The organism is Paraburkholderia sp. MM5477-R1 (genome assembly GCF_050436385.1).
Lineage (GTDB): Bacteria > Pseudomonadota > Gammaproteobacteria > Burkholderiales > Burkholderiaceae > Paraburkholderia > Paraburkholderia tuberum.
This window is the reverse complement of the sequence record NZ_JBNDMC010000007.1, coordinates 2513286-2570956: the sequence shown is the minus strand read 5'-3', so window position 1 is coordinate 2570956 and position 57671 is coordinate 2513286. Positions and strand designations below refer to the sequence as shown.

General features: G+C 63.3%; 42 protein-coding genes and 3 pseudogenes (2 of these 45 cut by a window edge). 31 read left to right on the top strand and 14 right to left on the bottom strand.

From position 1 onward, the window contains the following. From astA to OKW35_RS40835, 6 genes are all read left to right on the top strand, one after another. Window positions 1-300 carry the 3' portion of an arginine N-succinyltransferase gene (gene astA / locus OKW35_RS40860; protein ID WP_184008656.1) on the top strand. 738 nt of this gene lie to the left of the window's left edge, so only the last 300 of its 1038 coding nucleotides appear in the window; the start codon falls outside the window, past its left edge; its stop codon occupies window positions 298-300. A gap of 2 nt (window positions 301-302) precedes the next feature. Continuing rightward, entirely contained in the window at window positions 303-1766 is a 1464-nt protein-coding gene (gene astD / locus OKW35_RS40855) for a succinylglutamate-semialdehyde dehydrogenase (protein WP_429555016.1), read from the top strand. Between the two features lie 12 nt (window positions 1767-1778). Then, window positions 1779-3119 (top strand): N-succinylarginine dihydrolase, encoded by a 1341-nt coding sequence (astB, locus tag OKW35_RS40850; protein ID WP_429555138.1) that lies wholly within the window; start codon window positions 1779-1781, stop codon window positions 3117-3119. After that, window positions 3103-4161, top strand: a complete 1059-nt coding sequence (gene astE, locus OKW35_RS40845) for a succinylglutamate desuccinylase (RefSeq protein WP_429555015.1) — start codon at window positions 3103-3105, stop codon at window positions 4159-4161. The genes astB and astE overlap by 17 nt, the downstream gene beginning before the upstream one ends. A gap of 145 nt (window positions 4162-4306) precedes the next feature. Next, window positions 4307-5101, top strand: coding sequence for an ABC transporter substrate-binding protein (locus tag OKW35_RS40840; RefSeq protein ID WP_090804009.1), 795 nt, complete (start codon window positions 4307-4309; stop codon window positions 5099-5101). 250 nt (window positions 5102-5351) lie between these two features. Next, a complete protein-coding gene (locus tag OKW35_RS40835; RefSeq protein ID WP_429555014.1) occupies window positions 5352-6728 on the top strand; it encodes an EAL and HDOD domain-containing protein in 1377 nt (458 codons plus the stop codon). Between the two features lie 100 nt (window positions 6729-6828). On the opposite strand, the gene OKW35_RS40830 is transcribed toward OKW35_RS40835, so the two are convergent. Further along, window positions 6829-8286: an HDOD domain-containing protein gene (locus OKW35_RS40830; protein ID WP_429491672.1), complete on the bottom strand. Its 1458-nt coding sequence runs from the start codon at window positions 8284-8286 to the stop codon at window positions 6829-6831. Window positions 8287-8381: 95 nt separating this feature from the next. Next, window positions 8382-10196: a putative bifunctional diguanylate cyclase/phosphodiesterase gene (locus OKW35_RS40825; RefSeq protein ID WP_429336195.1), complete on the bottom strand. Its 1815-nt coding sequence runs from the start codon at window positions 10194-10196 to the stop codon at window positions 8382-8384. Between the two features lie 352 nt (window positions 10197-10548). Between OKW35_RS40825 and OKW35_RS40820 the strand changes: the two genes are divergently transcribed. The 3 genes from OKW35_RS40820 to OKW35_RS40810 all read left to right on the top strand — a co-directional run bounded on the left by OKW35_RS40820 (window position 10549) and on the right by OKW35_RS40810 (window position 13127). Then, window positions 10549-11850 (top strand): EAL and HDOD domain-containing protein, encoded by a 1302-nt coding sequence (locus OKW35_RS40820; protein WP_429555013.1) that lies wholly within the window; start codon window positions 10549-10551, stop codon window positions 11848-11850. Between the two features lie 171 nt (window positions 11851-12021). Then, window positions 12022-12585, top strand: a complete 564-nt coding sequence (locus OKW35_RS40815; protein ID WP_429555012.1) for a peroxiredoxin — start codon at window positions 12022-12024, stop codon at window positions 12583-12585. Window positions 12586-12662: 77 nt separating this feature from the next. Then, window positions 12663-13127 carry a hypothetical protein gene (locus OKW35_RS40810; RefSeq protein ID WP_090804017.1) on the top strand — a complete coding sequence of 155 codons (465 nt, stop codon included), beginning with the start codon at window positions 12663-12665 and terminating at the stop codon, window positions 13125-13127. 17 nt (window positions 13128-13144) lie between these two features. Here the strand turns inward: OKW35_RS40810 and OKW35_RS40805 are convergent, their stop codons facing one another. From OKW35_RS40805 to OKW35_RS40780, 6 genes are all read right to left on the bottom strand, one after another. Beyond that, window positions 13145-16471: an efflux RND transporter permease subunit gene (locus OKW35_RS40805; protein WP_429356990.1), complete on the bottom strand. Its 3327-nt coding sequence runs from the start codon at window positions 16469-16471 to the stop codon at window positions 13145-13147. Between the two features lie 3 nt (window positions 16472-16474). Beyond that, window positions 16475-19609, bottom strand: coding sequence for an MdtB/MuxB family multidrug efflux RND transporter permease subunit (locus OKW35_RS40800; RefSeq protein ID WP_184062046.1), 3135 nt, complete (start codon window positions 19607-19609; stop codon window positions 16475-16477). A gap of 23 nt (window positions 19610-19632) precedes the next feature. Next, entirely contained in the window at window positions 19633-20994 is a 1362-nt protein-coding gene (locus tag OKW35_RS40795; protein ID WP_429555011.1) for an MdtA/MuxA family multidrug efflux RND transporter periplasmic adaptor subunit, read from the bottom strand. A 426-nt stretch (window positions 20995-21420) separates the two neighbouring features. Further along, a complete protein-coding gene (locus OKW35_RS40790; RefSeq protein ID WP_429555010.1) occupies window positions 21421-22266 on the bottom strand; it encodes an IclR family transcriptional regulator in 846 nt (281 codons plus the stop codon). A gap of 433 nt (window positions 22267-22699) precedes the next feature. Further along, window positions 22700-23197, bottom strand: coding sequence for a hypothetical protein (locus OKW35_RS40785; RefSeq protein WP_184062043.1), 498 nt, complete (start codon window positions 23195-23197; stop codon window positions 22700-22702). Between the two features lie 10 nt (window positions 23198-23207). Continuing rightward, the gene (locus OKW35_RS40780; RefSeq protein ID WP_184062042.1) at window positions 23208-23639 is read right to left on the bottom strand and encodes a hypothetical protein; all 432 of its coding nucleotides are present in this window, start codon (window positions 23637-23639) and stop codon (window positions 23208-23210) included. Window positions 23640-23776: 137 nt separating this feature from the next. On the opposite strand from OKW35_RS40780, the gene OKW35_RS40775 reads away from it, so the two are divergent. The 3 genes from OKW35_RS40775 (at window position 23777) to OKW35_RS40765 (ending at window position 26504) form a co-directional block, all read left to right on the top strand. Continuing rightward, window positions 23777-24547 (top strand): group II intron maturase-specific domain-containing protein, encoded by a 771-nt coding sequence (locus OKW35_RS40775; RefSeq protein WP_429555009.1) that lies wholly within the window; start codon window positions 23777-23779, stop codon window positions 24545-24547. 595 nt (window positions 24548-25142) lie between these two features. Continuing rightward, a complete protein-coding gene (locus tag OKW35_RS40770) occupies window positions 25143-25892 on the top strand; it encodes a peptidase S11 (protein ID WP_429555008.1) in 750 nt (249 codons plus the stop codon). Between the two features lie 489 nt (window positions 25893-26381). Then, window positions 26382-26504: a hypothetical protein gene (locus OKW35_RS40765; protein ID WP_311734824.1), complete on the top strand. Its 123-nt coding sequence runs from the start codon at window positions 26382-26384 to the stop codon at window positions 26502-26504. Between the two features lie 71 nt (window positions 26505-26575). On the opposite strand, the gene OKW35_RS40760 is transcribed toward OKW35_RS40765, so the two are convergent. Beyond that, window positions 26576-26983 carry a BspC domain-containing protein gene (locus OKW35_RS40760; protein ID WP_429336203.1) on the bottom strand — a complete coding sequence of 136 codons (408 nt, stop codon included), beginning with the start codon at window positions 26981-26983 and terminating at the stop codon, window positions 26576-26578. Between the two features lie 745 nt (window positions 26984-27728). On the opposite strand from OKW35_RS40760, the gene OKW35_RS40755 reads away from it, so the two are divergent. Then, window positions 27729-29369 (top strand): peptidoglycan D,D-transpeptidase FtsI family protein, encoded by a 1641-nt coding sequence (locus OKW35_RS40755; protein ID WP_429555007.1) that lies wholly within the window; start codon window positions 27729-27731, stop codon window positions 29367-29369. 94 nt (window positions 29370-29463) lie between these two features. On the opposite strand, the gene OKW35_RS40750 is transcribed toward OKW35_RS40755, so the two are convergent. The 3 genes from OKW35_RS40750 to otsA form a co-directional block, all read right to left on the bottom strand. After that, on the bottom strand, window positions 29464-30708 hold the full coding sequence (locus tag OKW35_RS40750; RefSeq protein ID WP_429555006.1) for a cation:proton antiporter: 1245 nt from the start codon (window positions 30706-30708) through the stop codon (window positions 29464-29466). A gap of 256 nt (window positions 30709-30964) precedes the next feature. Next, window positions 30965-32089, bottom strand: coding sequence for a mechanosensitive ion channel family protein (locus OKW35_RS40745; RefSeq protein ID WP_429555005.1), 1125 nt, complete (start codon window positions 32087-32089; stop codon window positions 30965-30967). Between the two features lie 705 nt (window positions 32090-32794). After that, on the bottom strand, window positions 32795-34228 hold the full coding sequence (gene otsA / locus OKW35_RS40740; protein ID WP_429555004.1) for an alpha,alpha-trehalose-phosphate synthase (UDP-forming): 1434 nt from the start codon (window positions 34226-34228) through the stop codon (window positions 32795-32797). Window positions 34229-34519: 291 nt separating this feature from the next. Between otsA and OKW35_RS40735 the strand changes: the two genes are divergently transcribed. Beyond that, complete coding sequence (locus tag OKW35_RS40735; RefSeq protein WP_184062036.1) at window positions 34520-34903, top strand: PDC sensor domain-containing protein; 384 nt, start codon at window positions 34520-34522, stop codon at window positions 34901-34903. Window positions 34904-35021: 118 nt separating this feature from the next. Here the strand turns inward: OKW35_RS40735 and OKW35_RS40730 are convergent, their stop codons facing one another. Beyond that, complete coding sequence (locus OKW35_RS40730) at window positions 35022-35381, bottom strand: SDR family oxidoreductase (RefSeq protein ID WP_184062035.1); 360 nt, start codon at window positions 35379-35381, stop codon at window positions 35022-35024. A gap of 379 nt (window positions 35382-35760) precedes the next feature. Here OKW35_RS40730 and OKW35_RS40725 point away from each other — a divergent pair, with 379 nt between their 5' ends. The 8 genes and pseudogenes from OKW35_RS40725 to OKW35_RS40690 form a co-directional block, all read left to right on the top strand. Further along, window positions 35761-36507, top strand: a complete 747-nt coding sequence (locus OKW35_RS40725) for a GntR family transcriptional regulator (RefSeq protein WP_429555003.1) — start codon at window positions 35761-35763, stop codon at window positions 36505-36507. A 126-nt stretch (window positions 36508-36633) separates the two neighbouring features. Next, on the top strand, window positions 36634-38244 hold the full coding sequence (locus tag OKW35_RS40720; RefSeq protein ID WP_429555002.1) for a gamma-glutamyltransferase family protein: 1611 nt from the start codon (window positions 36634-36636) through the stop codon (window positions 38242-38244). Window positions 38245-38356: 112 nt separating this feature from the next. Next, window positions 38357-39667, top strand: a complete 1311-nt coding sequence (gene oxlT, locus OKW35_RS40715) for an oxalate/formate MFS antiporter (protein WP_184062032.1) — start codon at window positions 38357-38359, stop codon at window positions 39665-39667. A gap of 52 nt (window positions 39668-39719) precedes the next feature. Beyond that, window positions 39720-40459 (top strand): annotated as a pseudogene (locus OKW35_RS40710) (ABC transporter ATP-binding protein). After that, a complete protein-coding gene (locus tag OKW35_RS40705; protein WP_429555001.1) occupies window positions 40456-41310 on the top strand; it encodes an ABC transporter permease in 855 nt (284 codons plus the stop codon). Before OKW35_RS40710 ends, OKW35_RS40705 begins: the two are co-directional and overlap by 4 nt. A 41-nt stretch (window positions 41311-41351) precedes the next feature. Next, entirely contained in the window at window positions 41352-42332 is a 981-nt protein-coding gene (locus OKW35_RS40700; protein WP_429555000.1) for an ABC transporter substrate-binding protein, read from the top strand. Between the two features lie 20 nt (window positions 42333-42352). Then, entirely contained in the window at window positions 42353-43705 is a 1353-nt protein-coding gene (locus tag OKW35_RS40695) for an amidase (protein ID WP_184062029.1), read from the top strand. A gap of 115 nt (window positions 43706-43820) precedes the next feature. Beyond that, window positions 43821-43962: pseudogene (locus tag OKW35_RS40690) on the top strand (IS6 family transposase); the annotation flags it as partial. Window positions 43963-44195: 233 nt separating this feature from the next. On the opposite strand, the pseudogene OKW35_RS40685 reads toward OKW35_RS40690, so the two are convergent. Next, window positions 44196-44438, bottom strand: a pseudogene (locus OKW35_RS40685) (transposase); the annotation flags it as partial. Window positions 44439-44911: 473 nt separating this feature from the next. Here OKW35_RS40685 and OKW35_RS40680 point away from each other — a divergent pair. From OKW35_RS40680 to OKW35_RS40640, 9 genes are all read left to right on the top strand, one after another. After that, window positions 44912-45259, top strand: a complete 348-nt coding sequence (locus tag OKW35_RS40680; protein ID WP_429491727.1) for a hypothetical protein — start codon at window positions 44912-44914, stop codon at window positions 45257-45259. Window positions 45260-45734: 475 nt separating this feature from the next. Next, window positions 45735-47036 (top strand): ATP-binding protein, encoded by a 1302-nt coding sequence (locus tag OKW35_RS40675; protein ID WP_429357005.1) that lies wholly within the window; start codon window positions 45735-45737, stop codon window positions 47034-47036. A gap of 184 nt (window positions 47037-47220) precedes the next feature. Continuing rightward, window positions 47221-48300 carry an efflux RND transporter periplasmic adaptor subunit gene (locus OKW35_RS40670; RefSeq protein WP_429554999.1) on the top strand — a complete coding sequence of 360 codons (1080 nt, stop codon included), beginning with the start codon at window positions 47221-47223 and terminating at the stop codon, window positions 48298-48300. Between the two features lie 12 nt (window positions 48301-48312). Beyond that, on the top strand, window positions 48313-51387 hold the full coding sequence (locus OKW35_RS40665; RefSeq protein WP_429554998.1) for an efflux RND transporter permease subunit: 3075 nt from the start codon (window positions 48313-48315) through the stop codon (window positions 51385-51387). Further along, window positions 51384-54536, top strand: coding sequence for an efflux RND transporter permease subunit (locus OKW35_RS40660; protein WP_429554997.1), 3153 nt, complete (start codon window positions 51384-51386; stop codon window positions 54534-54536). The genes OKW35_RS40665 and OKW35_RS40660 overlap by 4 nt, the downstream gene beginning before the upstream one ends. Next, window positions 54533-55966 (top strand): efflux transporter outer membrane subunit, encoded by a 1434-nt coding sequence (locus OKW35_RS40655; RefSeq protein ID WP_429554996.1) that lies wholly within the window; start codon window positions 54533-54535, stop codon window positions 55964-55966. Before OKW35_RS40660 ends, OKW35_RS40655 begins: the two co-directional genes overlap by 4 nt. 264 nt (window positions 55967-56230) lie before the next feature. After that, window positions 56231-56371 carry a hypothetical protein gene (locus OKW35_RS40650; protein WP_429357009.1) on the top strand — a complete coding sequence of 47 codons (141 nt, stop codon included), beginning with the start codon at window positions 56231-56233 and terminating at the stop codon, window positions 56369-56371. A 2-nt stretch (window positions 56372-56373) separates the two neighbouring features. Beyond that, the gene (locus OKW35_RS40645) at window positions 56374-57174 is read left to right on the top strand and encodes a MipA/OmpV family protein (protein WP_429555137.1); all 801 of its coding nucleotides are present in this window, start codon (window positions 56374-56376) and stop codon (window positions 57172-57174) included. 39 nt (window positions 57175-57213) lie between these two features. Then, window positions 57214-57671, top strand: partial view of a glycine zipper domain-containing protein gene (locus OKW35_RS40640; RefSeq protein ID WP_429554995.1) — the 5' portion only. The gene runs 97 nt beyond the window's last position; only the first 458 of its 555 coding nucleotides appear in the window; its start codon is at window positions 57214-57216; its stop codon lies beyond the right edge, outside the window.

Here is a 57671-nt window from a genome sequence, read left to right as displayed (position 1 = left end):
GAGAATCACGTCGATATTTTCGACGCGGGTCCGGTGCTCGAATGCCATATCGCCGATTTGCGCACGGTGCGCGAAAGCGTGCTGGTGGCGGCTGAAATTGGCGAGGCAGCGGAGCAAGCCGCGCAGGACGGGCCGAAGTCGATGGTATCGAATACGTCGCTCGGCGATTTTCGCGTAGGCGTCGTGGCGGGCGTGCCGCGCAACGGCGTGTGCCGCCTGAGCGCGGCCGAGGCCGACGCGCTGCGCGTGCAGGCAGGCGATCCGCTGCGGGTGCTGCCGTTGAAACACAAACAAGGATGATCATGAGCGAGCTTTTCATCGACGGCGAATGGGCCGCCGGCACAGGACCCGTATTCGCATCGCGCAATCCCGGCACGGGCGCGGTGGTGTGGCAAGGCAACAGCGCGTCGGCGGACGACGTCGATCGCGCGGTACGTAGCGCGCGCCGCGCGTTCGCCGCATGGTCGGCGCTGACGCTCGACGAGCGCTGCGCGGTGGTGCGCCGCTTCGCCGCGCTCGTGACAGAGCGCAAGGAAGCGCTCGCCGAAGCGATCGGCCGCGAGACCGGCAAGCCGCTGTGGGAAGCGCGCACCGAAGCGGCCTCGATGGCCGCGAAGGTCGAGATCTCGATTCAGTCCTACAACGAACGCACCGGCGAAAAGCGCTCGGCGATGGCCGACGGCACCGCGGTGCTGCGGCATCGTCCGCATGGCGTGGTGGCGGTGTTCGGGCCGTACAACTTCCCGGGCCATCTGCCGAACGGGCATATCGTGCCCGCGCTGATCGCCGGTAATGCGGTCGTGTTCAAGCCGTCCGAACTCGCGCCCGGCGTCGCGGCGCTGACCGTGCAGATCTGGCGCGACGCGGGGCTGCCTGCCGGCGTGCTGAATCTCGTACAGGGTGAGAAGGACACCGGCATCGCGCTCGCGAATCACCGGCAGATCGACGGACTGTTCTTCACCGGTAGTTCGGATACCGGAACATTGCTGCACAAACAGTTCGGCGGACGGCCGGAGATCGTGCTCGCGCTCGAAATGGGCGGCAACAATCCGCTCGTGATCGGCCCGGTCGCGGACCTCGACGCCGCCGTGCACCACACGATTCAATCGGCGTTTCTGTCGGCGGGGCAGCGCTGCACGTGCGCGCGCCGCATCTTCGTGCCCGACGATGCGTTCGGCGAGCGCTTCCTCGCGCGCCTGACGGAAGTGACCGCGCGCATCGGCGTCGGTGAATACAACGCCAAGCCGCAGCCGTTCATGGGCGCCGTGGTGTCGGCGCGCGCGGCCTCGCGTTTGATCGGCGCGCAGGAGCGTCTGCTCGCGAGCGGCGCGAAGGCTCTGCTGAAAATGGAGCAGCGCGATCCGCAGCTCGGCTTCGTCACGCCCGCGATTCTCGACGTGACCGACGTAAAGGACCTGCCCGACGAGGAGCACTTCGGTCCGCTCGCGCAGATCATCCGCTACCGCAATTTCGACGACGCGCTCGAACGGGCGAACGATACCGAGTTCGGTCTCTCGGCGGGCCTGCTCGCCGACGACGAAGCGCTGTGGACGCATTTCCAGCGCACGATTCGCGCGGGCATCGTCAACTGGAACCGGCCGACCAATGGCGCTTCTTCAGGAGCGCCGTTCGGCGGGCCGGGCCGCTCCGGCAATCATCGGCCGAGCGCGTACTATGCGGCCGACTACTGCGCATACCCAATGGCCTCGGTCGAGAGCGCGCAACTGACCATGCCCGCGAGCGTCTCGCCGGGCCTCCAATTCTAAGGATCGACGATGCTGCAAGCCACTGAAGCCAATTTCGACGGCCTGGTCGGCCCGACTCACAACTACGCGGGCTTGTCGTTCGGCAACGTCGCGTCGCAGAACAACGAGAAGTCGGTCGCGAATCCGAAGGCCGCCGCGCGCCAGGGTCTGCGCAAGATGAAGCAGCTGGCGGACCTCGGCTTTCATCAGGGCGTGCTGCCGCCGCAGGAGCGTCCGTCGATGCGTCTGTTGCGCGAGCTCGGTTTTTCCGGCGACGATGCTTCGGTGATCGCGCGCGTCGCGAACAACGCGCCCGAACTGCTCGCGGCGGCGAGTTCGGCCTCGGCGATGTGGACCGCGAACGCGGCGACGGTGAGCCCATCCGCGGATACGCACGACGGCCGCGTGCATTTCACGCCGGCCAATCTGTGCAGCAAGCTGCATCGCGCGATCGAACATGAGTCGACACGCCGCACGCTGCGCGCGATGTTCAGCGACACCGACCGCTTCGTCGTGCACGAGGCGCTGCCCGGCACGCCCGCGCTCGGCGACGAGGGCGCGGCGAATCACACGCGCTTTTGCGAGCAATACAAGGCGCGCGGTGTCGAATTCTTCGTGTATGGCCGCAGCGAGTATCGTCGCGGGCCGGAACCGAAGCGCTATCCGGCGCGCCAGACGTTCGAGGCGAGCCGCGCGGTCGCGCATCGTCATGGCTTGCAGGAAGCGGCGACCGTGTACGCGCAGCAGAACCCTGAAGTGATCGACGCGGGCGTGTTCCATAACGACGTGATCGCGGTCGGCAATCGCAACACGCTGTTCTGCCATCAGTTCGCGTTCGTCGAGCAGCAGGCGGTGTACGACGAGCTGCGCGCGAAGCTCGCGAGCCTGCACGCAGGGTTCAACGTAATCGAAGTGCCCGACGCCCAGGTCAGCGTCGCCGACGCGGTGACGTCGTATCTGTTCAACAGCCAGCTGCTGACTCGGCCCGATGGCAAGCAGGTGCTGGTCGTGCCGCAGGAGTGCCGCGAAAATCCGCGCGTGGCCGCGTATCTGGATGAGCTGACTGCGCACAGCGGTCCGATCGACGAAGTGCTCGTGTTCGATCTGCGCGAGAGCATGAAGAACGGTGGCGGCCCCGCATGTCTGCGGCTGCGCGTCGTACTCGACGACACCGAACGCGCGGCGGTCGCGCCGGGTGTGTGGCTCGACGACACGCTGTTCGGCCGTCTCGATGCGTGGATCGAAAAGCACTACCGCGATCGTCTCGCACCCGCCGATCTCACCGATCCGAAGCTGCTGGTCGAGTCGCGCACCGCGCTCGATGAGCTGACTCAAATCCTCGCTCTGGGTTCGCTGTATGACTTCCAGCGCTGAGCACGCGATGGCGGTCCCGAGCGCGATGCTCGACGATTTTCTCGCGTGGACGCTCGCGGGGTCCCGGCCTGCCGCACATCAAGCGCAAGGCACGTGTGCGAACGGCGTGCGCTGGACGTGGCAGGGCGACGGTGTACTCGTCATCGAGCCCGCGGAGCAGCACTCGGACATCCGTAGCGTGCTCGTGTCGGCCGGCGTGCATGGCGACGAAACCGCGCCGATCGAACTGCTGTCGCGCATCGTCGCCGATATCGCGCAGGGCCGCGCCGTGCTTGCATGCCGGTTGCTAGTGATTCTCGGCAACATCGAGGCGATGCGCGACGGCGGCCGCTATCGCGACGACGATCTGAACCGGCTGTTCAGCGGCCGTCATCTGCAACTGCCGCACAGTCATGAGGCGCCGCGCGCGGCCGCGCTCGAACAGGCCGCGACGCGCTTTTTCGCCGACGCGTCCGCCGCGCCCGGCGCGCGCTGGCATATCGACATGCATACGGCGATCCGCGCGTCGGTGTTCGAGCGCTTCGCGCTGTTGCCGCATACCGGCAAGCCGTTTTCGCGCGCGATGTTCGAATGGCTCGGCGACGCGCGTATCAGTGCGGTGCTGTTGCACACGACGAAGGGCAACACCTATTCGCACTTCACCGCGCAAGCGTGTGGCGCTGCTGCGTGCACGCTCGAACTCGGCAAGGTGCGGCCGTTCGGCGAGAACGACCTGACACGCTTCGAGGGCGCGGATCTCGCGGTGCGCGCGCTGCTGGCCGGCACGCGAGCCGACGCGCAAGCCGCTCTGCCGCGTGTGTTCACCGTCGTCGATCAGCTGACCAAGCAAAGCGACGCATTCGAGCTGCTGCTCGCGCCGGACGTGCCGAACTTCACGCCGCTCATCAAGGGCAGCTTGCTGGCGCGCGACGGCGACTATCAATACACGGTGCAGCGCGACGAAGAGCGCATCGTGTTTCCGAACCCGACGGTCAAGCCCGGCCTGCGCGCCGGTCTGCTCGTCGTCGACACCACCGCCGACACGCTGTCCAGGCTTGTCTAGACAGGTTCCATGTACAATCGCCGGCTTCGCGGCTGTCGCATCCACGGGTCACGCCGGCCGCGCGAGTCCGAAGCGCGGCGGCGTAATCCGCCTGTGCGCGCCGAATCGGCTCCGTTTCAGTCCACACCGTAAAGGAACATCCGTAATGAAGAAGAATTGGCCCAACCTGGCCGCACTCGCGCTGGTCGCGACGGCGGTGTTGACGGCAGGCACCGCGTCGGCGGCTGAGATCAAGGAAGTGCGCTTCGGCGTCGAGGCGTCGTATGCGCCGTTCGAATCGAAGTCGCCCGCTGGCGAGTTGCAGGGCTTCGACATCGACGTCGGCAATGCCGTGTGCGCGAAGCTGAAGGCCAAATGCGTGTGGGTCGAGAACTCGTTCGACGGCCTGATCCCGGCGCTCGAAGCGCGCAAGTTCAGCGCGATCAACTCGGACATGACGATCACCGACCAGCGTCGCCAGGCGATCGACTTCACCGATCCGATCTACACGATCCCGAACCAGATGATCGCGAAGAAGGGTAGTGCTCTGCAGCCGACGCCCGCATCGCTGAAGGGCAAGCACGTCGGCGTGCTGCAGGGCACGATCCAGGAAACCTATGCGAAGGCGCGCTGGGCGCCGGCCGGGGTCGACGTCGTGCCCTATCAGACGCAGGACCAGATCTACGCGGACCTCGCGTCGGGCCGTCTCGATGCGTCGTTCCAGGACGCCGAAGCGGCATCGAAGGGCTTTCTGAAGAAGCCGCAGGGCGCGGGCTTCGAGTTCGCCGGTCCGGCCGTCAGCGACGACAAGCTGCTCGGCGCGGGTGTCGGCTACGGCGTGCGCAAGAACGACAAGGCACTGAAGGATGCGCTGAACGGCGCGTTGAAGGAGCTGAAGGCGGATGGCACGATCGACCGCCTCGCCGCCAAATACTTCGACGTGAAAGTCGTGCTGAAGTAGCGATGCATCGAAGTGTGCAAAACGGCCGCGCGTTGCGGCCGTTTTGCTTTCTGCACGCGTGTCGCAAACGTTCAGCAAATATTTCGAGATATTGCCTCGTAAGCCTGTTCGTGCCCAATGACGCTGCGATAAAATTGCGACGCACACTGCCGCGCGCGACGGAGCTTGCAACGTCACAGAAACGCGCCAACGTGCAGCGAAAAACAGAACATAGCGGCCAGGCGCCAGCGGCGCCGAGCGGGGGACTGGAATGACCACCATCGCAATCGAGACTCTGAGCCACAGCGGCACGACCGACGACGCGTCGCTCACCGCCAGCTACGCAAGGCAGCCCATTCTGAATCGGGACGGCATGCTGTGCGGCTATGAGATCAAGGTGCGTGCGCCCGAGCTGCCGCTTGCCGACGCGGACCTCACCGCCCCGCAAGCCAATACCGATCTCCCGCCCGAAACCGACTCCTTGCCGGGCCGCGCGTCCACGCCGGTGCAACGCGTCGCGCGCGCGATCGTGCGCGGGCTCGTGCAGGGCGACGTGCGCGGCGCGCTGACCGGCCATCCGGCCTACGTCGACGTGAGCCGCGAGCTGCTGCTCGACGACGCGATCCTGAGACTGCCCGCCGAGCGCTTCATGCTCGAGCTGCCTTCATCGCTCGAAGTCGACGACGCGTTGATCGCGCGTATCGTGTATCTGCATGGCCGCCGCTACCGCTTCGCGCTCGACGACGTCACGCAGCCCAACGAGACTTTCGCGAAGCTGCTGCCGTACGCCGAAGTCGTCAAGATCGACGTCACGCGCACACCGCGCGCGCTGCTGCCGAAGCTCGCGAGCGTGCTGAAGTCGGCTGGCAAGCTGCTGCTCGCATCAGGTGTCGATGCGCAGGCCGACTTCGAAACGTTGCACGAGCTCGGCTTCGACCGCTTCCAGGGTTATTACTTCGCGCGCGCGCAAAGCTCGGCGACGCGCCGCGTCAGCGCGCCGCGCCACGCGCTGCTCAATCTGCTGCAACTGCTCGCGGGGGACCCGACGGTCGCGCAGCTCGAAGCCGAGCTGAAGCTGAACCCGGTGCTCGTCATGCATCTGATGAAGCTCGCGAATTCGAGCGGCCTCGCGGTCGGTCACAAGGTGACGACGCTGCGCGACGCGATCAACGCGACCGGCACCGACCGCATCGCGCGCTGGACGCAGCTGCTGCTCTACGCAGACGGCCGCAAGGTCGCGCTGGAGGACGATCCGCTGCTGCAACTCGCGGCCACGCGCGCGCGCTTCATGGAACTCGCGATCGAGCGCATGCCCGAGGCGGGCCGCGACGAAGCCGATGCGGCCTTCCTGACCGGTGTGTTTTCGTTCGTCGATGCGGTGTTCGGCGGCTCGCTCGAAAATACGCTGAACATCCTTACGCTGTCGCGACCGATCCAGGCCGCAATCCTGCATCGCGAGGGCAGCCTGGGTCTGCTGTTGAGCGCGGTCGAAGCGCTCGAAGGCGGCGCATGGGAGCGCGTCGCCACGCTATGCGAGCGTCTTGCTCCGTTGACCGTGGAAGAGGTGGCGCAGATGGGTCTCGCGGCCGGCGCATGGGCCGGCGTCGCGGATCGCAGCGCGGAAGGGCTCGAGCGGATCGACGATTGAGTGGGGTAAAAGCCCCGCACGGTGCCCGGATAAAATCGTTTGCGGGCAAACACGGAAAGGATCGAAGTGAAGCGGCGTGATCAACGATCACGCCAGGTCTTCACATCGTCTCCATTTCCCGCATCTGCCCCTGGCCGAAAAAACGTCCTAACTCCCGTGCCAGTTCGTTGAGCACGCTCATCTCCTTCTGCGAGATGCGGCGCGCCTCCTGCGTATGCGACCAGTCGCCGTAGAGCAGCGCGACGGTCTGATCGGTTTCGTCGACGATCGGCAGCAGCACGAACGCGCGCGCGTCGTCGAACGAGCGGCGGAACCACTCGGGCAGCCGCGCGACCATCTTCGGATCGCGCGCATTCTCGATGAAGATGCCCACCGAGTTCGCGATCGCGAGATGAAATACGTCGGGTTCGAACGCGGTGCTGAACGAGAGCCGCGGCAGCGCCGCGTCGATCTTCGGCCCGAAGCCGAGACGCGCCTTGAACGTGCCGCTGCTGTGCTTGACGTACACCACGGTGCGCGAGAAGCCGAGCGCCGCGAGCACGGTCTCGGCGGCCATCGCGAGCGTCGGTGCGAGCGGGCTGCCCTCGGGCAGGTCGCGCAGATCCTTCACCCCGATCTCGATGCGCGCCTCGGGTGTAAGCGCCTCGCGCGCGATCGCATCGGCATTCGCGCGTAACTCGACGATCTCGCGCATCACGCTGTCGCCGCCATCCTCACGCGATAGCGCGACGCTCATCTGCAGCAGCACCTCGGGGTCGGTGTTCAGCGCGCTGCTGTACTCGTGCGCAAGCTCGCCGATGCGTGCCTCGCGCTCCCCCTCGGGCATGTTCTGCTGGGTGAGCACGTCGGCGACCGCGGTCGAGTAATTGGTGATCGCGCGCAGCCACTGCACCTGGCGCGGTTGCGTCACATCCTCCGGATCGAACTCACCCATGCCCGAGCGGATCGTGTCAGGCAGGCGCCAGCGCACCGCGGCTTCGGCGCCGATTTCATCGAACGTCACGCCGAGCACGAGCACGCACGCATCGGTTTCGAGTGCGCCGCCGTCGATATGGCGGCGAATCTGGTCCCATTCGGCGTCGAGATAGAACACGACCAGCAGCTTGCCGATCTGCCGCATCAGCGTGCAGACCACCGCTTCCTCACCGGCGCGCAAGTCGCCGCGCTCGGTCAGCTTGCGCGCGACGCAGCCTGACAGCAGCGTGCGGTTCAGTTCGAGTTTCGCGTCGATGCGGCGCGGCGCGCTTTGATGAAAGTGATCGACGATTTTCAGACCGACGACCAGATGGCCGACCGCATCCATGCCGAGCACCATCAGCGCGCGCGACACGGTCGTGATGTTGCCGCCGAACGCCATGTACATCGCCGAGTTCGCGAGGCGCAGCACCTTCTGGGTGAGCGCGAAGTCCGACAGCACCACTTGCACGAGGCCGGTGAAGTCGAGGTCGTCGTTGGTCACTGCCGCCATGGTGGTGCGCAGCGATTGCGACAGCATAGGGAAATCGCCGCGCTCGCTCATTCGCGTCCAGAGCCGGTCGAGCACTGCCGCCTTTACCATGTGAGTCCCGCAAAAGCCATACGTGTTCCAGTGAATGCCATGCCGGTCGTGAGCCGGCTTGTTGCGCTGCCTGGGCGTCGTGTCTGCATCGCCCGTTACGCGCCGTGCAACTGAAGCTCGCGCGATTCGAAGCGCTGCGCGAGTTCCTCGGACGGCAGCGCCTTGCAAACGAGCCAGCCCTGAATGTGATCGCAGCCCATCTCGGTGAGCAACGCGCGTTGCGCTTCCGTTTCGACGCCCTCGGCTACCAGTTCGAGGTCGAGCGTCTGCGCAAGGCCGACGACAGCGCTAACGATTGCCTGATCGTTTCGCGAGGTTAGCAGATTCTCCACGAAACTCCGGTCGATCTTCAGCTTCGCGAGCGGAAAACGCTGCAGGTACGCGAGGCTCGAATAGCCGGTGCCGAAGTCGTCGACGGCGAAGCGGATGCCCATCGCGGTCAGCTCTTCGAGCAAGCCTTTCGCGTGCGCCGGATCGTGCATCAGCAGACTTTCGGTGATCTCGAAGACGAGGCGGCGCGGATCGATGCCGGTCAGCTCGATCGCCTCGCGCACCGAGTCCTTGAAGCGCGGATCGCGAAACTGCTGCGGCGACACGTTGACGGCCACGTACTGCAGCGAGATGCCCTTCGCGTCCCACTGGATCAGTTGCATGCACGCGACCTTCAGCACCCAGTTGCCGAGAAAGTTGATGAGCCCGATCGACTCCGCGAGCGGAATGAACATCGACGGCGGCACGAGGCCATGCACCGGATGCGTCCAGCGAATCAACGCCTCGACACCGACCACGCCCCGCGTGCGGCTGCTCGTGATCGGCTGGAAGTGTAGCGAAAACTCGCCGTTGCGTACGCCGTCGTAGAGGTCGGCCTCGAGCTTGAGGCGCTCGGCGTCGGCCGGGTTGTCGTCGGGTACGTAGAACGCCAGCGTGTTGCCGCCCGCGGCCTTCGCCTGCAACAGCGCGTGGTCGGCCCAGCGCAGCAGGTGCGTGTCGTGGCCGCCGGTGTCGTTGGCGTGGCGCACGTCCGGGTACAGCGCGATGCCGATGCTGGCCGACAGGTGCACCTGCTGACCCTTGAACACGTACGGCTGCTGGATCGCGGTCAACAGACGCCGCGCCAGCGCTTCGGCGGCCGCCGCCGCGTCGGTGCGGCTCGCGGCAGGCTTCACGAGGATCGCGAACTCGTCGCTGGCGACGCGCGCGATCGTTTCGTTCGGGCTCGTCATGTTCAACAGCCGCCGCGACGTGTCGCGCAGCATCTCGTCGCCGGCGTCGTAGCCGAGTGCGCGATTCACGCGCTGATAGTCGTCGAGATCGAGCAGCAAGAGCGCGACCGGCGTGCCGTGCGCGTCGGCCTTCTGTTGCGCGTCGAGCAACGCGTGCAGCAAGCCCGACTGATTCGGCAGGCTGGTCAGCCGGTCCAGATGCAGCGCCTGGGTCAGGCGCTCTTCGGTGGCGCGCCACGACGACACGTCGAAGCCGGCGATCGCGTAGCCGTCGACGCCGTCGTGGCTGCTGCGCACGACCCGCAGCTCGACCGTGATCGGATAGGTCAGCGACTTGACGAGCCCGAGCGTCGCTTTCTCGACGTTGCCCGAGGCCGCCGCGAGCTTGAGCAGCGCGTCGAGGCGCGGCACGTCGGCGGGCGCGACCAGATCGTGCAGCGTCGCGGTTTTCAGGTATTCGCGGTGATAGCCGATGAAGCGCAGGCTCGCGTCGGACACGTAGATGAAGCGCAGCGCATCGTCGACGTGCGCGAGCAGATCGACCGCGCCGACCACCTGTTCCAGTGGGGGCGGGCGGTTCGCGCTGCTCGGCTGGTCGTCGTCCTCGCGCCGGCCGAACGCCCACAGCCGGTCGATGACCGTGCGCAAGGAGCCCCGGCGGGGCGCGGTGATCGTGTTCGCTTCCATGTTTGTCGCTGGCAACCTGGGTTCGTCCGCAGGCGGGGCTGCTTGTCCGCCGCTCCGGGCGGCCAGGAGATAGCAGGCCGCCCCATCAGAACGAGATAACGACGCATGCGGGGAAATCTTTAGCGGCCCGTGGAGAAAAACATCTGGTAAGGAGAAGCCCGGCGCCGTCGCCGGGACGATTCGGTTAAAGTGACGTCGCTTCGCGGCCGTTAATACGGCGAATCCCCTTTTTTGGCGACGCTGATGACGTCGCGCTGCATAGACTTTCCGAACCTTGCACTGATGATCCATGTCCGAACGCCCCGTCGTCAGGTCCGCCAGAGCCCCACGGCCCGTCCCGCGGGACGTCGAGGTGCGTGATGTCCTCGCCGGCGCGTCGGCCGGCTATCGTGAGCACGGGGGGCTGGACGCTGCCCCGCAGTACGTCTATGTCGGCCGCCAGCCGATTCTCGATCGCGATGGCGCGCTTCACGCCTACGAGCTGCTGTTCCGTGCCGGAACGTACAACTACGCCGAAATCAGCGACGACACGCAGGCCACCGCGCAGGTGGTCGCGCGCACGATCGGCGGAATCGGCGTACCCGCCGTGCTCGGCCAGCATCGCGGCTTCGTCAATATCGATCGCGCGCTGCTCTTTAGCGACATCGTCCATCTGATGCCGCCCGAGCGCTTCGTGCTCGAAATCCTCGAAACCGTGCGCTACGACGCCTCGCTCGCGCGTCGTCTCGGCGAGTTGCGCGGCGCCGGCTTCCAGGTCGCGCTCGACGACGTGCACGATCTGTCCGACGAGCTGAGCGCGATGCTGCCGTACGCCGACATCGTCAAGATCGATTTCCTGCAGACGCCGCGCCGCACCGTCGCGAAGCTCGCGTCGACGCTGCGCGGCCACGGCAAGACGCTGCTCGCCGAGAAGGTCGAGACGCGCGAGGACTTCGCGCTCGCCCACGAGCTCGGTTTCGATCTGTTCCAGGGCTACTTCTTCGCGCGGCCGCAGGTGCTGGCCGCGCCGCGCAACCGCTCGCTGCGTCCGGGCCTGCTGCGGCTGCTCGCGCTGCTGTCGCGCGACGCCGGCATCGTCGAGCTCGAGGCGGAGCTGAAGGTCAACCCGGGCGTGGTCGTGCAACTGCTGCGGCTCGTCAATTCGAGTGCATTCGGCCTCGGGCGCAATATCGCGTCGCTGCGCGAGGCGATCATCGCGACCGGCACGCGGCAGATCGCGCGCTGGGCGCAACTGCTGCTGTACTCGGACACCGGCGAGTTGCCGTGGCGCACCGATCCGCTCGTGCAACTGGCGGCGACGCGCTCGCGCTTCATGGAACTCGCCGCGAACTGGCTGCGTCCGGCCGACGGCGAATTCGCCGACGCCGCGTTCATGACCGGGATTTTTTCGCTCGTGCACATCGTGCTCGACAGCACGCCGGACGCGGTGCTCGAGAAACTCGGCCTCGCGCCGCAGATTCGCGACGCGATCGTCGCGCGCAAGGGCGAGCTGGGCGCGCTGCTGCTGATCGCCGAGGTCGCGGGCGAGGGCGGCGACGCGGCGCCGGTCGCGACGGCGGCGGGCTTCCACGCGCTGACGCCCGACGTGCTGTCGGAGCTGAACCTGTCGGCGGCGGCGTGGTTCGGCGCGCACGTGGCGGAATTGGGCGTTTGATACGTCGAGTTCGCGCGCCGCACCCTTTCGATTCGCTTGTGATCCGGGCGACGACCCACGCCGCGTGCGCATCCGTGGTCCAATAGAAAGTTCAGCGACGGCCTGTGACGTCGGCCGAAGCTGTCTCCGATGGACCCGATCAATTGCGTGCGCTCACGCGTGGAGGAGCAGATGAAGACAAAACACATACCGGCGGTACTGGCCGCCGTCATGGCGTTCGGATTCGCAATGCATTCGCCGCTCGCCTCGGCAACCCTGAAGCCCGGCGATACGGCGCCGACGTTTACCGCCGAGGCCTCGTTCGGCGGCAAGACCTACGCGTATTCGCTCGTCGACGAACTGAAGAAGGGCCCGGTCGTGCTGTACTTCTATCCGGCCGCGTTCACGAAGGGCTGCACGATCGAGGCGCACGAGTTCGCCGATGCGGTCGACCAATACAAGAAGTACGGCGCGACGGTGATCGGCGTGTCGCACGACAACATCGATACGCTGACGAAGTTTTCGGTCAGCGAATGCCGCAGCAAATTCCCGGTCGCGGCCGACGCCGACGCGAAGGTGATCAATGCGTACGACGCGGCCATGCCGTTGAAGGCCGGCATGGCGAATCGCGTGTCGTACGTGATCTCGCCCGACGGCAAGATCATCTACGAGTACACGAGCCTGTCGCCCGACAAGCATGTCGAGAACACGCTGAACGCGCTCAAGGAGTGGTCGGCCGCGCATAAGGGGCAGTGAGGCGCAGTGAGGGGCCGAACGCGCCGTCGCGTTTGCCGACGTTAGCCGACTAAAACCATTTGCCGGATGAGCTTGCGATGCCGATTGTCGTTGCGTTGATTGCGCTGATCGCGCTGGGGTACGGCGCGGTGCGTGCCTTTTATGCGCTGCAGGCCGCTTTCGGGCTGGCGGTGGCGGAGGGTGTGGCCGTGCTGGTTGCGTTGCTGATCGCCGGTGCGCTCGCGTACTGGCGGCAGCGGCGCCGCGAAGTCGCGCCGAACGTGCGCGACGGCGACTGGACGCACGAATTGAAGGGCAGTTGGGGCTCGGTGCGGCTCGCGGCGGCCAAGCGGCTCTGCGAGATTCGCGTCGGCGACCAGCAGGGCGCGTATATCTTCGCCGATCTGCTCGGCGCCGAAGCACAGGGCCGCGACGCACAGGCGCGGCTCGCGCTGAAGGTCAAGGACTCGCGGCACGGCGAGTGGCTCGTGCCGATGTCGAACGAGCGGGCGGCGCGCCGATGGCAGCGGATTTTCTCGCTGGCCATCGAGCAGAAGCTGTGAGCGCCACCTTCACTACGTCATGACGACGTCGGCGTCGCGCCACCCGCGCGGCGTGCCTTTCTCGCCTCCCAGCGCACGCGGATGCGATCCATGTACAGATAGACGACCGGCGTCGTATAGAGCGTCAGCATCTGGCTGACGATCAGCCCGCCGACGATCGAAATACCGAGCGGCGCGCGCATCTCCGCGCCTTCGCCGCTGCCGAACGCGAGCGGCAACGCGCCGAGCAGCGCGGCGAAGGTGGTCATCATGATCGGCCGGAAGCGCAGCAGACAGGCCTGGTAGATCGCGTCGCGCGACGACATTCCCTTGCGCGACGCGTCGATCGCGAAGTCCACCATCATGATCGCGTTCTTCTTCACGATGCCGATCAGCAGGATCACACCGATCAGCGCGATGATGCTGAACTCGGTCTTGAACAGCAGCAGCGCGAGCAACGCGCCGACGCCCGCGGACGGCAGCGTCGACAGGATCGTCAGCGGGTGGATGTAGCTCTCGTACAGGATGCCGAGCACGATATACACCGCCGCGAGCGCGGCGAGGATCAGGATCGGCTGGTCGGACATCGACTGCTGGAACGCCTGCGCGGTGCCCTGGAAGCTGCCGTGAATCGTGGCGGGCATGCCGATCTCGGCCATCGTGTCGTAGATCGCCTGCGTGGCGGTGGACAGCGACACGCCCGGCGGCAGGTTGAACGAGATCGTCGAGGCGACGAACTGGCTCTGGTGATTGACCGATAGCGGCGTGGTGCCGGGCCCGAAGCTCGCGATCGCCGACAGCGGCACCATCGTCTCCTTCGCGGTCGACACCGCAGAGCCCGACGACGCGCTCGACTTGCCGCTCGCCGCGATGGAGTTGATGGCCTGATTGCGCGCGGAGTCGGCTGCGATGCTGGCCGCGCTCGTCGCGGTGGTGGCGGCCATGCCGCCGGTTGCCGCGCTCGTCGTGGTCGACGTGCTGGTCGCTCTGGACGTCACGGTGCCGGCCGGCGCGTTGGTGGTCTGCGCGCCGCTCGCGCTGCCGCCCGACGTGCTGACGAAAATCTGCTTCAGCATCTCCGGGCTCTGCCAGTATTGCGGCGCGACTTCCATCACGACGTGATACTGGTTCAGCGGGTTGTAGATCGTCGACACCTGGCGCTGGCCGAACGCGTCATACAGCGTGTTGTCGATCTGCGCGGGCTTGATGCCGAGGCGCGATGCCGTGGCGCGATCGATCGTCACCATCGCTTCGAGACCGCCTTGCTGCTGGTCGGAGTTCACGTCCGCGAGCTCCTTGCGTGCCTGCAGCGCCTCGGTGAGCTTGGGCCCCCACTTGTACAGATCGGGCGTCGAGTCGGCGAGCAGCGTGAACTGATACTGCGCGTTCGATTGCCGGCCGCCCACGCGAATGTCCTGCACCGCCTGCAGGAACGTGCGCGCGCCGGCCACGTCGCCGAGCGGCGCGCGCAGCTGCTGGATCACCTGGTCGGCGGACAGCTTGCGTTCGCTCTTCGGCTTCAGCGACATGAACATGAAGCCCGAGTTGGTCTGCCGGCCGCCGGTGAAGCCGGCCACGCTGTCGACCGCCGGATTCTTGCTGACGATTTCCATCATCTCCGAGAACTTGCCTTTCATCGCCTGGAACGACGTGCTCTGGTCGGCCTGGATGCCGCCGATCAGGCGCCCCGTGTCCTGCTGCGGGAAGAAGCCCTTTGGCACGATGATATAAAGCGCCACGTTCAGCGCGATGGTCAGCAGCAGAACCATGACGATCAGGAGCGGATGCACGAGCGCCCAGCCGAGCGTGCGCTCGTAGCCGCGATGCATCGACGTGAAGCCGCGTTCGAGCCAGCGGCCGAAGCGGTTTTCCTCATGCTTTTCGTGCGGCTCGCGCAGGAGGCGCGAGCACATCATCGGCGTGAGCGTCAGCGATACGACCAGCGACACCGCGATCGCCAGCGACAGCGTCAGCGCGAACTCGCGGAACAGCCGCCCGACGATGCCGCCCATCAGCAGGATCGGCAGGAACACGGCGACGAGCGAGATGCTGATCGACATCACCGTGAAGCCGACCTCGCGCGCGCCGATGAACGCGGCCTTCATGCGCGGCACGCCGTCTTCGATGTGGCGCGAGATGTTTTCGAGCACGACGATCGCGTCGTCGACGACGAAGCCGGTCGCGATGGTCAACGCCATCAGCGACAGATTGTCGATCGAGAAGCCCATCAGGTACATCGCGCCGAACGTGCCGACGATCGAGATCGGCACGGCCACGCTCGGAATCAGCGTGGCGCGCCAGTTGCGCAGGAACAGGAACACCACCATCACGACGAGCGTGACCGCGATCACGAGCGTGCGCTCGGTGTCCCTCAACGACGCGCGGATCGTCGTCGAGCGGTCCGAGGTCGGCGCGATGTCGACGTCGGCGGGCAGCGACGCGTGCAGTTGCGGCAGCATCGCCTTCACGCGGTCGACGGTCTCGATGATGTTCGCGCCCGGCTGCCGGTACAGGATCACGAGCACCGAGCGCTTGCCATTGAAGAGACCAAGGTTGCGCAGATCTTCGACCGAATCGACGACTTCGCCCATGTCGGAGAGTTTGACCGGCGCGCCGTTGCGATAGGCAATGACGAGGTCCTTGTACTGCGACGCCTTGCTCGCCTGGTCGTTGGTGTACAGCTGTACGCGGTTCTCGCCGAACTCGATCGAGCCCTTCGGGCTGTTCGCATTGGCCGCAGCGAGCGCCGCGCGCACGTCCTCGAGGCCGATGCCGTAATGCGACAGCGCATGCGGCAGCAACTCGACGCGCACGGCCGGATTCGCCGAACCGCTGACATCCACTTCGCCAACCCCCTGCACCTGCGACAACGACTGCTGCAGCACCGTCGCGGCCGAATCGTAGAGTTGGCCCGCCGTCAGCGTGCTCGACGTCAGCGCGAGAATCAGGATCGGCGCGTCGGCCGGGTTGACCTTGTGGTAGGTCGGGTTGCTGCGCAGGCTCGCGGGCAGGTCGGCGCGCGCCGCGTTGATCGCCGCCTGCACGTCGCGCGCGGCGCCGTCGATGTTGCGGTTCAGGCCGAACTGCAGCGTGATGCGCGTCGAGCCGACCGAGCTCTGCGAGGTCATCTCGGTGACGTCGGCGATCGAGCCGAGATGCCGCTCGAGCGGACTCGCGACGCTCGTCGCGACGGTCTCCGGGCTCGCGCCCGGCAGCGTCGCCTGCACCGAGATGGTCGGGAAGTCGACCTGCGGCAGCGGCGCGACAGGCAGCTTCGTGAACGCGAATACGCCCGACAGCGCGATGCCGATCGCCAGCAGCGTGGTGGCAACCGGTCGGGCGATAAACGGACGCGACAGGTTCATCGCTCAGTTCCCTGCATCGGTGGCGGGCGGCGTGGCGCTACCGGACGAATCGCCGCGGTTAAAGCGCTCGCGCAGCCGGCGGCCGAGCGAATCGAACGCGAGGTAGATCACCGGCGTCGTGAACAGGGTCAGCAGCTGGCTCACGATCAGACCGCCGGCGATCGCGATACCGAGCGGCCGGCGCAGCTCCGAGCCCGCGCCGGTGCCGAGCATCAACGGCAGCGCGCCGAGCAGCGCGGCGAGCGTGGTCATCAGGATCGGCCGGAAGCGCAGCAGACACGCCTGGTAGATCGCCTCGCGCGGCGGCTTGCCTTCCTCGCGCTCGGCGTAGAGCGCGAAGTCGATCATCATGATCGCGTTCTTCTTCACGATACCGATCAGCAGCACGATGCCGATGATGCCGATGATGTCGAGATCGTGGCCGGTGATCAGCAGCGCGAGCAGCGCGCCGACGCCGGCCGACGGCAGCGTCGACAGAATCGTGATCGGATGGATGAAGCTCTCGTACAGCACGCCGAGCACGATGTACATCGTGACGATCGCCGCGAGGATCAGGAACAGCTCGTTGGCGAGCGACGCCTGGAACGCGAGCGCCGCGCCCTGGAAGCGCGTCTGGAACGACGCGGGCAGACCGACGTCCTTCTCGGCCTGCTGGATCGCCTTGACCGCCGCGCCGAGCGACGAACCCGGCGCGAGGTTGAACGACACCGTGGTGGCGGGGAACTGGCTCAGGTGCGTGACGAGCAGCGGCGCGGGTTGCTCGATGAACTTCGCGATCGACGACAGCGGCACCTGGCCGCCCGTCGACGTGGAAGAGGGCAGGTAGATCGAGTTCAGCGACGTGGTGTAGTGCTGCATCGTCGGCTGCGCTTCGAGAATCACGCGGTACTGGTTCGACTGCGTGAAGATCGTCGAAATGATGCGCTGGCCGAACGCGTCGTACAACGCGTTGTCGATCGTGGCCGGTGTGATGCCGAAGCGCGCGGCGGTCGCGCGGTCGATCTCGATGAACACCGAGCGGCCGTTGTCCTGCAGATTGGTTGCGACGTCCGCGAGCTCGGGCGACTGCTTCAACCGGTCGACCAGCTTCGGCACCCACGTGGTGAATTCGCTGATGTTCGGATCGGTCAGCATGAACTGATACTGCGTCGGGCTGACGGTCGAGTCGATCGTCAGGTCCTGCACCGGCTGCATGTACAGCGACGCGCCCGGAATATGCGCGACGTCTTTCTGCAACTGGCGGATCACCTCGCTCGCGGTATTGCTGCGGTCGTCGCGCGGCTTCAGGTTGATCAGCATGCGGCCGCTGTTCAGCGTGATGTTGCTGCCGTCCACGCCGATGAACGAGGTCAGGCTTTCGACGTCCGGGTTCTTCAGGATCTGGTCGGCGAGCGCCTGCTGACGCTCGGCCATCGATGCGAACGACACCGACTGCGGCATCTGCGTGATCGCCTGGATCACGCCGGTGTCCTGCACCGGGAAGAAGCCCTTCGGCACGAACACGTACAGCAGGCCGGTCAGCACCAGCGTGAGCACCGCGACGACCAGCGTGGAGCGCTGACGGTTCAGCACCCACGTGAGCGCGACCGCGTAGCGCGCGATCACCCAGTCGATGAAGCGGTGCGCCTTCGCCTCGAAACGGTGACTGTCGTGCGGCGGCGTGTGGCGCAACAGCTTCGCGCACATCATCGGCACGAGCGTCAGCGACACGACCGCCGAGATGACGATCGTCACCGCGAGCGTGATCGCGAATTCGTGGAACAGGCGCCCGACCACGTCGCCCATGAAGAGCAGCGGAATCAGCACCGCGATCAGCGAGACCGTCAGCGAAATGATCGTGAAGCCGATCTGCTTCGAGCCCTTCAGCGCGGCTTCGAGCGCCGTGTCGCCTTGCTCGACGTAGCGCGCGATGTTCTCGATCATCACGATCGCGTCGTCGACGACGAAGCCGGTGGCGATGGTCAGTGCCATCAGCGACAGGTTGTCGAGCGAGAAGCCGCACAGGTACATCACCGCGAGCGTGCCGATCAGCGACAGCGGCACCGACAGGCTCGGAATGATCGTCGCGTAGACGTTGGCGAGGAACAGGTACATCACCAGCACGACCAGCACGACCGACATCGCCAGTTCGAACTGCACGTCGCGCACCGACGCGCGGATCGTCGTGGTGCGGTCGGTGACGACCTCGACGTCGAGCGCGGCGGGCAGCGACTGCTGCAACTGCGGCAGCAGCGCCTTGATGCTGTCGACCACCTGGATCACGTTCGCGCCTGGCTGGCGCTGCACGTTCAGGATGATCGCGGGCGTGTTGTCGACCCACGCGCCGAGCTTCGTATTCTCCGGTCCCGCCACGATGCTCGCGACGTCGGTCAGCATCACCGGACGGCCGCTCTTGTACGCGACCACGGCGCTCTTGTATTCGTCGGCGTCGGTCAACTGGTCGTTCGAGTTGATCGTGTAGTTGCGCGTCGGACCGTCGAAATTGCCCTTCGGCGTATTGACGTTCAGGTTCGAGACAGTGGTGCGCAGGTCGTCGAGATTCAGGCCGTACGCGGCGAGCGCGCGCGGGTTCGCCTGAATGCGGATCGCCGGGCGCTGGCCGCCCGACAGGCTCACGAGACCCACCCCGGCGACCTGCGAAATCTTCTGCGCGAGACGCGTGTCGGCGAGATCCTGCACCTGCGTGAGCGGCAGTGTCTTCGACGTGATCGCGAGCGTGATGATCGGCGCGTCGGCCGGGTTGACCTTCGCGTAGATCGGCGGCGCGGGCAGGTCGGACGGCAGCAGGTTGCCCGCCGCGTTGATCGCCGCCTGGACCTCCTGCTCGGCGATGTCGAGCGGCAGGTCGAGGCTGAACTGCAGCGTGATGATCGACGAGCCGGCCGAGCTTTGCGACGACATCTGGTTCAGCGACGGCATCTGCCCGAATTGCCTCTCGAGCGGCGCCGTCACGGACGACGTCATCACGTCCGGGCTCGCGCCCGGATAGAAGGTCTGCACCTGGATCGTCGGATAGTCGACCTCGGGCAGCGCGGACAGCGGCAGAAAGCGCAGCGCGACGAGGCCGACCAGCATGATCGCCGCCATCAGCAGCGCGGTGCCGACAGGACGCAGAATAAAAGCGCGGGATGGATTCATGCGGTAAGTGCCGTGCCTTTACTTTATTGCGATGCTTGCGCCGCGTGCCGGCCGCGATGCGCGTGCGCGCCGGATGCGGCCGATGCGCCGGACGCGCCACGCGGCCGCTCGGCCGGAATCGTGATCTTCGCGCCTTCGCGCAGCCGGTCCGAACCGTCGATCACGACGCGCTCGCCGACCGCGAGGCCCGACTGGATGCTGGTGCGCTCGCCGTCGACCGGGCCGACCTTGACCTGGCGCACGGTGACCGTGTTGTCGGGCTTCACGACGTACACGAAGGTACCCATCGAGCCGTTGAGCACCGCCGAGGTCGGCACGATCACCGCGTTCCTGATCGTATCGACGAGCAGGCGAGTGTTGACGAACTGGTTCGGGAACAGGCCGTTGTCCTTGTTCTTGAAGATCGCGCGCAGTTTGATCGTGCCGGTGGTCGTGTCGATCTGATTGTCCATCGTCTTTAGCGAGCCGACTTCAAGCGGATGCGTGTTGCTGCGGTCGTACGCGGTGGCCGACAGCGACTCGCCGTTCTGCGTGTGCTGGATGATCTGCTGCAGATTGTCTTCGGAAGTCGTGAACAACACGCTGATCGGATCGAGCTGCGTAATCACGACGATGCCGTTGGTGAGGCCCGAGGTCACGTAGTTGCCCGGGTCGACCTGACGCAGACCGACGCGTCCCGACACCGGCGCGGTGATGCGCGCGTACACGAGGTCGAGCTTGAAGCTGTCGATGTTGGCCTGGTCGGACTTCACCGTGCCTTCGTATTGCCGCACCAGCGACGCCTGCGTGTCGACCTGCTGACTCGCGATCGAGTCCTGCGTGAGCAGCGTCTGATAGCGCTTCAGATCGAGACGCGCGGTGGCGAGCAGCGCCTCGTCGCGCACCAGCGTGCCCTCGGCGTTGCGCAGCGAAATTTCGTACGGGCGCGGGTCGATCTGGGCCAGTACGTCGCCCTTCTTGACCATCTGGCCTTCCTTGAAATAGACGTCCTGCAGCACGCCGCTCAGTTGCGGCAGCACGGTGACGGTGGCGAGCGGCGTGACCGTGCCGAGCGCGGTCAGCACGACCGGCATCTCGCCCTGCGTCGCGGCGGCGACGTGCACCGGCTGCGCCATGTTGGCCATCGCGTTCGGGCCGCCGCGGCCGAAGCGGCCGCTGCGCGCGCCGCTCGCCGCCCCCGACGCGCTCGCGCCGCTGCCGGCGCCGCCCCACGGATGCCAACGCCACAGCACGACGCCGAGCACGACCAGCGCCGCGACGATCAGCGCGACAGTGCGGCCACGGTGGCGTTTCACCGCGCCGGGGGCGCTCGATTGCGCGCCGTTCGCGGACGGCTGGGAAGCGGCAGGGCGTTGGGTTTCCGGGTGCTTTTGTTGTTCGTCCATCGGTTCGGTCGGGTGGCTGGCTTGATGATGTGAGCCGCCGATGCGCTCGCCGCCATTCGAAGGGCGGTGGGCCGGCACACGGGCGGCATGTCAGGCGGTCGTGGCGGCGGGCGCCGCGCAATGTTCAGCGCGATGCTACCCGAGGCGCGGGACAGAGATGTTAACGCAATGCGGAATCATCGCGGCTGGACGCGGCCGGTTCGACGACGCTCACGGCTCGCGGTCCCGCGACGGGATGCGTGATCGTACGTTGCGGCGTCTGTAACAGTCCAGCCGCGTATTTTTCGGTTGATTACGAAGGTTACAGCATGTCGGCGCATCGTCGGGCGAGGGCGGGCCGCCGTCGCCACTCTCGCACATCACGGGCGGCTGGCGCCGCGTTCGATCCGCGCGGGGCGCCGTTTGGCGCCCGATGCCGCCGACGGCTTATTCGTCGAGCCGGCGCCCCGGCGTGCCGCCGATCTCCAGCACGATCTTGTCGATGCATTCGAGCAGCGCGGGCGCGGCGCGCGCGATCAGCCAGTCGCGCGGACATTGGTCGGCCGAGCCGCCGCAATTGACTGCGTAGCGCTCGCCCGACGGCCCGACGAAGCCGAGCGCGATCGCGTTCAGCCCGTTGTACCACTCGCCGGTGGCGATTGCGAAGCCGCGCTCGAGGGTGTCCTGGATCGCGCTTGCGAGACGGCTGCCGATATAGCCCCAATCGTCACCTTCGGCCGTCTGCAGGCCGACCAGCAGACGGTCGCGGTCCGGTTGCGCGAGCGCCGCGAGGTACGCCCGGCCGACGGCGGTGCGCGCCAAGCTCATGCGCGAGCCGATTTCGAGTCGCGACACGAGCACCGCCGAACGCGGCCGGATCGCGTCGATGACGACCATGTCGTAGCGGTCGCGCACCGCCAGATGCACCGACAACGCGGTGCGTTCCGCGAGTTCGATCAGAAACGGCCGCGCGCGCGAGCGGATGTCGAAGTTGCGCAGAAAGCCGTTGCTCAGTTCGAGCACCGACGAGGTCAGCACGAAGCGTTCGCTGTCGGGTAGTCGCAGCAGAAAACCGGTGCCGACGAGCGTCGCGGTGATGCGCGACACGGTGGGCTTCGGGATGCCGGTCAACTCGGCGAGTTCGCGATTGCTGAGTGGTGCGTGCGCGGCAGCGACGGCGCGCAGTACGGTCAGGCCGCGCGCGAGCGCGGTGACTTCATCGCCCGGGCCGTCTCGGTCTTTGCTGGCGGGGACCTTGGCGGCGACGGGTTGGTTGGGAGTGGATCGGTTCATGCGTTTTTATGGAACAGCATTTCAAATTGTTCGTGCGACAACCTGTTGACGGCCGCTCACAGAGGCAGCGACATCTCCAAACCGGGGCACCCATTCATACATTTTTAAGAAAAGTCATTGTATCGGAAGAAATTGCCGATCGATGGTCGACTACTTCTTTTTGCTTGACTTAGTCAGCATAACCATAAAAAATGGAACCGCATTTCGAAAGTCGCTTGTCTCCGCTGCATTTTGGTGCGCGCGAGCGGAAAAATCCCAAAATGCAGGATCGATTGCCCGTCCGATGCGCTTGCGCCTTTCGAATTACCTTCTCTCAGGTTCTAGCACGGCCCTCGGAATGGCTAGAACTTTTTAAGGCGTCACGGCAACGTGACGCTTTTTTTTTGTTGTTATGGGAGCACAACAAAGTTTGCGGGAAGTAAGGGAGAGCGGTTCAGATACAACAAAGTCTGCGGCGACGCGTATTTTTATTGTGCAATGCGCCAATTTTAATGGTGATAGATTGGTGCTCTGCCTCGGCGATGCAAACTGGAGCACTTTGTCTCAACGCCGAGATCACGAGCGCGAATGCGGATTTCCACGAGTGGTTCAACCAAGTCATACGCTTGGGGCGCCTCAATTGCGCTATCGCGCAATTGCTTGAGAACTCCAGAGGAAAGGTCCGTGCAGAGGTGGCGGTTCGTGTCGCTGCCTTCAGGGTCAGCCATCCGTAAGTGACGGCATAGTCATCGGGGCTGCGAAGTATTTCGGATTTTATCCAAGACTGCCCTAACGCAGTCCTGTTGGGACGGTGGCGATGCGCGCGAGCGGCATTTTGGAGTGACAAAAGTTTGCCACCGAGCTCAGAATCATCTCCCGTGCTATTTCCAATAAGCGCTTCGATGTCATCCCAGAATCCCGCTGGGAGTTCCGGTTCTACATCGTCGTCCATATAGTTTTCATTAATTTTTGACGCGGCGAAAGCGGCGCGGAGGAACGCGTTCGCGTGGCCTTGTAGTTGCGAGAAGAATATCTTGATGGGGAAAGAGGTTGCCGCACGGCCAAGTATGGGCATAGTCGTCCCATTCTTGACCACTGACGGGATACGACTCGTTGAACAGCGCTGAAGCATCGATCGGGAATCCATACTCGGTTGATTTGAGTGCATTGAGCAAACCATCGCACAGCTCGGCAACCCGTTCCGGGGCGAAACTGCAGGCGGCCGCAAGTGCTGCACGGACAACGCGCGCGCTATTTTCCCCGTCGAGCGTAGTGCCGCTCAGAATTGCATCGTAGCCAGATAAATCGGGAGCATCAGCAGAGCGAACTGTGATATCGCACCGCGCGAGGTCGATATTCAGAAGTAGGTTCTGTGATGGGCATGCGCTCTCCATTCACAGTACGCTACCTTCGATGCGATCCTCGGCTCAGCTGCATCGAGCTTGTAATAACCCAAGGCAGCCTGTTCATACTGATGTGATGTCAAGCAAGCGTCAGCAGCGCACTCAACTCCCCAATCTGGATTGGGTTGATGATGTATCCGGAGAAGTCGAAGATCGTGTATCGCAAGGACAGCAATCGCACTGGCACTTATCCGAACGTGCAGTTTACGTTCCTCGGTTTTACGTTTAGACCGAGAGGGGCATTGAGCAAACACCAGCGGCGATTTACTGGCTTTCTGCCAGCGGCGAGCAGCGATGCCTTAAAGCGGATGAGACAGCACGTGCGAAGTTGGCGAATACACCGACGAACATCGGCGACGCTGGATGAACCTGCGCAGCAATGCAACACGACGATACAAGGGTGGTGGAACTACTATGGGGCGTTCTACCGGGCGGCGATGCACAGCCTCTTCGGCTACATCGACCTATGGCTTATGCGGTGGGCTCGACGAAAGTACAGGAGGCTGCGGCAGCGCAAGCGACGTAGTGCGGAATGGCTACGCAAGATGAAGTTCGCCCACCTCAGGTTGTTTGTCCACTGGGTCGTATCGTTGTGCGGAATGGCTACGCAAGATCGGTTGTTTGTCGGCGTATCGTTGGCGTATCGGTCGGATAACGGGAGCCGAATGAGTCGAGAGGCTCACGTTGGGTTCTGCGAGAGACTCGGGGTGCAACTCCCCGGGTCTACTCACCTCATAACAGCCAGCCACGATGATCCCGCCGATCACGCCGGTCTCGAGTGGGCATCCTTTTGTTTTCGGAATGTCCTATATTCGCGGCAAGTGATCCCGATCACCAACCTCGCTGCCGCGGCGGACCGTCCGGGCCGGTTGCGGAACGCGCACGCTGACCATTACTGAGTTCTCACGCTTGACCCCGGGCTTCGCTTTCGCGGTGCCGACCCTGTGAATCGATTGACGTTTTAAGTTTCGCTTAAGTTTCGATCTCTACGGTTACCCCTCCGAAGACACGGTCGCCCCGAAGGCATGCGGACAGATGTTGGGCAAGCGCACCGACAGCGGTATCCGAACAAGCCCGAGCTTCGCGACGCGTGCGTAGCGCGAATGAGCGTGGCGGGCGTGGCCATGCAAAGTTGGCATCGGGTCCGGCCTCTCTTCATTCGTGACGGCACGCGAGCCAAGTCGCCGTCGTTCAATATCACCGCTTCCCGCCGTTCCTTCATGAGTTTTCCCACATTCGAAGTGCCGGCAGCACGCACCGGCAAACTCCTGTTTTTCCGTTCGACCCCTTGCGTCCACGCGACGGATGCGCCGGCGCTTTGCTCGCCGCCACTCCCGCAGCCACGGACCGGTCGCGCCCGGCTCGCGCAGCAGGCAATACGTCCGGCAGATGTTTCGTGAGCGTCGGGACATGCGTGCGTGCATCCTGATCCTGGTTTTGTTCTCCTTATTCGCCGGTCCCGCGATGGCGCGCGCCCGTCATATCAAACGCGTCGTGGCGAAACCCTCGGTGCTCGCGCGCGCTGCGATGGTCGTCGATCTGACGACCGGGCGCGCGCTGTATATGAAGCATGCGGATCAGCGCCTCCCGATCGCCTCGTTGACCAAACTTCTGACCGCAATGGTGGTGATCGACTCGAAACGCTCGCTGGTCAAGCCGTCACGCATCACGGACGCCGATGTCGACCGCTTGAAGTGGTCGCGCTCGCGCCTGCCGGTCGGCTCGCTGCTGCTGCGTCGAACGATGCTGCATATCGCGCTGATGTCGTCGGAGAATCGCGCGGCATTTGCGCTGAGCCGTGATTATTCGGGCGGACGTGCCGGCTTTGTCAAAGCAATGAATCGCAAGGCGCGGCGTCTGCACATGACTCACAGCCATTTCGTCGATCCGACCGGACTGTCGCCGCAGAACGTATCGAGCGCGCGCGATCTGGTGAAACTCGCAAGCGCCGCGTACCGGTATCCGAAGATACAAGCGTATTCGACGTCCCATAGGCAAGTCGTTCTTGGCGGCGACGGCCCGCTGATGTATCACAACACCGATCCGCTCGTGCATCGCGCGTCATGGCACGTTGCGCTGCAAAAAACAGGCTTTACGAACGAGGCCGGTCATTGCCTGATCGTGATGACGCCGGTGAGCGGACACATGATGGTGATCGTGCTGCTCGGCGCTCCGAATCCGCACGCGCACTTTCAGGACGCGATCGAGCTGCGGCGCTGGATCCGAACCATGCGCCACCGCTGAGCGCGCAACGCGCTGGGGCGTTGCGTCCGTCGCCGAGGTTGCGTTTCGCAACGCCCACCGTTGACTGATTTGCGCGGTTTTGCGCGGCGGCCTCACAGCTCGGGTCGGCGATCGAATCGTTATTCCAGCGGTGTGTCAATGAAACAAGTTTCGCGAGCTAGCGACGGCAGGTGGATTTTGCCGCACGCCCGGATTGCGATGTTGTTGAAGGATCGAACGCTGGTCGCTGACTATGTTAGGTGCCTGACGTTCGCAGCTTCGCGGGATCCGAATCTTCGATCGACCATGTGACGTTATCGGCTTCCCGGCGAGTGATGGCTAATTTGACAGAGTGTCAAGGAAAGAATGCGAGCGTCGGCTAGGACAACGGGCACGAGATCGGCGGCAGGCTATCGCATGAAGCAAGATATCTGCTGGTTGCAGGCGCGGTGATCGGGGGGAGGGCTAACGGTCATCGCCAACGCACCCAGTCCGGCCGAGATCATCCTTGTGCGAGGGGGATTTTCTGACGAATCCGTCAGTGCCCTCTGGCTGCTGGCCAGCCCCATTCTTCCGACCGCTACGGCGTGTGTAGCATTCGTTTTGCTGCAGACGCCTTGCCAATCGCGCTGACGCGCTCGGACAAGCATGACTACCAGTAAAGTCGTTAAAAGCTTCGAGTGCAACGGCAGCCAGCGTGCGCTTTATGGGCGTCGCTCTCTAGGCCTAAGTGAAAAGGAAACGACGTGCTTCTTCCAGACACCACAGGAAGCCGTGACAGGAATCCACACATACTTTTGTCGAAGCTTGGCGACTGCAGGCATATCTACCGTTGCATCGAGTGTTGCCGATTGCCCTGATTCTTGCGCGCCTCTCCCGGGCAATACTTTTGCGTGTAACGCATTGCCTGCCGAGACGATAATTGAATCGTAGCGCTGCCCGGTTCGAACCCATTGGTCGAACGCCGCGATGCAATTTACGACCGCTTCGCGAACATGGATGCGTCTGAGAAAGGCGTAGTCGGCTAGTGGTGAGGGTTTCGGTTGCGCGTGAGCCAGGTGATAGGTCCAGCAACATACGACGAGAAAAAAAAGACTGGTGATGACCTTCATTCGGTAGCAAGCCCGCAGGGGGCACTTATCCATAGGGCAACAAACCGTGAGTATACACGCAGCCTCAAACCGGCTTTCTGCACGTTTTGCCCGAAGCGGGGATGCCCACGACAATTGCGCAGCAGTGCTGCGAGTCGGGATTGCCGGAGCGGAGCGATACTCGCATCACCGCCGAACGAGAAGGAACTGGATGCTTGCCGCGGCATTTGGATGCGCCATGCTCATATCGTGTTCACGAACGCATGATGTGTTTGAAGGTGCACCCATTTACTCGGGCGCGACTGAGCTGGACGTGTCATCCGTGGTCGAATGCATCACCGAACGCTGGAAGCGTAGCACGCGCAAATTGCACCGTTCGCGCTCCGGGGAGGGTGTGCGATTGCAAGGTAAGACTTTCTTTCGTGGCGTACCCGTTGGCGTGACGGTAGCTCGCGCAATGGGGCGCACTCGCGTGCAGTTCTTTCAGGAACGGTCGACAGATCACATCTATATGTCGTTTGTGAAAGGCTGTGTGCGGTAGAGATCGAGCGCAGAGGGGCTCGTGCTAGTATTTTGGAGATCCTAGGCTCCGATGCTTCCTCGTACTGCTCATGTTGGCGGTCGTTCCCGTCCAGGTGGTGAAGGTCATCTCCTCTGAAATCACTCAATGCGTTTCCGCTCCAGGTCCATCAATTTTTCTCCAATTTCGACTAGACCACATGCGCTGCCGCGTTGGCGTTCGCACGCGCTGGGAGCGGCTTTCTCATTGGGGTTTCTCGTCCTCGCTGCGCGAGCGGCGTGGGTGCAGGGGATCAACGATAGGTTTTATCAGAAGCAGGGGGAACTTCGACAGGTGCGCGAGTTCAGCATTCATGCGACGCGTGGACGCATTCTCGACCGCGACGGGAGAGCGCTGGCGGTCAGCCTTCCGACGCGCACGTTATGGCTGGATGCGGACGGTGCGGACCCGGTCTCGTCCGACCAGGCATCTGCACTGGGTAAGTTGCTCGACATTGACGCGGACTGGATCGGCGCAATGGCTGCGTCCCACAAATCATTTGTCTACCTCAAGCGGCAGGTGCCCCTGGATGTTGCGCAGCGGGCGATGCTTCTCGATGTGCCGGGCGTTTATGCCCAACCAGATTACCGTCGCTACTATCCGGAAGGCAGCATTGTGGCGCATGTCACCGGTTTCGCTGGCGTCGACGGTAATGGTCTGGAGGGCATTGAAAAAGTCGATAATCGCCTACTGACCGGTCGCAATGGAAGTCGCCGCGTGCTGCGAAACGCCAGAGGGCAGGTCATCGAAACACTTGCGTTGCAACCACCCGTTGCTGGCGAGGACGTGCAGCTCACCATTGATCAGCCGATCCAGTATGCGACGTTCAAGGCGCTGGGTGACGCCGTTGAGCGCACCGATGCTCACTCAGGCTCGGCGATCGTTCTGGATGCACATACTGGCGAGATTCTCGCAATGGCAAACTGGCCGAGTTTCGATCCGAATACCCCCCGCGGCAGAGCGGGCGATGCTGTCCGCAACCACGCTGTCACCGATGTGTTCGAGCCGGGCTCGGTCATGAAGCCCCTGACGATCGCACTGGCGTTGCAACGCAATGAGGTATCGCCTCGCTCCGTGGTACCGACCAACGGTGGAAGGCTGCGACTCGACGGGGCCGTGATTCACGACGACAAGAACTTCGGCACTTTGACGGTTAGCGGCGTCGTGCAGAAGTCAAGCAACGTGGGCACGACAAAAATCGCGCTGCTGATGAAGCCACGCGACATGTGGAACAACTTCCATGCTGTCGGGCTGGGTCGGGCGCCGCGCGCGGGGTTGCCGGGCGCGGCAACCGGCACGCTGCGTCCTTACCAGAACTGGCGGCGGATCGAGCAGGCAACGATGTCGTACGGCTACGGTCTGTCCGCATCGTTGCTGCAACTGGCGCAGATGTACACGGTATTCGGCAATGAAGGTCTGTTTGTACCCGCTACGATTCATCCGCGACATGGTATGCCGGCGCATGGTCGACGCGTTTATTCGCCACACGTCGCGGCGGAAGTGCTCACCATGCTTGAGTCCGTGGTGTCCGAGGACGGTACAGCACCACAGGCAGCCGTACCGGGCTATACGGCCGCAGGCAAGACCGGAACCGCATATCGTTGGACCGCGCGCGGCTACGACCGCAGTCAGTATCGGGCGTCGTTCGTTGGGATTGTCCCGGCACAACATCCGAGGGTGATCATCGCGGTGTCGATCGACCGGCCCCACGTGGGCTCGCATTTCGGCGGCGCAGTCGCAGGACCAGCCTTCTCGGATATCGCGGCGAAGACCATGAATCTTCTGGGCGTGACGCCTGATGATCCTGGCGCACAATTTGTGCAGGACAAGCCAGGGCCGGTCACATAGACGATATGCTCGAGATCGCGTCTCACGCGCTGTCGTTAGCGGTCGACGCCTGGCAATCCTTTTGCCGTAACTGGCCACCGCATTTGGACCGTTTTCATTCTTCCTTGACGCCTGCTGCCCGACGGATAATCCAGCCAACCGTGAGCCCCTGACCCAGGATCGACGAAACGACCACACAGTACGTCAACGCGAGGACGATGTCGCGCCCCGGTCCAGGCTGAATCGATAGTGCCAGTGCAACGGAAATGCCACCACGCAGCCCGCCCCATGTAAGCACGCTCCACGCTCCTTTCGGTAGCCGGGACGCCCGCCCAAGCAGCATGACAGGCAGTCCCACAGAAACCAGTCGCGCGAGCAGTGCGACCAGTGCCGCACCGGCGCCAGCGAGTAGTATCCTGCCGGGGAACTCGACGAGCAGAACCTCCATGCCGATCAATACAAAAAGAACGGCATTCAGAATCTCATCGATCAACTCCCAGAACATGTCCACGTATCGCCGGGTCGTCTCGGACATCGCGTCGGCGCGGCCGCGGTTGCCGATCATCACGCCCGCAACCACCATGGCGAGTGGCCCGGAGACATGCAGATGATTAGCGAGCGCATAGCCGCCGATCACCGATGCGAGCGTCATCAGGACTTCGACCTGGTAATGATCGACGCTTTTGAGCAGCCGATATGTCAGATAGCCTACGACCCCGCCGAATAGCAGGCCGCCGCCGGCTTCCAGGATAAATGCAGCCAACCCCGTCTGGACGGATGGAGTGACGCCCGTGCTGGCCATCGTGAGCAGCAGAGAGAAAAGCACGACCCCGACGCCGTCGTTGAAGAGCGACTCTCCAGTAATGACCACCTTCAGGCCTTCGGGCGCGCCTGCGGACTTCAGGATGCCCATCACCGAGACGGGGTCCGTCGGCGAAATCAGGGCGCCGAACAGCAGGCAGAAGGGCAGCGCGAGTTCGACTCCGCAAAGGGGGAGCAGTATCCACATCGCGAATCCGATCAGCAGCGTGGAGGTCGCCGTACTGAGCACAGCCAGACTGATGATCTGGGTCCGGAAAGCCTTCAGCTTGCGTAAATCCACATGCATCGCGCCGGCGAACAGCAAAAGCGACAGCATGCCTTGCAGAAGCACCTCTCTGAAATTGATCGAGTTGACGAGATGCTCTTCTGCAACGCGCAAACCGTGCGCGACGCCAAGCTTGTCCAGTCCAACGATCGCAAGGGAGAGTCCGAGCGCCGTTACCATGACGCCGATCGTCGTCGGAAGCCTCAGAAAGCGGTGATTCACATACGCCAGTAGCGCGGTGACGACCAGACAGATGGCAATGATGTCGAGCATGCGGCGTGGCGGGGGATGAAGGTTCTGGGCTGGATTGAGCGGACCAGCGGCGCTGGATCGGGTGATCGGATTCGCACGGGAAATCTATGTTGAATTTTCTGCATCCGGACTCCAGCCGTGCCTTGCGAAACGGGAGTATGCGCGGTTGCCAGACAGGTCATCCGGCAGACGCGTGGGGCAGCCAGGCGCCTGAAATCCTGTCCCAGGCATTAACCCGAACACGCTCATGAACGGCCCGGGCGGTATTCGGAAGCGTTTATTGTGCCTCTCGAGTAGCCAATTCCGCTTGCGGTGTGAACGATGACCTCTTTGCACCGTCCTCCGCCTGTTGCTTGTTCACGACGTGGAGCGTGCGCGTCGGGAAAGCGAATTCAATACCCCGTCTACCAAATTGCGTCATCAACTCGAGATTGATTTCCTGCTGTATGTCCATGTACAGGTTGTAGGCGGGATCGGTGACGTAATACACGACTTCGAAATCGAGCGAGCTGTCGCCGAACCCCTTGAAATGCGCACGATCAAAGCGGGTCTTTCCGGCGGATTCGACTGCCTTCTGTACCATGGCAGGAACGGCGCGCAATTGCTCGGGACTCGCATCGTATGTCACCCTGAAATTGAACAGAATGCGCCGCTCGGCCATTCGCTTGTAGTTGTGAATCGTGTTTTTCAGCAGTTCGGTATTGCTGCAAACGATCTGTTCTCCACTCAGACTCCGGATGCGCGTAGTCTTGAGTCCGATGTGCTCGATGCTCCCGGCAATCTCACCGAAGACGATGAAGTCGCCAATCTCGAATGGCTTGTCGAGTCCGATGGCCAGCGATGCGAAAAGATCACTCAGAATGCTTTGTACCGCGAGTGCGACGGCAACACCACCCACACCCAGGCTCGCGACAAACGCGGTGATGTTCACGCCCATGTTGGCGAGCACCGCCAGCATAAGAACGGACCACAGCAGCGCGCGCAACGTCCACGACAGCATGGTCGTGATGACCGGATTGTGGGCAAGCCTCTCTGTCGCTTCCAGCCGCCTCTCGGTCCATAGCGTCACGCCACGGTTTATCCACAGGGCCAGCTGAAAACCGATGATGAGAAACCAGAGATGGCCAAGGCGGGCGTCCCACCTGTCCGGCAATGTCAGAAACTTCGTGCCGACCAGCGCTGCTGCCGCGAGTAGCGTAAGCCGGTGCGTGCCTTCAATGACCTGAACTAGCATATCGTCGAGACGGGTTGACGTTCGTTGGGACAGCATCGAAAGGCGCGTGATGGCGAACTTCAGCAGATAGATCAACGCCAGGTAGCTGACGATGGTCGCGATCGCCGCATAGACCCACTCGCTGGCAGGGATACCCAGAAACGCGTTCAGGTCGAGCCACTTTTTCATCGATTTTCCTCCCCAATTGATTCCGCGTGACGGAACTCATAGACGTGAGCGGTGTAAGCGCTCGTACCAGTCTGTCAGGCCTCCAGGAAGATAGTTCCCCAATTAGCTCGAGTCGGTGGCGTGGATGCGCATTCCCCGTTGACTCGATCTGGCGCGGCCCGGGCGCTCGTCCGGCTCACCTCTTCAGAAATCCAGTGTCGTGCATTTCCTGAGAAACTCGATGCATTCAGGCTGGTTTGGCCAGCACGACGAAGCCGTTGTACTAGTCAAGCTGCTCTCGCCGCTCAGCCATGCCGGTCTCCATCGTCAAGCATGCGGAACCGCCGTGCGCGGCTCAGTCCCAGTTTTCGTCGCACCATTTGATACCCCACGCTTTCGCGCAAGATATGGCATCGGCCTCGTCGGCGAACGAATCGATATCACCTGAATCATGCGTTTCGACGCGGTCTTCCGCGTCGCCCGGTCCGCGACTGATTCTGGCTCTCGCAACGTAGCGACCATCGTTAGCGCGGTGCGCCCGGCAATCGATGTGAAATGTTCCGTAGTCGTACTGCATTGCGGCACCTCAACATTCGTTTGTTACATCAGTTGTCACGCAATCAGTCTGCATGTGCTCTTCAGCGGGGCTGCAACGCGATGTCGCGTGGGTACTCGAGCCGATTGCGTCGTCGGCGTAGGGCGGCACGATGCGCCAATCGCCGTCGGTTAGCTCGCGCGATCGGCTGAATGTCCCAGCACCGGTTCACGGTCGTCACTGCGCTCAGCAGCCGAGAGATCCCTCAGAAAACTCGAACTCCACCAGTGCACATCGAACTGGCGGATCCGCCCCATTAATGCTGCGTGACGACTGATCCGTTCTTCGATTGACATCGTCAGCGCACGCTGAATGACCTGCGCTGTCCCGTGCGTATCGTACGGATTCACCAGAAGAGCTTCTTTCAATTGTTCCGCTGCGCCGGCAAATCGGGAGAGAACCAGCACGCCGGGATCGGCGGGGTCCTGCGCGGCGATAAACTCCTTGGCGACCAGGTTCATCCCATCGCGCAGTGGCGTGACAAGCGCGACGCGGCTTGCGCGATATAGTCCCGGAAGCCGCTTACGGGCGACGTTGCGATGAATATAACGAACCGGCATCCAGTCAAGTTCGCCGAAGTCACCGTTTATCGCGCCGCAGAGGCTGTCCATCTCGCGGCGCAGATCGTCATAGGCACCCACGTCTTCCCGGCTCGGGGACGCGATCTGGATGAGTGTTGCACTGTTGCGGTTCTCGGGGTAGTTCGCGAGAAGCTCACGAAACGCGTGCACGCGCTGCGGTAGACCCTTTGAGTAATCCAGCCTGTCGACGCCGAGAAGCAGGCGGCGTCGGGAGTACTCCTGTCGCATACGATCGAACATTTCGACACCCTCCCGGTCCTGCGCGAGAGCGGCGAACTCATCGACGTCGATTCCTATCGGATACGCCCCGACCCGCAACGTGCGATTGAAGGCCCGAAGCTGTGCGCCGGGTAGCGCGTCAGCGCCGGCTTCGGACTCTACGTAGTGCGTAAAATGCGTTACATCCGCTTCGCTCTGGAAGCCGGCCAGATCGTAGGCGAATAGTGAACGCATGAGCCATTCGTGCTCTGGAATGGCCGCCATGATGAGAGGCGGTGGCATCGGGACATGCAGAAAGAATCCGATCCGGTTGCCGCACCCCATCGCTCTGAGTTCGGCAGCAAGGGGGATCAGGTGATAGTCATGGACCCAGATGATGTCGTCGGGCCTGAGCAACGGTAGCAGCTTTCGCGCGAACAGCTGGTTGACCCGCCGGTACCCTGCTGCGAATCGTACATCAAAATTCGCAAGGTCCAGCCGGTAGTGGAATACCGGCCATAAGACATCGTTCGCGTATCCCAGATAGTAGCTATCGTAATCCTGCTGGTTCAGGTCAAGCGTCACCAGTTGTATGTTCCCGACGGTTTGCAGTCTGACGCTGGTCTCGCTGTCAGATTCGGGTGCCGCGTCGCGAATCTTGCCGCTCCAGCCAAACCACATCCCACCTGTCTGTTGCAGACTCTCTTTTACCGCTACAGCGAGCCCTCCCGCTGCGGCCTTCCGGAGGTCAGCAGTGCGATTCGAAACAACAACAAGACGGCTCACTCAATCCCCCGGGTTGGATACCGCAGCGCAAGGCAAGGGCGTGAGCGTGTTATCAGCAGGTCCGATTTGCCCAGCGCTACCGCTTGTCGCGAGGACAAAACCGCCTTTACCAAGCGTCCGTTCTTTACTACAGTGTGTAAGCAATCGTAACACAGTAGTGTCAGCGCTATTCAAAGCCGCAAAGTTCACTTCGCGCTTGGCAAACGGCGAATTACTCGAATCAACCTTCGCAATATCGCCCTGATTGCAGAGCGGGACATCGAGAGAAATTTTGCACTGTATCAATTGTCGTTGCAAACACTCATCGAGCGGCTGCGGCAACCTCGCATCATGACTTTGCCGCTGGCGGTACGGCGGCAGGTTCTTTTCGATCGCATGGCAACCGCGGGATCGCTTGGAACCGTCCTGGTCGTCGATCGCTCGGGTCGCGTTTTGCTCGACTCGGATGATGCGACGCCTGAACAGGTAAGTGTGGCGAGTCAAAAATATTTCATCGTTCAACGAGACGATCCGCACGCGGGCTTTTATATCAGTGATCCCTATTCTTCCCCATTGCGTTTCGGCACGCCCAGCATAGCCCTGAGCAAGCGGATATCCGAGTCAGACGGATCGTTCGGTGGAATCGTCGTCCTGGTCATCAGTCTCGACTACTTTCGCGCCTTGCTGTTTCGCTAATCGGGAAGGATGGCGTCACGATCATGCGTCAACCTCTCGGTAATGGAATCCTTGGGAAGGACATCCGCCAGTCCCATACATTGCGGCGATTCATCTCGGCAGAGCGTCGTTCGCCAAGTCACGTAGCCCGCGCGAGTGATCGCTGGATATTTCGGTCTCCATGGGGAGTTACTCCCTTCGCGTTCAGTTTTGCGCCCGCCGACGAAGCCAGCATGACAGCCGCTGCGGCGATCTCATCGACGTCGCCGAAGGGCTTTGACGGGTTGAGCTGTTCGTACCAGGCGACCATCGCGGGATCTTCCCATTGTGAACGCGCCATCTCTGTCTTGAAGGTGCCGGGTGCGATGCCGTTCGCACAAACCCCCTTGATTAGCGGGCAACAGGCGGTCGGGTATGGACTAGCGGAATCGCGTAGTTGCCTCCGGACAGTTGATGGACGCGGCCCTGAAACTAGCTGACAAGCTGCTCGCCCAGGCACACAACGCCCTTCGGGAGACCAGGAAGATCATGAATGCGGTTCTGCGTCAGAGTGCATCGCACGTGCTCGACACGACGCTAGCAGCGCAGCTTTCCGCCACGCTAAGCGATGAGCATCATCAGCTTGCAGGAGCATTTCTCGCTGGCCAGAAGCGCGCCTGGCGCGCCCCGGACTGCGGCGTACTCCATGCGCCCTCAGCTTTTCAGCATCCGTATTACCCAGCTTCTCGACATACGGTACCTGTCCGATTTAAGTTTGTACTGACGCCTACAATGGCGGCGTCCGCCCGAGCCGCCGGCAGATTAAATTTCTGTTGACGGATGTTTTGAGGCTAGCCGATAGTCAATGCCGAAAAGACCCGTCAATTCCAGGCTCATGCGTGAAAGACACAACCCAATCTCCCTCATCGCGCGCTGACCATGTTTATTTCAGCGTGCGCGACGATATCTTCGACATGCGCCTGCTGCCCGGCGATCGTATGACCGAAGGCAGTATCGCGGATCGCTTCGGCGTTTCCCGCACACCGGCGCGCGAGGCGCTGCAGCGCCTCCAAAGCGACGGGTTGATGCAAGGCTATGTGCGCGGCGGCTGGGAAGTCGTGCCGATCGATTTCAAGCGCTTCGAAGATCTATACGAAATGCGCAAGCTGATCGAGTCGTTTTCGGTCAGCCGGTTCTTTGGGGTCGACGGCGCCTTATCCGCGACCGCCTTGCAGATGCTCGAGCGGCTCGAGCGCATCTGGAACGTTCCTCACGCACAGCGCGTTCGCGATGGCCGCGAGATGGTGGCACTCGACGAAGCCTTTCACGAGGCGTTGGTCGTCGCCGCCGGCAACGCCGAGTTGAGCGCGGCCATGCAGCGCGTGACCGACCGCATCCGCGTGGTGCGGCGGCTCGATCTCGTCTATGGTGACTGCATCGATGACACTTACGACGAACACATTGCAATTCTCGCGGCCATCCGCAATCTTGCGGCGGACAGTGCCGTCGAGTTGCTCGGACGGCACATAGAAGGGAGCCGGGCGGAGGTGCGCACGCTGACGACCGAGCGCCTGCAACGCGCCCGCACCGCATTGGAGCCTCACAGCGCTCCCTATGCACCACCAAGGTTGCGCGGCACCATCTAGCAACATACGTCGGAGCGGCTCGAGCTTTTAAGCTCCTTCTGCAGTCAGCCTCTGCGGGAATTCTGGCTGATGGCACGGTTTTCGCATAGACATGGGTATGTATACAAGCAAACCCCTGTTGCTCCCATGGCATCCAAATTCCTGAATCCGGGCCGCGGAACCCGCGGCATGGCGGTTGCGCCCCACGCGCTCGCCGCGCAGAGCGCTCTCGCGATCCTGCGTGAAGGCGGCAACGCCGTCGAAGCGATGATTTCCGCCGCCGCGACCATCGCGGTCGTCTATCCGCACATGAACAGCATAGGCGGAGACGGCTTCTGGCTGATCTCCCGTCCCGGCGCCGAGCCGGTTGGCATCGAAGCATGCGGCGCGGCGGCGCTGGCCGCAACAATCGACGAATACCGCGCGCGCGGACAGTCGGCGATTCCCGTGCGCGGCCCGCTCGCAGCCAATACCGTGGCCGGCACGGTGTCGGGCTGGCAGCGCGCGCAGCGCTGGTCGGCAGAAACGCTCGGGGGCAGGCTGCCGGTCAAACGCCTGCTGGAAGACGCGATCCACTACGCGAAGCACGGCGTGCCGGTCACGTGCAGCCACGCGCAGTGTGTGGAGAGCCGCCTTGCCGAATTGCGCCCGCTCGCGGGTTTCACCGAAACCTTTCTACACGGCGGTTCCGTGCCCGTTACCGGCGAGCGCTTCGTCGCACCGCGTCTTGCCGCTACGCTCGAACGTCTGGCCGACGCGGGCTTCGACGACTTCTATCGGGGCGACCTCGCACGCAGCATTGCCAGCGATCTGCAGTCGGCGGGCTCCCTGCTGAGCCTTGCGGATCTCGAACGGCACGAGGCGCGCCTGCGAACGCCGCTCGCGCTCAAGCACTCGCTGGGCACGATCTATAACATGCCCCCGCCGACCCAGGGGCTGGTGTCGCTGCTGATTCTGGGCATCCTCGATCGGGTGCTGACGAAGGACATGGACCCGCTTGGTCCCGAGTTCGTGCATGCGTGCGTCGAAGCGACCAAGCTGGCGTTCGCCGTGCGCGACGCCGAGATTACCGACCCGGATTACATGCGCGTCGATCCGCGTGAGTTGCTGCAGCCGGCCGCGCTTGACGCGATGGCCGCGCAAGTCTCGATCACCCAGGCCGCGCCGTGGGGCGCCGGTCGCGGGCCGGGCGATACGGTGTGGCTTGGCGTGACAGACAGCAACGGCGTCGCGGTGAGCTTCATCCAGAGCATCTATCACGAGTTCGGCAGCGGCATCGTGCTGGCGGGGTCGGGCATCAACTGGCAGAACCGCGGCTGCAGTTTTTCGCTCGACGAGCGCGCACGCAATCCGCTGATGCCGCTGCGCCGGCCTTTTCATACGCTGAACCCGGCGCTCGCACGTTTTGCCGACGGCCGTACGATGGTCTACGGCAACATGGGCGGCGACGGCCAGCCGCAATCGCAGAGCGCGGTTTTCTCACGCATCGCGAAATTCGGCTGGAATCCGCAAGCCGCGATCGATGCGCCGCGTTGGCTGCTGGGCCGGACCTGGGGCCAGTCGACCGACACGCTCAAGCTCGAAGCGCGCTTCGCGCCCGGCACAGTGGCCCGGCTCGAAGCGCTCGGCCACCAGGTCGAGACGATGCAGGCCTACGACGAGGCAATGGGACACGCCGGCGCAATCGTTCGGTATCCAGATGGATTGATTGAAGCGGGCTACGATCCGCGCAGTGACGGGGCAGCCGCGGGCTGGTAGACGCACACGCGCGCTTTTTTTCAATCAGATTGCAGGTCCGGCCTTTGAGGCCCGGAGGACGCTGCACGTCTGCCGGGCGCCGGCAGGCATTTGCTCAGTAAATGGAGTTTCGATGACCACACCCACACGCTCGCAATCCATAGCGTCGGCGGACCTCAGCAGCACTTCGACCACCGTGACAGACAACCGTTGGCTTCAGCTGGGGCTGGGTCTCGTCTGCATGATGGCGATCTCGAGTCCGCAATATGTATGGACGCTGATGACCAAACCGCTCGCCGCGAAACTCGGCGTAGCGCTACCTGAACTGCAAGTCACGTTCTCGCTGCTGATCATATTGCAGACGTTTTTCTCGGCGTTTCAGGGCAAGCTGATCGACCGCTTCGGACCGCGCATGCCGATCTCGATCGGCACCGCGATGGCGGGCCTGAGCTGGATTCTGGCCTCGCAGGTGCATAGCGCGCCGATGCTCTATCTGACCTACGGTGTGATCGGCGGGCTGGGCACGGGCATTGTGTATGTCGGCGTGGTGGGGCTGATGGTGCGCTGGTTCCCGACCAGGCGCGGCTTCGCGGCGGGCGCGGTGGCTGCCGGCTATGGCATGGGCGCGATCGTCACGACGTTCCCGATCGCCACGTCGCTGCAGACACGCGGCATCGAAGCCACGCTGTGGATGTTCGGCATTGCGTTCGCCGTGGTCGGTCTGCTGGCTTCGCAGGGTTTGCGCGTGCCGCCTTCGCACGACGATGCCGCCGGTTCCGCGGGTTCCGCGGGTTCCATTTCCGCGCCGACGGTCGCGAGTTTTCGCCCGTCGCAGACACTGAAGACGCCGCTCTTCTGGCTGATGTTCGCGATGATGACCATGATGTCCACGTCGGGTCTGATGGTCACCTCGCAGATGGCCACCTTCGCCGCCGACTTCGGCGTGACCAAGGTGCTTGTGTTCGGCATGGCTGCGCTACCGCTGGCGTTGACAATCGACCGCTTCACGAACGGACTCACGCGGCCGCTGTTCGGCTGGGTGTCGGACAAGGTGGGGCGCGAGAACACGATGTTCTTCGCGTTCGCGCTCGAAGGCGTAGCAATGGCGCTGTGGCTGCTCACGCGCGATAACGCCGTGCTATTCGTACTGCTGTCGGGCGTGGTGTTCTTCGGCTGGGGCGAAATCTTCTCATTGTTCCCGGCGACGCTGACGGACACCTTCGGCACCCGTCACGCCACCGAGAACTACGGCTGGCTCTACATCTCGCAAGGGATCGGCTCGATCTTCGGCGGCCCGCTCGCGGCATTGCTGCATCAGCACGCGGGCAGTTGGGAGCCGGTGTTCTCCACCGCGATCACGCTCGATATCGCCACCGCACTGCTGGCCATTGCCGTGCTTAAGCCGATGCGCCGCCGCTTTCTCGCCGCACAGCGGGGCGTTTGACTCCGCCCGCCGTCTGCCGCAATGCACACCGAACCGTCGTCGAGGAACAAACATGCCCGTTCAGCTTGCCTTACGCAATATCCGCAAATCGTTTTCGAACAAACTCGGCTCGGTCGACGTCCTCGGCGGTCTGACCTTCGATATTCACGAACGCGATTTCGTCAGCATCATCGGGCCTTCGGGCTGCGGGAAAACGACCGTGTTCAACGTGATCGCCGGCCTGCTCGAGGCGGATAGCGGCGATATCGTCTATCGCGGGCAAAGCGTCGACGGCTTACGCGGCACGGTCGGCTACATGATGCAGCGCGACCTGCTGCTGCCGTGGCGTACCGTGCTGCAAAACGTGCTGATCGGACCGGAACTGTCGAATACCTCAACACGTATGGCCTCGCGGGCTTCGAACATGCCTATCCCCGCATGCTGTCGGGCGGCATGCGTCAGCGCGTCGCGCTCATCCGCACGCTGATCAACGATCCCGACATCATCTTGCTGGACGAGCCGTTCTCGGCGCTCGACTACCAGACGCGCCTGTACCTGGAAGGCGTGTTGATGGAAGCTGTCGAAACGTTCCATAAGACAGTGGTGCTCGTCACACACGACATCGACGAAGCGGTCGCGTTGTCCAGGCGCGTGGTCGTGCTCGGCGGCCGGCCTTCGCAGGTGAAGAAGATCTATGACATCGACATCGCCGCGCGCTCGCCGATCGGTGCGCGCAGCGACCCCAACTTCGCGGGTTACTTTCATGCATTGTGCGGTGAGCTCGATATTCAGACGGAGGTAAAGGCAGCATGACGCAGTCCATTTCCATCCATAAATCGGCACCGGCACGGCGTGCACCGAAGGCTCACGTGGGGTACGCACTTGACAGCGGCTGGGGCCGCTCGCTGCTGCAACTGGCGGCCGTGATTGCGTTCTTCGCCATCTGGGAAGGGGCGGCGCGCTTGGGCTGGGTATCGAATTTCCTCGTCGGCTCGCCGTCGAAAATCCTCGCCGCGCTCGTGCGCGACATGCAATCGCATCAGCTTTTTATCGACACCGGCTATACGCTTTTCGAAGCCATTCTCGGTTTCGTGTTCGGCACGGCGGTCGGATCGGTGTGCGGGCTCGCGCTGTGGTATTCGCCGTTCGTCGCGCGGCTGATCGAGCCATTCATCGTCGCGATCAACAGTGTGCCGAAGATCGCTTTCGCACCGATCGTGATCTTGTGGTTCGGCACCGGGTTGATCTCGAAGGTCGCGCTGGCCATTTCGCTGACCGCGATCGTCGCGCTGATCGCCGCGTATGAAGCGGCCAAAGACGCCGATCCCGATTTGCAGGCGCTGCTTGTCACGCTCGGCGCGAACAAGAACGATGTCTTCATGAAAGTGGTGGTGCCGTTCACTCTACCCTATGTGATCTCCACCTTTCGCATCAACGTCGGCTTCGGTCTGGTTGGCGCGGTGGTGGGCGAATTCATCTCGTCAGAGAAGGGCCTCGGGCACATGATCTTCACAGCGTCGAGCCTGTATGACCTCAACACCGTGTGGGCGGGCCTGTTCGTACTGATGGCGATCGGCTTCGTTCTGTACTTTTTGATCGACCTGCTCGAGCGCAAGCTGCTGCCGTGGCGGCAGGCGTCGAATACCACCACGCTCAAGGTTTAACCCATTTCCGGCAGTCCAACCACTTCATCTCAGGACAGACGATGGCACTCACCGCAAGAAAGGCGCTGAGCGCGCTGAGCATCGCTTTAACAGTGAGCGTTGCAGCTGTTTCGACGCCGGCGCTTGCCGCAGGCAAGAAAGTGACTATTTCGCAAGCGTTCCAGTCGATGCTGTATTTGCCGCTCTATGTAGCGATCGACGGTGGCTTCTTCGAGAAGCAGGGACTCGACGTTAGCAAGCAGACGGCGGGTAGCCCGAGCGCGGCGCTCTCCGCCGTGCTGTCGGGCAACGCCGATTTCTCGCTGCACGGGCCGGAGTGGACGGCCGTGGCCGCCGAGAAGGGCGCGGATGTCGACGTGATCGCCAACGTCGTGAACGGTGCGGCGGTGTGGATCGCGGTTGCGCCGGACGTGAAGTTCAGCGGCATCAAGGATGTGAAGGATCAGGTTGTCGTGTCGGGACAGATGCCGACTACGAGCACGTCGCTGTTCTTCAAGCTGTTGAAGGAGAACGGCATGTCCCAGAGTGACATCAAGCTGGTTCAGGTGCCGCTCGGCTCGGAGATCGGACCGCTGGTCGCCGGTCAGTCGAAGATCGCGGTGATGTATGAGCCGGGTCTCGATCAGGCCGTCGCGAAGGGCATGAAAGTCGTGCTCGGCTTTCCGAAGCTCTATGGCGAATACGCGTTCTCGTCGATCTCCGCCAAACGCAGCGTCGATCCTGATGCGGCCGCGAGGTTCGTGAAGGGGCTGCAAAACGCGCTGGTTTTCATGCAGGGCCATCCTGCGGAAACCGCGGCGATCGCTCGCAAGGAATTCCCGACGCTCGATCCCGTGGTGGTCGATGCAGCCGTCAAGCGCATGCTGGACGAAGGCGTGTATCCGAAGAACGTCGGCATCACGCCGAAAGCGCTGACCGTCGCGATGGACACGCAGATCGCGCTCGGCAACCTGAAGCAGCAACCCAGCTACGACAGGTTCGTCGTTCAGAGTTACATTCAGCCGGCGCTTGCCGCGAAATGACACCGTTTGCCGACGCTTCCATGACTATGTTCCCTGCTTCTTCCACCGTCGCCCCGATTCCCACTATCGCCCGGATTCGCGCCGAGGTCGCCTCGGGCAATGCAGACGTCGCGCAGTACGTCGTGCGCGCCTACGATGCCGCGTGCGAATCGCAGGCGTCATTGCATGCGTTCTGCTATTTGCCGGAGATCGCGCCGGTCAATGCCGTCGATGCGACGGCGCCGTTGGCCGGCGTGCCTGTCGCGGTGAAGGACGTTCTGGATACCGCCGACATGCCGACCGAATTCAACTCACCCGCCTACAAGGGCCGACGCCCAGAGCACGATGCGTGGGTGGTGGCGCGTCTGCGTGCGGCGGGCGCGTCGATTATCGGCAAGACCGTGACCACCGAATTCGCCTGGCGTCAGCCGGGCGCGACCGTCAACCCGTGGAATGGCGGGTTCACACCGGGTGGTTCGTCGAGTGGCTCCGCGGCGGCGGTGGCGGCGGGCATCGTGCCGCTCGCACTCGGCACGCAGACCCAGGGCTCGGTGATCCGGCCCGCGGCGTACTGCGGCATCGTCGGGTTCAAGCCGACTTATGGCGCGATCGCGCGCACGGGCGTGTTGCCGCTGGCGTGGTCGCTCGATCACGTCGGCATGTTCGCGACGCGCGTCGCCGATGTGGCTTACACACTGGCGCTCGTCACTGGGGCCGATGCAGCCGATCCGCACGTCTCGCACGTTCCGCACACTGCCGCGACGACGCGCGGCACTGGGACGCGGCGCATCGGCGTGCTGTCGAAACAGGTCGGCGGCGAAGTCGAGCCGGCGCAGCAGGCCGCGCTGGACAGGCTCGCGGCCCAGCTCGCGCGAGACGGTGCCGAGATAGTCTCAGTCGATCTGCCTGTCGAGATCTTCGAAACGCCCGCGCATGCGTTGAAACTGATGTCCGTGGAAGCGGCCATCACGCACGGCGAACTGGTCGATCGCACGCCCGAGCTCGTGAGCCAGGCAATGCGCGGTCTCGTCGACGAGGGACGCAAGCTGCCCGTCACCGCCTATGCCCGGATCAAGGCGGCGCAGATGCCGATGGCGCATCGCTTTCACGACTGGCTGACGCGCACGATGGCGCTCGATGCGCTGCTGGTCGCGCCGGCCACGGGCGAGCCGCCGCGCGGACTCGACTATACGGGCGACGCATCGTTCTGCGCACCGTGGACGTTCCTCGGTGTACCGGCCGTGACCGTTCCGGTGGGATTCGGGCCGGCGGGCTTGCCGCTTGGCGCACAACTGGTGGGCGCCGCTCACGGCGACCTGGATTTGCTGATGTTGGCGGAGTGGGTGGAATCGCGCACTGGCTGGCAAGCGACGGTGGCTCAGCAGCACGGCTGAGCGCAGAGGCAAGGCCGGGGGCAATCGAAAACCGCTAACGCCGAGGGGCCGGTGAGCCGGCCTTTCCCATCGGCCGGTGTTGATGTTCGTAAATTCCGCTAGCCGTGTTCACGGCAGCTATCCGGCGGCGAAGGCCAATATCCCCGAACTGGCGAACGTCAGGCATGTGTTCGTCAAGGCGAGCGCTCGTGTCAACAACCGCGCAAGGCAGTCATCAGCCGACGCGCGAGCGCGAGCGCCGAATGCGCGGTTTCCGAGCCTCAGAGATATTGATCAGGCATCCGGATCGAAGCAACGCGTTCTGATCGCGTCGACGTCGACCGAGCTTTCGTCGTGCGCGAGCAACTGGCTGTCCGGCAGGCGCAAGGGCACGAGGTTGTCAGCGAGTTCAGGCTGATCTGCGTGTTGACCGCCAGCTCCAGTTCGCCATCATGCCTCACACGCGCGCGAATGGACGAACGGGACGAACGGCCCAGCCGAGCCGCTTACGAGTCAATTGCCCGATCTTCGCGTGCAACACCTTCACATCGACCGGGGGCTCGGCCGATGTCTGGCCCGTCTCGAACACTTCGGCAACACGCTCTTGCAGTTGCTTCTTCCAGTCCGTGATCCGGTTCGGATGCACATCAAACTGCTGGGCCAGCTCGGCCAGCGTCTTGTCGCCCTTGAGCGCCGCGAGTGCCACCTTTGCCTTGAACGCCGGTGAGTGTGTCCGTCGGTTGCGTTTCGTCATCTTCTGGTTCCTTGTTGCCGGCCATTGTGACCGACTCACGTCCCGGCTTTTCCACTTACCGACCTCTCCGAATTCTCGGCGCCACTTCTAGGGTCTGTTTACATATGGAACGCACGTGCGAATGCCCGCTATCGGCCGTCCCCCAAGGGGACTTCCTTCGGGGCGTCCCCCAAGGGAACTTCCTTCGGGGCGTCCCCCAAGGGGACTTCCTTCGGGGCGCAGGGCAAGGAGTAAGGAGCGCTGCGTGGCCGCGCCACGTGAGCGACGCACGACGCCGCCATGCGGCCGATAGCGGGCATTCCCCTGGAATGAAATCCAGGCAACGCACGTGCGTTCCATATGTAAACAGACCCTAGTGCCAAAGTGACATCTTTTGACACACCTTTCCAACAGATTTGAGGTCGCGATCTCTGTACATTCTCTTCTCGGCGCGCGATCCGCTTCGTGCGCCCTCTATGTAAAGGAGGATGCTCATGAAAACTCGAACGTTTGCCATGCTGGTGGGTGGGGCTTTGCTCACATCCATGACTGCTTCCGCGTTCGCCGGCGTCGTCGTCGGTGTCGCCGTGCCGGCTCCCGTCGCGGTCGTTCCGGCGGCACCTGTCTATGCGCCGCCGACCGTGGTCGTGCAAAACGGTTACGCAGCAGCCGTGCCAGCGGCAGTCGCACCGGTTGTGACGGTTTCGCCAGTGCCCCCACCTCCCATGGCGGTCGTCGTCATGCCGCGTCGTCCTGTGATGCACGTAGTTACGGTGCCGCGTCGCGTCTGGATGCCTGGTCACTGGGTAGGTGGGGTTTGGGTGGCCGGTCACTGGTTGTGAAATCTCTGCGCCGAACCCGTCTCGTGCGATACATCACCCCGGTCCATCAAAGCAGCAAAGCCATGTTGCACATCGCTTCGGCGCCAACGCTGCTCGCCGCGGTCTGCTGGTTGCCGACTTTGTGCTGCTGGGCGTCCTCGGTGCACTTACGGTTGGAGGGCGCATGAGGCTGAATGGACGTGCACCCAAACGATTGTCCCCCGCAGCGATAATTCACCATCGTTTAACAGCTCCGCATCGCAGTGCGCAGTGCCGTATGCGGCGCTAATGAACCTTGCGGAGCTCGCGCGACGCTATGGCAATTCGTCCGCCATCCTTTTGGACGCGCTGTACGGCATGACCGCGCAAGTGGATGAGTGCCTTTCCCGGGCAAGGATGCAGAGGATCCACTGCGATCCCGGGACCGGTCAATCGAATGCAAAAGGCATCTGACTGTTTTATGTATACCTGCGTAGCAGGTCATCGAGAGAGCGAGATGAAAGGAAGCGGTATGTCGGTATGGCGGGGTTCCCTTTTCGCGCGCAACGTATTGCTGTTGATTGTACTGATGCTGACAAGTCAGATCCTGGTCTTTGCCGTCTATCTGAACTTTATCCAGAAGCCAAGAGTTGACGATGGCGCAGCGCTCGTGGCATCGCAGATCCGGATCCTGGACCGGCTGTTGTCAGTCCTTCCGGACGACGAGCGAAACCGGCAACTGCTCGAAATGAACGGAGCGCCCCAAGGTGAACTGCCGCCGCCACAGGCTCGCGACGGGTTGCCTCCCGACTACATGGCGCACCGCTTTTTCGGTCGACTGGCATCGGAACTTGCCCCGGACGACCAGCTTCGCTGGGAGCGCGACGGGCACCGGATCTGGGTGCGTCTACATGTGCAGGACGTGCGGTACTGGGTGGCGCTGCGTGGAACGTCGGCCATGAGTAGTACGCTGCCTTGGGCGCTGATCGGCCTGTTGTTAAGTGCGGCCACCCTTCCTGCTCTTGGGGCCTATCTGATCCACCGGCCGGTCGAACAGGCGCTGCGCCGGCTGGCGCGCGCTGCCGGCACCATCGAGCGTGGCGTTTGGCCCGAAGCGGTTCCCGTGAGCGGCCCGCGCGAGCTGGCAACAGTAGCGGAGGCGTTCAACCGGATGGCCTCGACGCTCGAAGATCTCGAAGCGACGCGCGCCGAAATGCTTGCGGGCATATCGCATGATATCCGCACGCCGCTGACCAAGCTGCGCATGGCCATCTTCGCGCCGGAGTCATTCGAGGCCCCGGCCGCCAGTGCGGAACGCTTTGTCGAGGAGATCGACACCATCGTCCAGCAGTTTATCGATTTCGCCCGTGGGTGGGATAGCGAACCGGCGACGCACGGCGATCTGAACGCGCTGATCGAACAGCTCGCCGCCGACTATGCAGGTCTCGGTCGCACGTTCGAACTGTCGCTCGCGGAATTGCCACCTGTTGCGTTCCGACCGGTCGGCATGCAGCGCCTATTGATGAACCTGATGCAGAACGCGGTCGTGTACGGTCAGGTCGGGCTCGCAGTCCGGACTACCGTGGACGCGCGAAGTGTCACGATTGCGGTTGAGGATCGGGGGCCGGGCCTGCCTCAAGAGCTTCTGTCGTTGATAAAGCAGCCATTCCGGCGCGGCTCAGAGGCGGATCGAAAGGGCGGGAGCGGCCTCGGCCTCGCGATAGCGGAGCACGTCGCACAGCAGCATGGCGGCACGCTCGATCTCTTCCAGAATGCGCCGTCCGGACTCAAGGCCGTGGTGCAAATTCCCATTCCTTAACGGGCACTTGTCGGCGCGATGACTGCGCCGTCGACGTGGTGTGGCAGGGACTACGACTTAATGTGACGCTCGAGCCCCGCCCAAAGGGTCTGGCAGGGCAGCGTGAGCATTTGATGAGATGGCCATTTTTCATGGTTGTGTGATGAAAAACCTTACAAGATACTTTGCGATACTTAGTATATTCATGGCCGGCGTCGTGGCCGTCGGGTGGTTCCACCTGGCTCACGGTCACCGTCAGACGGCTGTCGCACCCGATCCGATCCCCGTGAGCGCGGTTGCGGCTTCGGTTACCGATGTTCCTGTCTATATCGACTCGCTTGGCACCGTGACACCGACACGTACCGTCACGGTCATCACGCAGGTCAACGGGATACTGCGTTCCGTCGATTTCAGCGAGGGGCAGACGATCAGGAAAGGACAGGTGATTGCACGCATCGATTCGCGGGCGCTCGAAGCGCAGCTGCTGCAGGCACAGGGTACGCTGCGTCATGACCAGGCTGTACTCGCAAACGCGAAACTGGACCTGCAACGTTATCAGCAGCTGATCAAAGCGGGCTCGATTACGCAGCAGACGCTCGATACGCAAGTTGCTACCGTCCAGGAGGACGAAGGCACCGTGCTGGCGGACACGGGCAACGTGAACAATCTGCAGGTTCAGGTCGGCTATTGCACCATCACGTCTCCCGTGGACGGCGTCGTGGGCCTGCGCCTGGTTGACCCCGGCAACTACGTGAGCAGCACCAGCACGACCGGTATCGCGGTCGTTACGCAACTGCAGCCGGCGACCGTGACCTACTCGGTGCCAGAAGACGACCTGGGACGGATCCGGCGGGCGATGTCGCAGGGGGAGGTTCAGGTGCTGGCCTATGACCGTGACGGCAAATCGTTGCTCGCGAAGGGCTCGCTGCTTGCGGTCGACAACCTCGTCAATACGAGCGCCGGCACGATCAACGTCAAGGCAGTCTTCCCCGATTCCGGCAACGCGCTGTTCCCGAACGAATTTGTGAATGTCCGGATGCAGGTCGACACGCTGCAGCGGATTCCGGTCGTGCCGACTACGGCGATCCAGCATGGCGCGAACGGCGATTTCGTTTTCGTGATCGGCGGCGCAGGCGCAGTGGCATTGCGCAACGTGAAGACCGGGCCGGTAAAAGGCGACGACACGGCGATTCTCGATGGCGGGGTGAAGGAAGGAGAGCGGGTCGCGACCGACGGTGCAGACAGGCTCGATACCGGCTCGCTCGTGAAAGTCGTGGCGCACTGAGCGGAGCCGACGATGAATGCTTCACGAATCTTTATCGAGCGACCCATTGCGACCGCGCTGTTGATGATCGCGTTGTTTCTGGCCGGGGTGCTGGGATACATCCTGCTGCCTGTTTCGGCGCTACCGGAAATCGACTATCCGACGATCCAGGTCTACACGCAGTATCCCGGCGCAAGCCCGGATGTGGTCAGTTCGTCGATCACCTCGCCGCTCGAAAGACAGCTCGGCCAGATGTCGGGGCTGAAGGCGATGAACTCGACGAGTTCGAACGGCACATCGGTGATCACGTTGCAGTTCGATCTGTCGTTCTCGCTCGACGTCGCCGAGCAGGAAGTGCAGGCCGCGATCAATGCGTCGTCGAGCTTTCTGCCGGCGAATCTGCCGTATCCGCCTGTCTACAGCAAGGTCAACCCTGCCGACCCCCCGGTGCTCACGCTGTCGCTGACATCCGACGTGCTGCCGCTGACGAAGATCGAGGATCTGGCCGATACCCGGCTTGCGCAGAAGATCTCGCAGATTTCAGGCGTGGGCCTGGTCACGATCAGCGGCGGTCAGCGGCCGGCCGTGCGGGTGCAGACCGATACCGGCGCGCTCAACGCACTCGGCATGTCGATCGACGACGTGCGCACCGCGCTCGGCAGTGCCAACGTTGACCAGGCGAAGGGCAGTCTCGACGGAAAATACCAGTCGTATTCGATCGGTGCGAACGACCAGCTGCAATCGGCGGCGGACTATCGCGACCTGATCATCGCGTACCGGCAAGGCGCACCGGTTCGGCTGGCGCAGATCGCCAGGTCGATCGACAGCGCCGAGAATTTGCAACAGGCGGCGTGGACCAACAGCACGCCGTCTATCGTGCTGAACATCCAGCGGCAGCCGGGCGCCAACGTGATCGATGTGGTCGATAGCGTGCAGAAGCTGTTGCCGCAACTGCGGGCGAGCTTGCCCGCATCGGTGAAGGTCGCCGTGCTGACGGATCGCACGAAGACGATCCGCGCGTCGGTTGCCGACGTCGAAACGGAGCTGGCAATCGCCGTGGCGCTCGTCGTGATGGTGATCTTCGTATTCCTGCGCAATGTGCCCGCTACCGTGATTCCCGCAGTCACCGTGCCGCTTTCGCTCGTTGGTACGCTCGCGGTCGCGTACGGGCTCGGCTTTTCGCTGAATAACCTCACGTTGATGTCGCTGACTGTCGCGACAGGCTTTGTCGTCGACGACGCGATCGTAATGATCGAGAACATTACACGCTACATCGAGGCTGGGGAAACGCCCCTGAGGGCCGCGATCAAGGGTGCGAAGGAGATCGGCTTTACGATCGTCTCGTTGTCCGTGTCGCTGATTGCGGTGATGATCCCGTTGCTGTTCATGGGCGACGTGGTCGGGCGCCTGTTCCGCGAGTTCGCGCTGACGCTGTCGGTCGCGATCGTCCTGTCGGCGTTGGTGTCGCTGACGCTTACGCCGATGATGTGCTCGCGCATGTTAAAAGCGCAGCCACACTCGCATCGGGTCGATTTCTTCGACCGGCTCAACAGCAGGTACATACGCGGTCTCGACTGGGTATTGTCGCATCGGCGCCTGACGATCGCATCGGTGGTGTTGACGGCCACGCTGACGTTCGTCGTGCTGATGCTGATGCCGAAGGGCTTCTTTCCCGAGCAGGACACAGGTCTGATCGAAGGTGTCGTGCAGGCCGCGCCGACCATTTCGTTCCAGCGCATGATCGGCCAACAGCAGCAGGTCGTCGACCGGGTCGCACGCGATCCGGCAGTCGCAAGTCTCTCGTCGTTTGTCGGCATCGACCAGACGAGACCGACGATCAATCAGGGCACCCTGTTGATCAATCTGAAGGACAAGGGCGAGCGAGCGCGCATCGACGAGGTGATTCGCCGCCTGACCCATGACACCGCAGACGTCGCGGGCGTGCGCCTGTTTCTGCATCCGGTGCAGGATCTGACGCTCGACGACACCGTCTCGACGACGAGCTACCGTCTCGGCGTACAGTCGACCGATCCGGCGCTGCTCACTCGCTGGACTGGCGAGCTGGTTGGCGCGTTGCGCGGCGATCCGGCGTTTGCCGACGTGCAGAGCGAGGCGATGCAGTCAGGCAATCAGGTGCAACTCACGTTCGACCGCGATACCGCGTCGCGCCTTGGCATCACCCCGCAGGCGATCGACGATGTGCTGTACGACGCGTTTGGTCAGCGCCAGGTGTCGACGATCTACACGCAGTTGAACCAGTATCACGTGGTGCTGGTCGCGAGAAACAACGCCGACGACCTTGCGCATCTGCTTTCAGGACTCTATGTAAATACGTCGTCGGGCAGCCTCGCGCCGCTCGCGTCGATGGCGACGATGAAGGTGATGCCCGCGCCGTTGCGGATTGATCGCAAGGGCCAGTTCCCGTATGCGGACGTGTCGTTCAATCTCGCTCCCGGATACAGCCTCGGCACGGCGATCGCCCGTCTTGAGCGGGTCAAGGAGCAGATAGGGTTGCCGCAGTCCGTCCAGGTGTCGCTGGAAGGATCGGCCGCGACCTTTCAGTCGTCGCTGGCGAGTGAAGGGTACCTGGTCGCCGCTGCCGTGATCGTGGTCTATCTGATGCTCGGCATCCTGTACGAGAGCTTCATTCATCCCGTCACGATCCTGTCCACGCTCCCTTCGGCGGCGCTTGGCGCGCTGCTGGCGCTGCTGATGGCCGGGACGCAGTTCGACATCATGGCCCTGATCGGAATCGTGCTGCTGATCGGCATCGTGATGAAAAACGCGATCATGATGATCGACTTCGCGCTGGACGGGCAGCGCAACCACGGCCTGTCCGCACACGCTGCGATCCGGCGTGCGGCTGAACAGCGCTTCCGTCCGATCCTGATGACGACGATGGCGTCGCTATTCGGCGCACTGCCGCTCGCGTTCGGCTCCGGCATGGGCTCCGAGTTGAGGCATCCACTTGGCATCGCGATTATCGGCGGCCTGTGCGTCAGCCAGTTGCTGACCTTGTTCTCGACGCCGGTGATCTATCTGGCGATGCATCGTCTGGAAAGACGCTTTGCCGCGGACGAGCCGATCGTAACGGAGTATGTGCAATGAACCTGTCTGGCCCATTCGTCAGGCGGCCCATCGCGACGACGTTGCTGGCTGTCGCCCTTGCTCTATTCGGTATCCTGGCATTCAGGCTGCTGCCGGTTGCGCCGCTGCCCGAAATCGACTTTCCTACGATCCTGGTGCAGGGGCAACTGCCCGGCGCCGATCCGACGACCGTGGCCACCTCGGTCACAACGCCGCTCGAGCGGCAGTTCGGCCATATTGCGGGCCTCGCTCAGATGACGTCGGTCAGCTCGCGCGGGCAAACGCAGATCACGTTGCAGTTCGACCTGAGCCGGAATATCGACGGCGCGGCACGCGACGTGCAGGCCGCGATCAACGCGGCGAAAACCAACCTGTCGCCCAACATGGACGGCAGCCCGACGTATCGCAAGGTCAATCCCGCGGATTCGCCCATCCTCGTGATCAGTCTGACCTCCGACACGGCCACGCCAGCCCAGCTTTACGACGCGGCGTCGACGGTGCTGCAACAGAAGCTGATGCAGACAACCGGCGTGGGCAACGTGGTGGTGGGCGGCGCCGCGCTGCCGGCGGTGCGGGTTGAACTGAATCCAGATCGGGTGAGCCACTACGGCATCAGTCTGGAGCAGATCCGCAGCACGATCGGGAATGCGAATGTCGATTTGCCCAAGGGATCGATGTCGGCGAGCGGGCAGAACTATTCGATCGGCGCGAACGACATGCTGTATTCGCCCGCCGACTACGGACGGCTGATCGTCAGGCAGAACAACGGCAACATCGTGCGTGTGTCGGACCTCGGCTATGTACGTCAGGATGTCGAGCAGCTTGAGAACTACGGCCTGTCGAACGGCAAGCCGGCCGTGTTGCTGGTCCTCTATAAGGAACCGGGCGCGAACGTGATCGACGCCGTCGACAACGTGAAGGCCGAACTCCCGGCGCTCGAGGCGGCGATCCCGTCGACCATCAAGCTGGCGATTTCGGTTGACCGTACGAAGACGATCCGTGGCTCGCTGCTCGACGTCGAAATCACCCTGCTGGTATCGATCGTGCTCGTGACGGCCGTCACGTTCGCGTTCTTTCGCAGCTGGCGCGCGACGCTCATTCCGGCGATCGTCGTACCGCTGTCGCTGCTGGGTACGTTCGGGGTCATGTACGTCCTTGGCTACAGCTTGAACAACCTCTCGCTGATGGCCTTGACCATTTCGACCGGTTTCGTGGTCGACGATGCAATCGTCGTCGTCGAAAACATCATGCGGCATCTGGCGCGCGGCAAGAGGCCCATCGAGGCGGCACTCGCAGGGGCGCAGGAAGTGGGCTTCACGGTGTTTTCGATCAGCGTTTCGCTGATCGCGGTATTCGTCCCGCTGCTGTTCATGGGTGGCCTGATGGGCCGGCTGCTGCGTGAGTTCTCGGTGTCGCTTTCCGTTGCGATCGTGATGTCGATGCTGATTTCGCTCACGGTCACGCCGATGCTGACGAGCATTTTCCTGCGCGCAGGACCGCAAGCCGGGAACGGCGACGAGCATCACGAGAGCGGATTTTCTCGCCTGTACGGCACGTCGTTGCGCTGGGTCATCCGGCATCCGCTATTGATGGGTGGCGTGACGGTGCTGGTGTTCGTGCTGAACCTCTGGCTGTTCACCGTGGTTCCGAAAGGCTTCTTCCCGGAGGAAGACACGGGGCTGCTGCTTGGCACGCTGCAGGCGTCGCAAAGCATCTCCTGGCACGAGATGCAGCATCAGTTCCAGATGGTCAACAAGGCGGTGCAGGAGAATCCGAACGTCGCGTTCGTGGGTGGCTTCGTGGGGGGAGCGAACGCGCTTAACAACGCACTGCTGTTCGTCACGCTCAAGCCCCTGGGTGAGCGTCGCGCGACGGCCGATCAGGTGATCGCTCAGGTGCGCCGACGGCTTGCCGATATGCCGGGGACACAGCTCTATCTGCAGTCGTTGCAGGACCTCGCGGCCGGTGGCCGACAGAGCGCCGCGCAGTACCAGTACACCCTGACCGCGGACGACCAGGCGACACTCGATCAATGGGTGCCGAAGTTAGTCGCGCAGATGCATAAGATGCCGGCGCTGGCCGACATCAACACCGACCAGCAGGACAAGAGCATGCAGGTCGGCATCGAGGTCGACCGCGACTCCGCCGCGCGAATGGGCGTGAGCTTCAAAGATATCGACGAGGCGCTTTATGACGCGTTCGGCGAACGGCAGGTCTCGGCCATCTACGGGAACGCGAATCAATATCACGTCGTGATGGAGGTGGCGCCCGAGTACTGGACAAGTCCTTCGGTACTGAAGGACATCCATGTTCCGGCGAGCCCGACGCTCGCCACGAGCGGCGCGTCGACGACCGCCGCCGGGGGGGCAACCGGCGCAAGCGCCGCTACGCCGTCGGCCGCGGCCCAGGCGAACGGTTCAGCGCTGGTGTCGCTCGCCGCGATGGCCCGGTTCTCGACCGACCCCAGCGCCATTTCGATCAATCACCAGGCTACGTTCCCCGCCATTACCGTATCGTTCAATCTGCGCCCCGGTGCATCGATCGGACCCGCGACGCAGCAGATCAGTCAGGCGGTCGCTGCGCTCAGAATGCCGGCGAGTGTCTCCGGCGCGTTCGCCGGCACGGCAGCAGCGTTTCGTGAGTCGATGGCGAGCGAGCCGCTGCTGATCCTCGCCGCGCTGTTGTCGGTGTACGTCGTGCTCGGCATGCTGTACGAGAACCTGGTTCATCCTTTGACGATTCTCTCGACGCTGCCTTCTGCGGGTGTCGGCGCTTTGATCGCGCTGCTGCTCACTCACACGGAGCTGTCGATCATCGCGTTGATCGGCGTGCTGATGCTGATCGGCATCGTGAAGAAGAACGCGATCATGATGATCGACTTCGCGATTGCCGAAGGGCGTCAGCATGCGCTGCCGCCGGAGGAGGCGATCGTGCGCGCGGGCCTGATCCGTTTCCGTCCGATCATGATGACGACGGTCGCCGCAATTTTCGGCGCGCTGCCGCTCGTGCTGGGGTCAGGCTACGGATCCGAATTCCGCAAGCCGCTCGGTATCTCGATCATCGGCGGTCTGGTGTTCAGCCAGGTCATCACGCTCTATACCACCCCTGTCATCTATCTCTGGCTCGATCGGGCGTCGCAGCGGTTGCGGCGCCGAAGGAAACACGCATGAAATCGCCCATCGGATACCTGTCGGCCGTGTCGGTCGGCATGCGCTGCTGCGCCTGCGCGCTCGGCGCCACGCTTTGGCTTTCGGGCTGCGCGGTCGGCCCGGACTATCACCAGCCGGCCGTAGCGATTCCAACGCAGTTCAAGGAAGCGGGCACACAGTGGCGACTTGCGGCGCCCAATCCGCAGGCTTCGCTCTCAACCCGGTGGTGGGACGCGTACGACGATCCCGAGCTGTCCCGGCTCGTCGACGCAGCGCTGCAGTCGAATCAGTCGATTGCAGGCGCGGCGGCCGCCTATCGGCTCGCGCAGGCCACCGTCGCTGCAGACCGGGCGAGCCTGTTTCCGACGCTCGGTGTCGACGCGTCGGCCTCGCACAGCTCGAGCACGACGACGGAATACGCGAAGGCCTACGCGAGTTGGGAAGTCGATCTGTGGGGCGCCGTGCGCCGGCAGATCGAGTCCGGCAAGGCGAACGCGCAGAGCGCGGATGCGACGCTTGCCGGCGAGCGCTTGTCGATTGCCGCGACGCTGGCGACCGACTATTTCGACATCCGCCAGCTCGATATCGACATCGACCTGTTGCGGCAGCAGGAGGCGGTCAACGGGCGGATTCTCGCGATCACGCGCGCAGCGCTGGCACAGGGGACCGCGTCGCAAGTCGATCTGCTGTATGCGCAGGACACGCAGGAGGCGGTTGTCGCGAACCTGCAAATTTCACAGACCTCGCGCGAGCAGGACGAGCACGCAATCGCGGCGCTCACGGGTGTGCCGCCGGCTTCGTTGTCGATTGCACCGCGGCTCGACTATGTGTTTCGCGAGCCCGAGGTGCCATCCGTGCTGCCGTCTGCGTTGCTGGAAAGACGGCCTGACGTGGTCAGCGCGGAACGCACCGCTGCTGCTGCGAACGCGCTTATCGGGGTAGAGAAGGCCGCATTCTTTCCGGACCTCGATTTATCGGCACAGGGTCTCGTGCAGCACAACACCTTCGCGACGCTGTTCTCATTGCCGACCCGGATGTGGTCGCTCGGTCCCTCACTTGCCGCCACGCTGTTTGACGGTGGTGCCCGCGTGGCCGCCGTGCACAAGGCGCAGGCGACCTATGACGAAGACGTCGCATCTTATCGCGAAGCCGTGCTCACGGCGTTCCAGAACGTGGAAGACAGCCTGTCGTCATTGAACCATCTGCGCCAGCAGGAGCACGCGTTTGCCGACATTTACCAGCGCAACCGGCAGTTGCTGGAGAGCGTCGCCGCGCAACTGACGGCCGGAACCGCGAGCGAGCAGTCCGATTTGACTCAGCAAGTGACGCTACTCACGGCCAGACAGAACCTGAACGATACGCAGGGGGCACTGGCGAAAAGCGGCGTTGGGCTGGTGAAGAACCTGGGCGGCGGCTGGATGTCGTCGAAGAGCCAGGCCCCGATCCCATGATGGCGGGCGCGCCGTTGTAACGTCGTCTGCCGATCTGCGCGGTCCAGAGTCCGATAGCGCCCACGACCGTTTTTCAAAGTCCGCGTCTCGAACCGCGTGCAAGGCCCCGTTACGTCCACTTGTGCGGTATCGCTTCCCCGCGACGTGGCTTGACATGACATGCAACACATTTCCAACAACATGTAGCGCACAGGTTCCCTACATTGGCGGCTGTGTCATGCGGGGTTCGCCAGTGGGGTGAATCCATCACATGGAGAGTGTGCAGTGAAATTTAAAATCGTTCTCGTGTCTGCTGCCAGTGCGGCAATTTCTATGGCTGTCGGCAAGGCGCCTGCTGGGTCCCTGGCGATTGATATCAGCGTGGGCGTTGCGGTTCGCCGGACAACCATCGATAGATGGGCTTGAACATGCATGACTATCGCTTTGTCGCCGCGGTTCTCAAGCGAAGCCGCGCACGACGGTGGCTGGGCGCGCTCGCCGTCATCGCCACTGAGTGCCTGCCTTACTCACCAGCGTTGGCGCAGTCGTCGCCGGACGATAGCGTGGGCATCAACGTGACCGCATTGCCCCACTATGAAGGCAGCAAGTCCTATCGTGTGCTGCCGTTGCCCATGCTGTCGCTGTTGAACGGGGCAATCTTCGTGCAGGGGCTCACGGGCGGCGTCGCCTACCCGTTGGGGCCGAGTGTTGCGGTGGGCCCGCTGATCGGCGTTCAACTGGGCCGCAACCAGGACTATGCGGCGGTGCTCAACGGCACCGGAGATATCGCAACGTCCTTCGACTTCGGTGCGTTCGCGCGCTGGCACTATGGTCCAGCGAGCGCGGGTCTGCGCTTCCTTCAGTCCGCGCATGCCGGCTATGGCAATCGTGTCACGCTGAGCGCGTCCTATGCGCTGGTCCAGAAGCCCGTTGACCGGGTGTCGGTGTCCGCCGACGCCGTGTGGTCCAACGGACCTTCGCAGCAGACGCGGTTCGGTATCGACAGCGAGCAGGCTGCGTCCAGCACGACCGGCCTCTCGCCGTATCACCCCTCAGCCGGCTTTTCGCGAGTCGACCTCAAGGTCGACTGGGATCATCGGCTGAACCAGCAGTGGTCACTGCAAAGCGCCTTCGGCGTCGGTTCCTTGCTCGGCGATGCTGCGAACAGTCCGATCGTTGAACGACGCGCGGCTGTAATTGGATCGGTGGGCGCTGCTTACCACTTCTGAGCGCTTACTTCGCGCTGCATCATCGTGAGAGCACTATCAATGAACCAGAATCTGACATCGACTCGTATTGCGCCACTGCTTGTCTGCCTCGCTGTTGGGTTGGGCATGGCGGGGTGTGCGGTCACGCCGCCGAGTGCGCCTACCGTCATGGCGGTCCCAGCGAACGGCAAGACCCTCAACCAGTTCCAGCAGGACGACTATAGCTGCCGCACGTACGCGACGCAGGTCATGAATCCGGCGGCGGCCTCGCATCAGCCGGCAACCTCCGGACTTGCTGCTACCGCCGTCGGCACGGCTGGAGGCGCTGCGGCCGGGGCTCTGATCGGCGCCGGGGCGGGCAACGCCGGTGCCGGCGCCGCAATCGGTGCGGGTGCCGGACTGCTGCTCGGCAGCATGACGGGCTCGGCGCAGCACAATCAGACCGAAGCGTCGTTGCAGCAGCAATACGACAACGCGTACGCGCAATGCATCACGGCAAAGGGAGATACGATCGAAAC

Coding starts and splice junctions, on each gene's coding strand:
- OKW35_RS40805 (WP_429356990.1), bottom strand. CDS start 16,471: ATGAACCTGTCGCGTCCGTTTATCGCCCGACCGGTTGCCACCACGCTG.
- OKW35_RS40720 (WP_429555002.1), top strand. CDS start 36,634: ATGGCATCCAAATTCCTGAATCCGGGCCGCGGAACCCGCGGCATGGCG.
- OKW35_RS40815 (WP_429555012.1), top strand. CDS start 12,022: ATGAAGACAAAACACATACCGGCGGTACTGGCCGCCGTCATGGCGTTC.
- OKW35_RS40790 (WP_429555010.1), bottom strand. CDS start 22,266: ATGAACCGATCCACTCCCAACCAACCCGTCGCCGCCAAGGTCCCCGCC.
- OKW35_RS40675 (WP_429357005.1), top strand. CDS start 45,735: ATGAAAGGAAGCGGTATGTCGGTATGGCGGGGTTCCCTTTTCGCGCGC.
- OKW35_RS40660 (WP_429554997.1), top strand. CDS start 51,384: ATGAACCTGTCTGGCCCATTCGTCAGGCGGCCCATCGCGACGACGTTG.
- OKW35_RS40750 (WP_429555006.1), bottom strand. CDS start 30,708: ATGCTCGACATCATTGCCATCTGTCTGGTCGTCACCGCGCTACTGGCG.
- OKW35_RS40665 (WP_429554998.1), top strand. CDS start 48,313: ATGAATGCTTCACGAATCTTTATCGAGCGACCCATTGCGACCGCGCTG.
- OKW35_RS40835 (WP_429555014.1), top strand. CDS start 5,352: ATGACCACCATCGCAATCGAGACTCTGAGCCACAGCGGCACGACCGAC.
- OKW35_RS40670 (WP_429554999.1), top strand. CDS start 47,221: ATGGCCGGCGTCGTGGCCGTCGGGTGGTTCCACCTGGCTCACGGTCAC.
- OKW35_RS40810 (WP_090804017.1), top strand. CDS start 12,663: ATGCCGATTGTCGTTGCGTTGATTGCGCTGATCGCGCTGGGGTACGGC.
- OKW35_RS40680 (WP_429491727.1), top strand. CDS start 44,912: ATGAAAACTCGAACGTTTGCCATGCTGGTGGGTGGGGCTTTGCTCACA.
- OKW35_RS40825 (WP_429336195.1), bottom strand. CDS start 10,196: ATGGAAGCGAACACGATCACCGCGCCCCGCCGGGGCTCCTTGCGCACG.
- OKW35_RS40645 (WP_429555137.1), top strand. CDS start 56,374: ATGCATGACTATCGCTTTGTCGCCGCGGTTCTCAAGCGAAGCCGCGCA.
- astE (WP_429555015.1), top strand. CDS start 3,103: ATGACTTCCAGCGCTGAGCACGCGATGGCGGTCCCGAGCGCGATGCTC.
- OKW35_RS40800 (WP_184062046.1), bottom strand. CDS start 19,609: ATGAATCCATCCCGCGCTTTTATTCTGCGTCCTGTCGGCACCGCGCTG.
- OKW35_RS40655 (WP_429554996.1), top strand. CDS start 54,533: ATGAAATCGCCCATCGGATACCTGTCGGCCGTGTCGGTCGGCATGCGC.
- OKW35_RS40830 (WP_429491672.1), bottom strand. CDS start 8,286: ATGGTAAAGGCGGCAGTGCTCGACCGGCTCTGGACGCGAATGAGCGAG.
- OKW35_RS40700 (WP_429555000.1), top strand. CDS start 41,352: ATGGCACTCACCGCAAGAAAGGCGCTGAGCGCGCTGAGCATCGCTTTA.
- OKW35_RS40760 (WP_429336203.1), bottom strand. CDS start 26,983: ATGAAGGTCATCACCAGTCTTTTTTTTCTCGTCGTATGTTGCTGGACC.
- oxlT (WP_184062032.1), top strand. CDS start 38,357: ATGACCACACCCACACGCTCGCAATCCATAGCGTCGGCGGACCTCAGC.
- OKW35_RS40705 (WP_429555001.1), top strand. CDS start 40,456: ATGACGCAGTCCATTTCCATCCATAAATCGGCACCGGCACGGCGTGCA.
- OKW35_RS40795 (WP_429555011.1), bottom strand. CDS start 20,994: ATGGACGAACAACAAAAGCACCCGGAAACCCAACGCCCTGCCGCTTCC.
- OKW35_RS40695 (WP_184062029.1), top strand. CDS start 42,353: ATGACTATGTTCCCTGCTTCTTCCACCGTCGCCCCGATTCCCACTATC.
- astD (WP_429555016.1), top strand. CDS start 303: ATGAGCGAGCTTTTCATCGACGGCGAATGGGCCGCCGGCACAGGACCC.
- OKW35_RS40780 (WP_184062042.1), bottom strand. CDS start 23,639: ATGGAGAGCGCATGCCCATCACAGAACCTACTTCTGAATATCGACCTC.
- OKW35_RS40745 (WP_429555005.1), bottom strand. CDS start 32,089: ATGAAAAAGTGGCTCGACCTGAACGCGTTTCTGGGTATCCCTGCCAGC.
- OKW35_RS40775 (WP_429555009.1), top strand. CDS start 23,777: ATGATGTATCCGGAGAAGTCGAAGATCGTGTATCGCAAGGACAGCAAT.
- OKW35_RS40785 (WP_184062043.1), bottom strand. CDS start 23,197: ATGGACGACGATGTAGAACCGGAACTCCCAGCGGGATTCTGGGATGAC.
- OKW35_RS40840 (WP_090804009.1), top strand. CDS start 4,307: ATGAAGAAGAATTGGCCCAACCTGGCCGCACTCGCGCTGGTCGCGACG.